Below are 57671 nucleotides of genomic sequence, written 5' to 3'. Positions count from 1 at the left end.
CTTCCTCGTAAGCTTCTTTTAAAAAGGTATCTATTTTTACTGATTGTTCGAAAGTTTCGTAACGTTCATTGTCAGATCTATATATGGCTTCCCAAGGGGCACACATAAAAACTTTGCTATATAAATATTTATTACTTTTTTCAATAAAAATATCTGGGTAGTCAGATCCTAAATAATTCATATAAGCATGTACATCAGGAATTCCTCTATCGAAAAAGATAATCTCAGCATCGCTTTGATGAGCATCTATGTACTGTTGTTCCCTTCCTTCTAATAATAGTTGGCTAAATAATAAAGGTTGCTCTAAAAAAAGTTGGTCAATCCCATCTTTTTGAGCTTTTAGTGTAACCTCTCTTGAAATCTCTGGCATACATTCATATCCACGTCTAATAAATTCTCTTAAAATAGAGGATTTACCCGTACCAGGACCACCTATTAAAACTATTTTTTGTTGCATGGGGCAAAAATAAAAGTTTCAAGTTATAAATATAATAAATAGTGTAATTTTGTGCTTCATCATTACAATTTCTATATTTTTTGATGATTTTTAATAAAACAGTAATTTTTTGAGTTATGCAAGATAGAGAAGCTTTTTACGCAAAGTTAAAATCACAGTTAGAAGATACTACAACGTTTCCTGCTAAATATTTATACAAGTTTATAGTTCCTACTGATGGTAATCAAGTACAAGAAGTACAAGATTTATTTGATAATGGAGGAGCAGTTATTGATACAAAAAAATCTAAGACAGGAAAGTATGTAAGTGTATCGATACATTTAACTGTTAAAAGTTCAGACGAGGTTATTTCATACTATAAAAAGGCAGAAGCTATAAAAGGAATTATTTCTTTGTAAATTTATAGCATGAAAAAAGTACTTTTCATAACTGCTGTCTTTTACGCTACATTTCCTTCTTTTGGTCAAAAGGATATGGAATTGTTTCGTATTAATGATGCTCCAATAATGGTTTCGGAGTTTAGGCAGATGTATGAAAAGAATTTAATGATTGCCGAGGATAAAGAGGCTAATGATATCGAAAGTTATTTAGAATTATTTATTAATTATAAGCTAAAAGTAAAAGAAGCTTATAAGTTAAAACTAGATACAGTAAAATCTTACCAAAAAGAGCTAGAAAGCTACAAAAAGGAATTATTAGCACCTTATTTGTATGATACAGAAACACTAAGTAAACTAGTAAATGAAGCGTATTATCGTACTAAAAATGAAGTTAAAGCAAGTCATATTTTAGTAAGATATCCAAGTGAAGGGGTAGCTGTAGATACACTGTTTTTAAGAAATAAGATTGTAGGTTACAGAAATCGTATTTTACAAGGAGAAGGTTTTGAAAAAGTAGCAAGAGAGGTTTCAGAAGATCCATCAGCAAAAATTAATGGAGGAAATTTAGGTTATTTTAAAGCTTTTCAAATGGTATATCCTTTTGAGACGGCAGTATACAAAACAAAGGTAGGAGAAGTTTCAGAGCCTTTTAAAACAAAATTTGGATGGCATATTGTAAAAGTAACAGATATAAGAAACTCTAAAGGAGAGTTTGAAGCAGCTCATATTTTAGTTAGACATTCATCTAAGGGCGAGTCAAAGATTCACTCATTATATAAACTACTAGAGTCTGGAAAACTATTTGAAGAAGTAGCAAAGGAACATTCAGAAGATACTAATACAGCTAAGATAGGAGGTAAGTTACCAAGGTTTGGAACAGGAAAAATGGTTGATGAATTTGAGAATAATGTAAGAAACTTAAAGGGTTCTGGAGATTATAGTAAACCATTTAAAACAAAATATGGTTGGCATATAGCTAAACTCATAAAAAACTATCCAGTACCATCTTTTTCAGAAATGGAAAATGAGTTAATTAGAAAAGTAAAACAATCTAAAAGAATAAAGGTATCCGATCAGGCATTGTTCAGAAAACTAATGGATAAATACCAAGTTAAAGAATATCCTGAAGCATTGACAGTTTTTCAAAAAAATAAAAAAGAGGAGTTAAAGATAAAAGAGCTAAATTCAGTGTTACTTTCTGTTAATAAGAAAAAGTTTACTCAAAAAGATTTTTTAGAGTTTATAAAACTAAAAAATAAGACAATAACAGAAAGTTTTAGAGATTTTAAACGAAGAGCATTATTAAGTTCTTTTAAAGAAAGTTTGTTTCAAACAAATTTAGAATATAGAAATACATTGTTAGAATATAAAGAAGGTTTACTACTATTTGACTTAATGCAAAAAAAAATATGGAATAAGGCATCAAAAGATACCTTAGGCTTAAAATCTTTTTATATTGCGAACAAAGTAAAATATGGCAAAGAACTTGATGATATAAGGGGGCAAGTAATAAGTGATTATCAAGACGAGCTAGAAAAAAAATGGATTAAAGAGCTACGAAAAAATAATATGGTTAGAGTAAGAAAAGGGGCATTAAGAAAATTAAAGAATACGTATAACCAATAGTATAGTGAGAAAATATATTTTTTTAATTACATTATTAATAATAGTTTCATGTGATCTTGTAAGTTTAAAGACAAAAAAGGTTACCAATGAAAGGCCAATAGCTACTGTTTATAATAAACATTTGTATAAGAAAGATATTGCAGGTTTATTACCCAAAAACCTTTCACCAAAAGATAGTTTAGTTATTGTGAAGGGGTTGATTAACTCATGGGCTAAACAAGAACTACTGTATATAAAAGCAGAGGAAAATATCTCAGAAGTAAACAGTGAAGAAATACAAAGTTTAGTTAACGATTATAAAAAGAGCTTATACATTAATGGGTATAAAGAGCGTTTAATAAAACAACAACTAGATACTGTTGTTACTGAGGAAGAAATAGCGTTGTACTACCAAGAAAATAAAGATAATTTTAAGGTAAGTGAAGAGCTTGTACAGTTTGAATATGTGCATTTTGGTAAAAACTACTTGGATAAAAAAGAAACAATAAAACAGTTTAAATCAGAAAAAGAAGAAGATAAAGAAGATTTAGAAAGACATTTATTGAATTTTAAATCGTATCGTTTGCAAGATTCAACTTGGGTAACTTTTGACTATTTAAAGAAAAAAATTCCACCTTTTCGTAACGAAACGAAAGAAAACTTGTTAAAAATATCAAAATTCATACAAAAAGAAGATAGTTTAGGAGTATATTTGGTCGCTGTAAAAAATATGTTACCAAAAAATGCTACGGCTCCATTAAGCTATGTAAGCCCTAGAATAAAGCAAATTATTTTACATAAAAGAAAATTAGAATTAATACGAGATATTGAAAAAACGCTGATAAATGATGCAATTGAAAACAAGAACTTTAAAGAATATTAGTATAGCATTTACGTTGTTTTTAGCAAGCTTAACAACATTAAACGCACAAGGAACTAAAATAGATGGTGTTGCTGTTGTAGTAGGTAAAAACATTGTTCTAGATTCTGATATAGATAAGTTTAAGCAAGAGGTAGAGTTAAGAAGTGAAGGAAAAGTAAAGATTTCTGACTGTGAAATGTTAGAAGAATTAATGCAGCAAAAGTTATTAGCTCACCACGCGGTTATTGATAGTGTTACAGTATCTCAATCAGAAATAGATAATAAGGTAGATAGAAGTGTTGCTTTTTTTACCCAAGAATACGGAAGTGAAGAAAAAGCGGTTGCAGCTTATGGGTTTAATGATGTTGAAGATTTTAAGAAAGAGTTAGGAAGAGTTCAAAAAGAAAACATACTCATACAAAAGGAGCAACAAAAAATTACTGAAAATATTGATGTAACTCCTGAAGAAATTCGTATTTATTTCAAAGGATTAGAAGATAAAGGAGAGCTTCCTGAAATACCTGCAGAAGTTCAATTACAACAATTAGTAATTAAAGCAGAACCAACAGAAGAAGAGAAAGAGCGTGTAATTAACAAGCTAAAAGAGATTAAAAAAGAGATAGAAAATGGTGCAAGCTTTAAGTTAAAAGCAATTATTAATTCAGAAGATCCTGGAGTTGCTCAAAACGGAGGTAAATATGTAATAACAAAGGATAGCCCATTTATCAAAGAGTTTAAAGAAACTGCCTTCTCGTTAGATGTAAATCAAATTTCTGAGCCTATTAAATCTGCTTTTGGATACCATATACTTCAGTTACATAAAATAAAAGGTAATCAACGTGAAGTATCTCATATTTTAATGCAGCCTGAGGTTTCTGAAGAAAAATTAAATGAAACTAAAGAGCAAATAGAGAAGATAGTAGCTGATATTAAAGAAGGAAAAATAACTTTTGAAGAAGCTGTAAAGAAGTATTCTGAAGATGAAGAAACAAAAAATAGTGCGGGTATTATAATGAATCCTTATACACAAGAGCCTACTTTTGAGTTAACAAGAATGCCTCCAGATTTATTCGCAAGAATAAGTGAATTAAAAAAAGGTAATTTATCTGATATTTACTACGATGAAACTCGTGAAGGTGAAAAGATGTATAAAGTAATCTTATTAAAAGAGAAAACAGACACACATAAAGCTGATTTAGTAGAAGACTATGTAAGAATGCAACAGTTTGCTTTAGCTAAGAAAAAAGAAGAAGAGATTACAAAATGGACTAAAGAAAAAATCCAAGAAACTTACTTAAAATTAAGCAACGATTATAAGAAATGTACTTTTAAGAAAGATTGGAAAAAAGAAAACAAATAAGAAGTAATAAATTTAGTATATTGTCATTCCCGCGAAAGCGGGAATTTCATTTTATAAAAGTTTGTAATTAAATTTATTGAACAAAAGAAAAACTTGATTTATGTCTGACGTAACAGCAGTAAACACATTAGTAGAAAAGTACAGCCAACTACAACAAGAAATAGGTAAGGTTATAATAGGGCAGCAAGAAGCTGTAAATTATACATTACTATCAATTTTTTGTGGAGGACATTCGCTGTTAATAGGAGTGCCTGGACTGGCAAAAACCTTATTAGTAAATACAATTTCTAGCGCATTAGGCCTTAACTTTAATAGAATTCAGTTTACCCCAGATTTAATGCCTTCTGATATTTTAGGTAGTGAAATACTAGATGAAACACGTCATTTTAAATTTATAAAAGGACCAATTTTCTCAAATATTATTTTAGCAGATGAAATTAACCGTACACCACCTAAAACGCAAGCAGCATTGTTAGAAGCAATGCAAGAAAAATCGGTAACTATTGCAGGGCATCATTATAAGTTAGAATTGCCATTTTTTGTGTTAGCTACGCAAAATCCAATTGAGCAAGAAGGAACATATCCATTACCAGAAGCACAATTAGACCGTTTTATGTTTTCAATTAATTTGGAATATCCAAGTTTTGAAGAAGAAGTACAAGTCGTAAAAAATACTACCTCAATAGCTGAACAAACAGTAAATGCTATTTTTTCTTCGGAAGAAATTATTGAAGTTCAAAAATTGATTCGTAAAATACCTGTGGCAGATAATGTAGTTGAATATGCGGTTAGATTGGTAGGTAAAACACGTTCTAATTCAGATAAAGCAACAGAATTAATCAAAAAATATATTGATTGGGGAGCAGGTCCTAGAGCTTCTCAAAATTTAATTTTAGCAGCTAAAGCACATGCAGCAGTATATGGAAAATACTCACCTGATATTGAAGATGTACAAGCAGTAGCTATTCCTATTTTATCACACAGAATTGTAAAGAACTACAAAGCAGAAGCTGAAGGTATTACTATAAAAGAAATTATAAACTCATTATTTTAAGATGAAGAAGTTATTAACTGTCATTTTTTTACTTACACTATTTGTTTCTTGTAAACAAGAAGCAATTCAAACTGTCTCAGAAGAAACAGAAAAGCAAGAAATCTTATCAGTCATGAAAGCACAAGAAGAAGCTTGGTCTAATCACGATTTAGAAGGCTTTATGCAAGGATATTGGAAAAGTGATTCATTAAAGTTTTATGGACGTAACGGAATAACTTTTGGTTGGCAAAAAACCTTAGATAATTATAAGAAAGGATACCTAACAAAAGAGCACTCTGGAACATTAACGTTTAAGGTTAATGATATTTCTAAAATTACCAATGGGGCTTATTCTGTAATGGGAGAATATCATTTAAAAAGAACCGTAGGAGACGCTAACGGCGTGTTTATGATCATTTTTAAGAAGATACAAGGCGAATGGAAAATCATCGCTGATACCTCTTGTTAAATAATGTTTTAAGAAAAATATAAGGGAAATGATAAGAGAGTGTTTATATTGTATGTGTTATAATATTAATTTTAAGGATGTTTTTTACTAATGAAATTTTTAAAAAGTAAAAATATATCAAGTATGTTATAATACTTTTGTTAAATTAAAAACTTTTATAGAAAAAGGAAGCCATATCTATATGAAAATTACTTTACATTTACTGTGAAAGAAAACAATGCTAAAGTAAGTAAAGGAGCAAAAAATATCAACTTAATAATAGTATAAATAAAGTTTTTTGTTATTTAATAATATATATATATATTTGGATTCAATATATTAACAAATTAAAAATTATATTATGAAAAAAGTCCTAATTGTATGTGCGATGTTTTTTGCGTTTTCAAGTTTTGCAAATAACTCGTCTGAAAAAGTAAAAGGTAATGAGAATGTGCTTAAAATTACAAAGCATGAGTTCGTTAGTAAAAAAAGTGACGATGGTATTGTTACAGTATATTGCTATGTTACAATTCGAAACAGTGAAACCGGTGAAACTAGAAAAGTATATGGTGTAGGTGATACATTAGATAAATGTGGAAGAAATGCTTATGCTCTAGCCTTAAAAGTTGTTGATAACTTAAACGGTTAATAATTTCTACACTAGAATAGTACATAATTTTGGAGATTAAGCTTTTTTAATCTCCAATTTTTTATTGAATTAATATAGAAAAAGCATGTTAAAGAAAACCTTTACTATTTTACTCTCTGTAACCTTAAGTAACGTTTTATACTCACAGGAAAAAACTATAAACGTTTACCAAGTTGAATATGAAAAATCATTAACTTTTGAAGATGATCCTAATAATCCTATAATAGGTTCTTATGAATACACTAAATTTATAGAGTTAGATAAATCTGTCTTCAAAAAGAATAGGGAAAATAAAAGTTCTAACTCATTGATACAAGATAGAAATGATGATACGGTTATTTATTTTTCTTCTCCTCTAAAGAACCATAGTGTTGTATTTAAAGATTATGAAAAAGGCGAATTTTATTCTAGACATGAAGTTGCTTATAAATATTTTTCTGTTAAAGACTATTTAGATGTTTTTGATTGGAGCATTTTGAATGAAACAAAAAAAATACTTGGATATAATTGTCAGTTAGCTACTATGAACTATAGAGGGCGACAATATGTTGCTTGGTTTACAACAGAACTTCCTATTGGAGGTCCTTGGAAATATGATGGATTACCAGGTATGATTTTGGAAATTAAATCAAAAGATAATTTTATAGCTTTTAAAGCAAGTAGAATTAAAAATGGTGTAATTGAAATTGAGGATGTTAAAAATCCATTTCAAGAAAAAAAGTCTATAACTTGGCTAGAGTTTAAAGCCTTGTACAAGAAAAAAGCATTAGAACTAATTACATATAGTCCAGACGAAAATTATTTCGGGGTAGAATCATCTCGTGGAGGTATTGAGTTTTACATAGATAAAGACGACAAAGAGTATAACAAAGCAATTAAAAAATTACCTGGAAATTGATATAAGTTTTATCTAAATTTTGAAAAAGATCAAAAAACTAAGAAAACTCAGTATTTTCTTATTCACTTTTCTTGCTATTCAATTAAACTATTCTCAAACTATACAAGGAGATGTTCGTGATATGGAAGGAAATTCTTTAACCGCCAAAATTCTTATTAAAGAGACAAAAAGTTCTAAAGTTATTAGTGAATTTGTTTTAGCTAAAAAAGGAAAATTCTCTTACAAACTAAAAAAAACATATAATAAAAATGGTTTTTTTATAGATGTGTTAGCTGTAGGATATGTGGTTTATAGTGAGTTTGTTAAATCTACTGAGATAAAAAATAAAATGAATTTCAATTTCATTTTATCAAAGGAAAAAATAGAACTTCTCGAAGAAGTTTTTGTCAATGCAAATAAAAAACCATTATCTATAAAAAAAGATACAGTAGTTTACAGAGTAGAATCGTATAAAGATGGTACTGAAAAAAAAGTAGAAGATTTATTAAAAAAGCTCCCAGGAATTAAAATAAATGAAGAAACGGGTATGATAAAATACAAAGGAAATACTATTGAAACCGTTACCATTGAAGGAGATAATTTATTTGACTACAATTATACTATAGGAACAAAAAATATAAATATAGATTTAGTAAAAGAAATTGAAGCCATAGAAAATTATTCAGAAAATCAATTATTAAAAAATATTGAAAAGAGTAATAAAGTAGCTATTAATTTAAAGCTAAAAAAAAATAAAACTGATTTATCTTTTAGTTCAGATATAGGTATTGGAGATTTTATTGACTCAAAGAACATACCATTTGATTTATCTGTTAATTCTTTAGCTATAAATAAAAAGCAAAAATCTCTCGCTATTACCAGTTATAACAATATTGGTAAAAATGCATCTCCTTTTAACTACTTTGAAAATCAAATTAGTTTAGAAAAAATAAAAGAAGAGAAATTTTTTAGTGAAAAAATAATTCCAGAATTAAATTTACCTAAGGTTACAAAGAATAATCTTTCTAATATCAATAGTCAGTTTTTTGGGAATTTAAATAGTATCTTCAATTTCTCAGATAAAACAAAGGCAAAATTAAATTTCTATTACCTTTCTGATAAAATTAAAAGTAATCAACTAGCTAAAAGTAAGATTAATATTAGTAATTCTGTCTTTAATACTTTTGATAATAATTTCATTAAAAAACGACCACGACAGTATCGTGGAGATTTTGAGTTAAAATTTAACACATCAGAATCTTCATTACTAGAATACAATATTAGTTTTAGAGATGAGTCAATTGATACTAAAAGAGATATTTTTTCAAATCAGGATAATGATTTTTCTTCATCTTTAGAAACAAATAGTGTTTTTTTAAAACAGGAATTAGAATACACAAAGAAAATATCAGATAGAAAAGCTCTACAATTAAAAATTATAAATACAGCAAATAATTTAGATCAGATTTTTACTATTAATCCTTCAATTTTTAATAGCACCGCCGAATCTGATCAAGATATTCAAGAAAATAATTCTAAAAAGCAAAACTCTTCTTTCAATGCAATATTTTTAGGAAAGACTACAAACAATAACAAATACAGTTTATCTATTGGTTATAATTATAGTACAGAGTTACTTTATTCTAACTTATCTAGTTTAAGTAATTCTCTAAACTTAACTGTTTCCAATAGTATAAATAAATTAAATTATAATAATACTGAAATTAACAACAGGGGTACCTATGCTTGGAACATAGGAGACTTTACAATATCTCCAAAATACTCCTTGAGATATTTAAGTTCAAGATTTAACCAAGAAAATATAGGAGATAACTTAAAGTTTTTAATTTTTGAACCTTCTCTTACCATAGTTTATGAGATAGATAGAACTTCTTTTTTAAGCTTTGACACAAGTTTATCTCAAAGACCATCTTCTTTAAGATATTTATTTAAAAACCAAATATTAATAGACAATAGAGTTGTTAAAAGCAATGAACCAAACCTATCATTACAAAAGAATAAAACCTTTAATGTATTATTTTCTAAGAATGATCTTTTTAATCAATTTGAAATGTATTTAGGTGCTAACTACGTTCTCAAAAAAGGAATTTTTTTGAGTAATTTATTTGTTGATGAGAATTCTTCAAGAGTGAATAATTTTTTTCTATCAGAAAGTATAGATAATCTTACATTTAACTTGAGTCTTTCCAAGTTAATTTACTCATTAAGAACTACATTTAAAATAAATTCAGATTATTCAATTGCTAATTTTAAAAACATTGTAAATAATTCTGAGCTAAGAAATACCAAAAATCATTTTTTTGAAAATAGTCTTTTTTTAAAGACCTCTTTCAATCTACCTGTTAATATAGAAAATAAAACAACCTACAGCCTTCAGAAGGCTAAAAGTGTAAATACATTTAACAATTCTTCTATAGAAAATCACTTTAAGCTAATTTTAAAACCATATAGAAGTTTTTCTGCCTCTATTGACTATAGTTATTATGTACCTTCTTTTAAAAACACTTCTAATAATTACTCTTTTTTAAGTTCTACATTAAGATATATCCCTAAAAAGAAACCATGGAAATTAGAATTATCGGGTGTTAACCTGTTAAATGAAAAATCATTTATTCAAGAAAGCACCACTGATATTTCTAATAACTCTCTTAGTGTTAATTTGTTAGAAAGGTATTTGTTGTTGAATTTTTCATATTCATTTTAATAAAAACTTAAGTATAAAAGCGAACTAAAAAGGGAAGTTTTCATTAAAAAACTTCCCTTTTCTTGTATAGTTATATCCTAAAGTTTACGAAAACATCTTCGCTACTTTCTCAGCTTTTCTACTTTCTGAATAATCGTAAAAACCTTCACCAGATTTTACTCCTAATTTTCCTGCTGCAACCATGTTTACTAATAACGGACATGGAGCATACTTAGGGTTTTTAAATCCGTCGTACATTACGTTTAAGATAGATAAACAAACATCTAATCCAATAAAATCAGCTAATTGTAATGGTCCCATTGGGTGTGCCATTCCTAATTTCATTACAGTATCAATTTCAGCAACACCAGCAACACCGTTGTATAAAGTTTCAATACTTTCGTTAATCATTGGCATTAAAATACGGTTGGCAACAAAACCTGGGTAATCATTTACCTCAACAGGAACTTTATTAATTTTCTTAGTTAAATCAACTGTAAAGTTCATTACTTCGTCAGAAGTGTTATATCCTCTAATAATTTCAACCAATTTCATAATTGGTACAGGATTCATAAAGTGCATTCCAATCACTTTTTCAGGTCTATTGGTAGCTGCTGCAATTTGAGTAATTGAGATTGATGAAGTGTTGGTAGCTAAAATAGTATCTTCAGCACAAGCTTCATCTAAATCTTTAAAAATCTTAAGTTTTAAATCTACATTTTCAGTAGCAGCCTCAACAACTAAACTAGTGTTTTGAACACCTTCTTTAATAGAAGTATGTGTAGTAATGTTATTTAAAGTATTATTTTTATCGTCTTCAGTAATTTTTTCTTTCGCTACCATTCTGTCTAAGTTTTTAGTTATGGTTGCTAGTCCTCTATCTAAGGCAGCTTGCGAAATGTCGATAAGTTGAACATTGTATCCAAATTGAGCAAAAGTATGCGCAATTCCATTTCCCATTGTTCCTGCTCCAATTACGGCGATATTTTTCATGTTGTTGTATTTTGGTATTTATATGGGCGTTCCCCTGCGGGTCGGGCTTTCCGCTACAATCTTTTTTGTTGTATTCTTCGATTCACTCAGAATAACAAAAAAGTATTTTCACTGCAATCCCTAACGCGGTTATTAATTGTTTACTTTATACGTTAAAAACAGTCTATAATCTGATGCGCTACACGTAAAGCTTCAGTACCTTGACGTAATGAAACAATAGGAGTAGTGTTATTCTTAATAGCATCAGCAAACGACTCTAATTCATCTAAAATAGCATTGTTGGCAACTACTTCAGGGTTATCGTAATAGATTTGTTTTTTAACTCCCTCAGCATTCTGCAAAATCATAGCAAACTCATCAGGTTTTTCTGGCACATCTTTCATTCTAACAACTTCCGATTGCTTTTCTAAAAAGTTTACAGAGATATAAGCGTCTCTTTGGAAAAAACGGCTTTTACGCATGTTTTTCATTGAAATTCTACTCGCTGTTAGGTTTGCTACACAACCGTTTTCAAATTCAATACGTGCATTGGCAATATCAGGAGTTTCTGAAATAACTGATACTCCACTAGCATGAACACTCTTTACTTTTGAATTTACCACAGATAAAATAATGTCAATATCATGAATCATTAAATCTAAAACAACAGGAACATCTGTTCCTCTAGGATTAAATTCAGCTAAGCGATGTGTTTCAATAAACATTGGTGTGTCAATCAAGTCTTTTACAGCCATAAAAGCAGGGTTAAAACGCTCTACATGTCCAACTTGACCACGAACATGATGTTGACTAGCTAAAGTTCTTATAGCTTCTGCTTCTAATACTGTATTAGTAATAGGCTTTTCAATAAAAATATGTTTTCCTTTTTCTATAGCTTGTTTAGCACAATCAAAGTGAGAAAGAGTAGGAGTAACAATATCAACAACTTCAACAGCATCAATTAATGCTTCTACTGAATCGAATAATTTATAGCCAAACTCATCAGCTACTTTTTGTGCATTTTCTGTAAAAGGGTCATAAAACCCTACTAATTCATATTTATCTGATTGTTGTAACAAACGCAAATGGATTTTTCCTAAGTGACCTGCGCCTAAAACTCCAGCTTTTAACATAAGTGAAAGATTATTAGTTATTTGATTGGTTTGTTGAAAAAGAAATGATTTCTACAAAAAATCAACGCAAACAAAGATACACTTTTATACAGATTTATTACTACTTTTATCCTCCCGAAATTTTATAATTAGTAAGCCCTATAATGGGTGTTTTAAATAAGAAATTATAAATTTTATAGTAATTTAGCTAGTAAAACCCATTGGTAGATTAATGTAAGAATGAAGGATACAACCAAACATCAAGGACTTAGAAATCAATTAGCAAACGTTTTAGAAGCAAAAGGAATTAATGATGAAAAAGTGTTAAAGGCTATTAGAAAAATTCCAAGACATTTGTTTATGGATAGTAGTTTTGAAGCGCATGCCTATCAAGATAAAGCATTTCCTATTGCTGCTGAACAAACAATTTCTCAGCCTTATACTGTGGCATTTCAATCACAAGTATTAGAAATAAAACCAGGCGATAAAGTATTAGAGATTGGAACAGGATCTGGTTATCAAACAGCAGTATTGTTAGAGTTGGATGCAGAGGTGTATTCAATAGAACGACAACATGAGCTGTTTAAAAAAACTTCGATGTTTTTACCAAAGTTAGGTTATAAACCTAAACGATTTATTTTTGGTGATGGTTATAAAGGATTGCCAGAAGAAGCTCCTTTTGATAAAATTATTGTTACCGCTGGAGCACCATATGTTCCTAAAGCATTATTAGGACAGATTAAAGTAGGAGGTAGGTTGCTGATTCCTGTGGGAGATAAAGAACAGATTATGACCTTGTTTATAAGAAAGTCGCCAAAAGAATTTGAAAAGCACGAACTAGGAGGTTTCAGATTTGTACCTATGTTAAAAAAGAAGAATTAATTAAACTGAATTATATATTATGAAAAAAGAAAATAAAACTAAGTATTATGTTATTACAAGTGCAGCAATCTTACTATTGTTAGTAACAGTATTTGCTTTTGAAAAAGGTGCATTATTAGGAGAAATTATAGCGAAGTAAAAAATATATAACAAAACAACTTAAAGTCCTTTTCTGTTCAGAAAAGGCTTTTTTTGTTGTAAAGAGAAACTATAAGGTAAAAAAATCCGCCTAGAAAAGCGGATTTATTGAATTTGAATAAAGAAACATCAACTTATTCAGCGATTGCTACTTCAGTTGCATCTGCAACTACTATCTCTTGTTGTTGATGCTGTTTTTGTTTGTTTTGATTAGTTTTTGCTAATCCACAAGGACTAGTACTTCCGCAAGAAGAAAAACCTAATAAACTAACAGTACAAATTGCAATAAATACTACTTTTTTCATCATTATTCCGTTTTATAAAAATCAAATATACATATTTCTGATTAAGTCACCAGAATTTTCCTTCTTTTCAATAACGTTGAACTCTACCATTTTATTTTGTATGTCCGAAATTAAATTTTCAGAAATAGCTTCACCGTCATTCCATTCAGTAATAGATAACCATTCTTGAATATCTTCTATTTGTTGTTCATACCTGTTGGAAAGAACTTCATCAATATTATCAAAATCCTTAAAGTCTTTAGTACAATTATTAATTATATCGTGTACTTTTTTTACTTCTTCAAAATGATTTTCTAATACTTCATCACGAACAGCAATAACAAAACAAGGCCAAGGAGTAGGGCAGTTACCAACTCTTCTAAAAGTACCATTGTCTACCAATGGTTTGGTGGTAAAGTGTTCCCACATAAAATAGTCTGCTTCTCCATTTGTTAGAGCATCAATTCCTCCTTGCAAATCTCCAACTACTTTAAATTGTAATTTATTAATGTCCCAACCATTGTTGTGAGCATTTACAATTGCCATAAGTTGAGAACCTGAACCAAAGCGACTAATAGCTACAGTTGCGTGTTCTAAATCGTCAATAGTTTTAAATTTAGAATTGGCAGCTACATGGATTCCCCAAACAAGCGGGCTTTTTACAAAGGTTTGTGTAATTTTTGACGGATTTCCGTTAATAATATCCTTTATAATTCCTTCAGTAAGTACTAAGGCAATATCAACTTCACCAGAGCGTAAAGCTTTTGCCATGGCTCCTGTACCTCCAGGATAATCTTTCCAGCGTAAGTTTATTCCTTCTTTGGTGTATTCTTTATTTTTTAAAGTGATGTACCATGGATAATTAAAATGTTCTGGAACACCACCTATTTTTAATTTCAGCATTTATTTAACTAATTTCTCAAGAGTGTATACAATCAAATCATTTACTACTTTGTACGGATCTTCACTAAACGTTCCGTTTGCTCTATTAGCAATAATAGCGTTCATTGAAGCAGCATTGTGTCCTAGTAATTTAGCTAATCCGTAAATAGCAGAAGTTTCCATTTCTAGGTTGGTAATTCGATTGTTGTTGTAGTTAAAACTATCAATCTTTTTATTTAAATCAGGGTCTTGTAAAGGTAAACGTAAAACACGTCCTTGAGGACCATAAAATCCACCAGCAGTGGCTGTAATTCCTTTATATACTTTGTCAGATAATAACTTGTCCTCTAAAGCCTTCCCATTAGAAACAATTAGCGGGTACGATTTTTTTGTACTCCAGCTAGTATGTTTTATAAAAGCTTCTTCAATATCAGGATGTGAAATTTTATCTACTTGATATGATTGAAGCATTCCGTTTAAATCCAATCCGTGAGAGCTTAATAAAAAGCTATCAACAGGAATGTCTGCGTGCAAAGAACCCGAAGTTCCAATTCTAGTAATATTTAACTGTGTATGCTTTTCTTTAGCTTGACGTGTGTTTAAGTCGATATTAACTAAGGCATCTAACTCGTTTAAAACAATATCAATATTATCAGGACCTATTCCTGTAGAAATTACAGAAATTCTTTTTCCTTTATAAGTACCAGTAGTGGTTTTAAATTCTCTTTTTTGGGTGCTAAATTCTATGTTATCAAAGTGTTTGGTAACTTTATCAACACGATATTGGTCTCCAACAAAAATGATATCAGTAGCAATATGTTCAGGTCTTAAATTCAAATGGTAAATACTACCATCTGGATTTAAGATGAGCTCAGAATGTTGTATACTCATTTATGATGTTATTTTTAACAGCTTATCAGTAGAGTTTACATAGAGATAGCTGTATTTTTTTGCGCCACCAAGATACGAAAAATCGGAACGAATTTTAGCATAATAGTTTGTTTGGTTTTGCAATACCTTTTTACCTGTTTTACTAAGTTTTACAGGATCAAATGAGGTAAATAACTTTTTAAGACTTTCAAGTTTGTTAATGTATTGAATATCACCAAACCCGTAGTTTTCTTGATGGGTTAAAAGGTTGGTAAGAAGTTCATTTTGGTTTGCAAACGTATGCTCGTTAGCTGTTCTTAAAATGTTATTTTCTATATGATTCAAACCATTTTCAATAGATGGAAAACGAAGTAAATGTGCTTTTATAGCGTTTTCTAAATATACAAATGGTGATTCTGGATTGAATTTATGCGCATTTTCAAGAGGTAACGGACTATCTGAACAATACAATTGCCAAATGTAGTCTGCGTACTCGATATCGTCTTGAGAGAGCTCTATTTTATTATTAAAGTGCTCTATTAACTGGTCGTCAGATAATTCTCCTAAACCATATAGTTTTTTTGAATTGTCTATTTTTCCACTAGTAACTAAAGATATTTTGTGGTTTTTACGATATCTTTTTAACCAGCTTATTACAGCTAGCATGTTTACTTGACAAAATAAATCGTATTCAAACCATAAAACAATTTCGTCTTGTTGTTTTTGATTACAAAGGTTACGGTACTCTTTAAGGGTATAATCTATAAACCTCTTTTTGGTAACTTTATACGTAGTTTTTAAAAAGTCGAAGCGAGTTTTCCAAAAGTCTTCACTACCTACGTCTACAGAAGTTTTTCCTTCACATAACATTTCACGCCATGTAATAATATCTCCTTCAATATTTAACTTTTGAAGTCTTTGAGTAGTGACGTCTCCATTGGTTATGTGCAATAAAGAATGTTTCATGATTTCTAGGGAATTTGTTGATTTCTTTATTTATATAAAATAAACGATTTATTTTATACGTTATTATTTATTGGTTGGTATTTAACACTTTACAAAAGTTGTAAATATAAAAAAAATGTCGAAGATTCAATTCTTCGACATTTTTACTTATCCACCAACGCGTTTTACGTTGAATCCTTTGTCTTTAAGAAGTTGCATTATAGTATCTCTATAATCTCCTTGAATTATGATTTTATCGTCTTTAAAACTACCACCAACACTTAGCTTAGTTTTAATTTCTTTAGCAAGCTTTTTAAAATCTTTAGTAGCTCCATTATAGCCGTCTATAATAGTAACTGGTTTCCCTTTTCGTTTTTCATACTTGCAAAGAATAGGTTCTTCTTGTAACCAGATATCAGGTTTTTTTTCTACAGGTTTTTCTTCAAACTGATGTTCTGGAAATAAATTTTTTAATTGATCTTGTAAATCCATTAGATTTATTTTTTCAATCCTAATTCGCGTAAACGCTCATCTAAAAACTCACCAGCAGTAATATCTTCAAACTGTTTTGGATTGTTTTCATCAATACAGTTTTCTAAAACATCTAATTTCATATCAGAAACAGGATGCATGAAAAATGGAATTGAATAACGAGATGTTCCCCATAATTCTTTAGGAGGGTTGGTTACACGGTGAATTGTTGATTTTAATTTGTTGTTACTATGACGTGATAACATATCACCTACATTAATCATTAATTCATCATCTTCCGCTATAGCATCAATCCATTCTCCTTTATGGTTTTGTACTTGTAATCCTTTTCCTTGAGCTCCCATTAACAAAGTAATTAAGTTAATATCTCCATGAGCAGCAGCTCTTACAGCTCCCTTAGGTTCAGTAGTAATAGGAGGGTAGTGAATTGGACGTAAAATACTATTTCCGTTTTTAATATAATTGTCAAAATACGTTTCTTCCAAGCCTAAGTGTAATGCTAACGAACGTAACACGTATTTAGCTGTTTTTTCTAACATTTGGTAGGCTTCTTTACCTACTTTGTTAAATTCAGGTAATTCTTCAACTTCTACATTTTCTGGGTATTCATTGGCGTATTTTGAATCTGCATCAACATACTGACCAAAGTGCCAAAACTCTTTTAAATCTCCTTCTTTTTTTCCTTTAGCACTCTCTTTACCAAAAGAAACATATCCTCTTTGACCACCAATACCTGGAATTTCATATTTTTCTTTTACATCTGTAGGTAAATCAAAAAACTTCTTGATTTCAGCATATAAGTTGTCTACTAATTCATCGTCTAAAAAGTGCCCTTTTAATGCTACAAATCCTATATTCTCATAAGCGTCACCAATTTCATTGATGAATTTTTGTTTTCTTTCAGCATCGTCTGATAAAAAATCTGCTAAGTTTACGCTTGGAATTTTATTCATTGTTAATAAGTTTTATTATTCAGGCAGTAAAGTTAGTAAAATCAAGTGTATGCTGATAATTTATTTATTAACAAAAGGGATTAAGTACGATATTGTATAATTGAATCCGAAACCTGTACTACTTTCAAAAACACGATTAAAACCTGGTGTGTATAGTGTTTTAAAACCTTTTTGATCGTCAACACTTAACATAATTTTATATGAAAAGCTAAAACCTATAAACAGGTTTTTAAAAGTTTCTGCCTTTATACCTAGTTGTAATTCAGTCCAATGAGCGGTAAGTCCATTGTCAGATATAGGTGTTGTAACAGGGTTTGATGGAAAATAAGGAGGTAAGTTTTCAGTACCTGAAGAAACATTAGGTTGGTAGCTATTTAAGGTATGATCAAATATGGCAAAACCGTAACGCATACCAACATAAATTTCGTTATTCATATCTAACCAATTCTCGTAGGCGTTGTAATTTGCTCCAAGTCTAATATAACTTCCTTTTGAACTAGAAGAAGAAAAGTCTTCATAAGTGGTTTCATCTTCAAAACCTAATTCAGTAGCGATGTACCATTTTTTAGATACTCTATAATCACCTACTAATTCGAGACCACTATAACTTTTATCAATAATAGCAAGACCAGGTTTACTAATATCTAATCCGATACGTAAGCCATATCCTGTTTTATATGTAACGGTATCTTTTTTTTCTTTGGTTTCTTCTTTAGATGTATTTATTTGTGAGTATCCGTTCATAAATACAAAAACGAAACATAAACTAATGAAATACTTGTACATGGGCGCTAGCTTGATTGTCGATTAATGGAATTTCTGTAGTTGATAAACTGTTTATCCAACCTGTATTACTTAAAGTTACATTTTCATAAATAATTCTGAAACCACATGAACGAGACACAAAGTCTTCTTCAGGATTGTACTCAATAGTAAGTGTAGCCATTTGGTTATTAGCTATATTGCCATCTACATCATTCATTTTTAATGTATATACTGTTTTTTGAGATAAACTGTTTAAAGGAATAGCAATACTGTCTGCTGTTCTATTGGTAAAAAGACTATCAGTTTTTCCTTCTGCAATGACAGATAAACGTTCTACATTTTTTAAATCATTCGTATTATCCATATCGTAAAAACGAAGCACTAAATTGGGTGTTACAGGATTTTGTGTACAGAAATCATCTTTTTCACAGGCTGTTAAACCAGCTATAAGTATGAATAAAGCAATGTATTTTTTCATTAATTTTTATTTTTCAAATAAAACCACTGTTTCTATGTGTGATGTATGTGGAAATTGATCTACTAAACTAATCTTTTTTAATTGATATCCGTTTTTAATCAACTCTTCGGTATCACGAGCTTGTGTTGCTGGGTTACAAGATACATAAACCATTCTATCAGCGTTTAAGTTTATGATTTTCTTAAGCGTTTTTGGCGCAATTCCTGCACGAGCTGGGTCTAAAATAATGGTTCTTATTTTGTTTTTATATTGTGGGTGTTCATTTAAAAACTTTCCTACATCAGCTGCATAAAATTGTAAACCTTCAATATTGTTTCGTTCTGCATTCTTCTTAGCATCTTCAATAGCAGAGGCTACAATATCTACACCAACAATTTTAGTGTTATTCGACTTTGAAGCAATAATTTGCCCAATGGTTCCAGTACCACAGAATAAATCCATCACTACGGTATTGTCAATTGCATCTTTGTTTTCTAACGCATAATCAACTACTTTGGTATATAGTTTTTCGGCAGATTTAGGATTGGTTTGAAAAAAGCTTTTCATGCTAATTTCAAAATTCAGCCCTAATAACTCTTCTACAATTTTATCTTTTCCGTATACCAATTTAACGCTTCCTGAAGTGGCAATAGTTCTATCACCAGTTTCGTCGTTAATAGTGTGTAATAAACCAGCCACTCTATCACCAAATAATTCTACTAGATAGTTGGCGAATTTATCTAAATCAAATTTTGATAAATCATGAGAAGTAGTTACTAAATTGAATAAAAGTTCGTTGGTTTTATATGATTTTCTTACCACAAAATACCTAAAGAAACCTTCTTTTTTAGGTCCGTGCCAAGGCGCTAAACCAGTTTTCTCACAATACTCTCTAATGTTTTTGATGTTATCTTCAACTTGTTTGTCAAATAAACCAGAATCTTTTTCAAGGTTATCACCCATCCACCAAACACCACGACGTTTAAAACCTAATGTAAATTCATCTATATCGGTTTTATTTTCACGGTCGTAACCAATGGCAGAAAAGCCATATTCCATTTTATTTCGGTAGTGAAATACATTTGGAGAAGCGATAAATTCATCAAATAAATCTTCAATGTTTTCAACTTTACCAATGCGTTTAAATAAAGATAAAGTACTTTCTTGCTTGTATTTGTGTTGTAAATCTATAGGTAATTGAATATAAGGTGCTCCAGGAATATCTTGATAAGGAACAGTTACTTCATCATCAGAATGTTTTAAAACATCAATTAACTTACACTCTGCATACTTCTTTTTTGATTTATCTACACGTGCTTTTACTAATTGTCCTGGTAAAGTGTTAGGAACAAAAACTACAAAAACACCTTCTTCTGAACGTATTCTTCCAATTCCTTTTCCGCCGAAGGCATAGTCTTCAATTAAAATTTCAATGACTTGTCCTCTTTTTACAAACTTATTTCGCTCTCTTCTTGGCATTCTATACTATGATTTATAGTGTGCAAAATTAGGAAAAGATATGGTTTGAAGATAAAAAAAAGACTACTCATTTAGAGTAGTCTTTAATCTTTGTTGTGAAGGCTTTTTTATTGACCTGCTTCTTTTTTAGCTTCTTTTATCATTTGTTCGTTTGCAACAATGGCAAACTCAACACGTCTGTTTTTACTTCTTCCTTCAGCAGTATCGTTAGTAGCAATAGGATCTTTAACACCTAGTCCTTTAGTTTCAAAACGACTGTTGTTTAATCCTTTACCAGCTAAGTAGTTTCTTACTGAATTAGCTCTTTTTTCTGAAAGTTTTTGGTTATAATCAACAGCACCAGTACTATCTGTATAACCGTAAATTACAATATTTGTGTTTTCATAATCTTTAAATACAGGGACTAATTTATCTAAGTTAGCCTGAGCTGTAGCTGTTAAAGTAGCTTTATTAGTAGCAAAACGAACAGCATTTTCTCCTAAAGTAAGTTTAATACCTTCACCAACTCTTTCAACTTCTGCACCTGGTAAAGCTTCTTCAATTTCACGAGCCTGTTTATCCATTTGGTTACCAATAACACCACCAGCAACACCACCTACAACACCACCTAAAATGGCTCCTAGCTCAGAGTTGTTTTTACTACCTACGTTGTTACCTATTACAGCACCTATTACAGCACCAGCAGCAGTACCAATAGCGGCACCTTTTTGAGTGTTGTTAGCGTTTTGTATAGATTTACAAGAGGTAAAAATAGTACCAGCTAAAAATAAAATTGATAAACTATAAATGATTGATTTTTTCATAATATCCTTATTAATTATTGTCTTTGAAATGAATATGTAATGTCTTTTACTTGTCCTGCAACGTTAACTTGATCTATTAAATCAAAACTAGTTTCGGTAACATTACGTAGCCTTAAAATGTATCCAGTATTAACGTCTTTAGCTTTGTGATTATTAATAATCTTTAATACAAAGTTTCCGTCTTTATTAACATACCATGTAATAGGAGAGCTAAAGTCTTTACAATCTGTACTCGGATTGTTTAAGCTCATTTCGCCTTTGTTGTTGTTTGAAACAAAACTCCAGTTACTACCAATAAAGCAGTTAGAGTCTTCTAAATTAAATGAGTTTACTTTTAGGTAGTTTGAACCTGGAAAGTTTACAGCAGTAATAGTCCAGTTACCTTTTAGCATTCGTTCAGTTTTATTGTCAAGTTTAGTGTTGGTTACAGATGTAGATTTACACCCAATTACAGCTATTGAAAGCAGTAATAAAAATAAGATTCTTTTCATAAAATGATATTTAGTTAATTTCCTTAAAGATAAAAAAAACTGATTAACTATGGTTTTATTGTAAACCATAAAAAAAGTTATGTTGTTTATATTTTTAGACCCTTCAAAACTTATGAAAGTCACTTTAATTTAATAATTTTGTAGTTAGGGATGATTTCTTTCCCACGCTGAATTTTCGAAACTTCTTTTTCGAAAGGATAAAGGTAGATAAGGAATGGTTATTTTATAAATTTTAAAAAATTAAGAAAAATGGCTGTTTTAGACCAATTAACTTCGCAACAAGCGATTGACTTAGAAAACAAATATGGAGCACATAACTACCATCCATTACCAGTAGTATTGAGTAAAGGAGAAGGAGTATATGTATGGGATGTTGAAGGAAAAAAATATTATGATTTTTTATCAGCTTACTCTGCAGTAAACCAAGGGCACTGTCATCCAAAAATTGTTGGTGCAATGGTAAACCAAGCACAAACATTAACGTTAACTTCTCGTGCTTTTTATAACGATATGTTAGGAAAGTATGAAAAATTTGCAACAGAATACTTTGGTTTTGATAAATTATTACCAATGAATACGGGTGCTGAAGCTGTAGAAACTGCTTTAAAAATTTGTAGAAAATGGGCGTATGAAGTAAAAGGAATTGATGAAAACGAAGCACAAATTATTGTTTGTAAGAATAATTTCCACGGAAGAACAACTACAATTATTTCTTTTTCAAACGATCCTGTAGCACGTAAAAACTTTGGTCCGTTTACTGAAGGGTTTATTAAAATTGAATACGATAATTTACAAGCTTTAGAAGAAGCATTAGAAAATAACGATAACATTGCTGGTTTCATGGCTGAACCTATTCAAGGAGAAGCTGGGGTATATGTGCCTTCTGAAGGGTATTTAGCAGCAGCTAAAGCGTTATGTGAAAAGCATAATGTATTATTTATTGCTGATGAAGTACAAACAGGTATTGCACGTACAGGTCAATTATTAGCAGTAAACCACGAAGATGTTCAACCAGATATTTTAATTTTAGGTAAAGCTTTAAGTGGAGGAGCATATCCAGTATCTGCAGTATTAGCGAACGATAGCATTATGAATGTTATTAAACCTGGTAACCACGGTTCTACTTTCGGAGGAAATCCTGTTGCGGCAGCAGTTGCTATTGCAGCATTAGAGGTGGTTAAAGAAGAAAAATTAGCTGAAAATGCTGAGCGTTTAGGTAAAATATTTAGAGAAGAGTTAGCTGAGTTTGCTAAAGAAAACGAGTTAGTAACGTTAGTACGTGGTAAAGGATTGTTAAATGCTGTTGTAATTAACGATACTGAAGATAGTTCAACTGCTTGGGATATTTGTATGAAGTTACGTGATAATGGATTATTAGCAAAACCAACACACGGAAACATTATTCGTTTTGCACCACCATTAGTAATGAACGAAGAACAATTAAGAGACTGTATTAATATTATTAAGAATACTATTACTGAGTTTAAAAAATAAGTTTACAGTACTTGTATATTAAAAAAAGGAACGATTATATCGTTCCTTTTTTTATTGTTATTTATTAGTTTTTAATTACTAAAATATGAAACTAACATTTTTCTAAATGTTATTAAAAATGTTTAATAGAAAGTTAGGTATTTTCCTGTACACTTTTTAAGTTGGTAATTTTTTTGGTGTACAAGTACTGTACACTATTTTTTTTATCAAAATTTTTAGTGTACAACTGTTGTACACTTTTTTAGTTGTAATTTTTTTTGGTGTACAAAAACATAATTAGTTTGCCATTTCATAAATATTTAGGTGTCTTTTTAAGATTCCAGAAGGCGTATTTTTGGTTTCATCAAAAATTCGGGTATCTCCAAAAAGAATAAAGCTTTCTTTGGCTCTAGAAACGGCTACATTTAACATGTTAGGCTTGTTGTCTTTTTCAAAAAACAAGGTTCCTTCATCATCATTAGAATATACAGAACTGAACAAAATAATATTTCGTTCTGCACCCTGTAACGCATGTACCGTACCTAGTTTAATATCGCTTACTTTATAACCTGCATCGGTTAAAGCTTTAGATAATTCTCCTTTTTGACTTGCGAAAGGGGTAATGATTCCTAAAACTGGTTCAATAGCATCTACATTGTAAGCTTCTTGAATGGTTTCTTTGTTTTGCTGTAACCAAGAAATTATGGCTTTTACTTCACTAATGTTTTGACGACTGTTGTATTTGCGTTCACTAACTCCTTCTATATGATATGCCATCATTGATGGAAATGCTTGGTTTTCTTTCGCTTTTCCTTTCATAGGTTTTAAAATTCCATCGTACGCCAATTCGTTACAAAAACTAATAATTTCATCATTACATCGTCTGTGCTCTAACAAAACCAATCCTTGTTCTTTTTTTGCGGGTAGGGGAGTTTCAAATTCGCAGGCATTTTGAGCCATCTTCATAATGCTTCCGCTAGAAGCTAAAAAACCTAATTCGTCTAAATGTGCGTCATTTTGATTTTCAATAATATCAAGACTTGTTAAGTTTCCTTGGTCAATTTTTTTAGGAATAGACCAAATAGGTTCTATTTGTTTTAAATCACCTATTACAAAGGCTTTTTGAGTTAATGAAAATACAGGGATACTTACTTCAGGAGTAACCTGACCTGCTTCATCAATAATTAACAAATCTAAAAAGTTGTATAGCGGTAAGTATTCAAAAATAGGTTTTCCGTTTTCGTTTTCTCCTTGAAATTGACTGTATAAAAAGTGACTTGGTGCTGTATAAAAAGTAGCTACAAAGCACGGAGTAAGCATAGCTCTTCGTTTCCATTTTGCTTTAATAGCATATTCTCCTGTTCCTTTTTCGGTGTTTTCCTCTAACATTTCTCTGGTTTCTAGTAACCAGCGAGCTTCCCAATAATGGGTTGCTAGTAAAAATGCTTTGTGACGTAAATCGATATCTAATTCATCATAAAAGAAACGTTGTGTTGCATCGTTAGAGTTTATTTTTTCATATTCGTATGCCCACATTTGTTCTTCTGAAACAAAAGGAAATCCTTTAATGTTGTTTTCATACTTCCAGTTTTTTAGACTTAAATGCGATTGTAATAACAGGTTTACATTATTTGTACATTCTTTTATATATGCTGCTGCTTTTTTAGCGTCTACTAATGTTTCTGCTGTAGCCTTAAAAATATGTTCAGAATTTCTTGATTCAAACTGAGTTTCATCAATAAAATAGTGCTTTACTTTATCAATAAAATCAGTGTCTTTTACAGCTGTTTTTAAATCGTTCAAAACAGTTCTCCACTCTTGTAGTTTGGAGATTTTAAACGTACTTTTTTTGATAAAATCTTCTTCGTGTACGAGTATGTTGTTGATGTAGTTTACAGCATTTATATAGTTTCTAGAGAAGTCAACACCATCAGCTAAAATATTTTGAATACCAATAATTTCTTCCTGTAAATGATTGCAAACATCGTCAAGTGAATTTGTTTGGGTATTAAAGTAATTACAGTAATTGGTTAAGAAATAGTATTCTGCTTCAGAGATATATTTTTCGTTTTCTAGATTACATAAGGTTCCTTCATGACCAAATAGGTTTCCTTTTAAATAATTGATATTGGCCAGTTTTTTCTCACTTTTTGAACTGGAAGGAAGATAGGTAGCATATCCGTTAAAATCAGGAATCCAACGATTGGCTAATTCTTCCATAGTGCTTTCAGAATTGATAAAACTATCAATAATATTGGTTACTGCTTGGTTGTTGTTTGAACAAGCTAAGATAATCGGTGCTTCTTCTCCGTTAATAGCAGCTTTTACAAATTCGGTAGCAACTAAACTTTGTAAAAGTGTAGTTTTTCCAGTTCCTGGAGGTCCGTTTACAGCGGTAACTGCATTTTCTTCGGCTACTAAATAGGATAGTAATGTTTTACGCTGACTAACTGAAAGTGGAAATTTATTTGACATTTGCCCTAAATGCAAATGGTTATACACTAAAAATCCGTTATCGGTAATGGCTTCTTGTCGTTCTCTAGTATATGGGTTGATGATTTTAGAGAGTACAGGTAATTCATCCGTATTTTTAAGTAGGTTTTCGTACAGAAATAAAATACTTTTTGCTGTAGAAATTTTAGAACTTAAAGCAAAGTAAGTAAGCTCATATTGCGTGGTATAGCGTTCTACTTGATAACGGTATAGGTTGCTAAAAGTTATCGCAGAAAATACTTCATTAATATAGTTCCAGTATTTATCCCAAGGCACAGGGTCTTCGCTATTTTCAAAATCGGGAGCGTCTAGGTCTTTGGCATCTAAAACGGTATCGATAGAAGAGAAGATAAAATCGTTCTTAATATCTGCCATAGGAGTTAGATAGTTACGAACAATTAAAGGAAATCCATCTTTTGGAGCTGATAATTGTCCTGAACGATTTACAATAGCACTAATCCAAAAAGGATGAATAGTGCGTTGTTTGAATTTAGTGTTGTCGGTTTGATAAACTAAATGAAAGGGGGCAATTAATATTTTAGTTTCTTCAACTTTATGCCACTTAGGATTGTCTTTTTTAGTAATTCCTTTTAATCGATTAATTCTACGTTCTTCAACATCTAATAGTTGATTTGCTTGTTTAGAATTGATGAGTGCATTACTTAAATCAGATGATTTTTGATGAAAAAGGTTTTTTATTTTACTAATGTCGATAGCTAAGTTTTCGCTATCTGATAAGCTGTTTTTATAATATTGTAACCAGTTTTTTTCGTCGTTCATAGTTGTTCTCGTGCCCTTGAAATGTGATTTTTTCTGTAAGAAAGGGTGCGAAAATACTATATTCAACGTCTGTAAAAAGGGTTTTTAAAACCTTTTTATTAACGAAAAAATAGGAGAGAGGATAGTGGGTTTGTTTTCAGTAAATTAAAAGATGTAGTATGTTGAAAACACATTTTAAGTCCAGAAATAGATTTTATTTCCAAATAAAAAATTTAAATAAAAAAAATACAATTAAAATAGTACCAATAAGTAGAATAAAAATATCCTTAAAAGCTTTTTTGTTTTCTGGATTCATATACTTCTATTGTTAAAACTTACTGCCTTGCATAATAATGATAATCTTTAATCACAGTATCTATAAATTGGGCAGGTTTTTGCTCTGTGGTAATTCCTGTTAACTCAATAACTTTTGTATGTAGTTTTAAAATTACTTTATGATTTCTTTTCTTCATGGCATCTCTATATACCCTTGTAATGGTATGAATATCGTTATCACTCAATAGAGTAACTTGTGAATAAGTAGGTGTGTAGTTATCGACTACATCGCTTGCAATAGTATCTTTTAACGTAATTCTTTTCTTTTCAGATATTACAGTAGTTCCTGCAGCAATATCTCCTAAACGTTGCCCTTTTCCGTTCAATAAAATTGTAAGAACTGCAACAGAGCCACTAGCTAAAGTAAAATCAACAAAACGTAGCAACCATCTAATTAAATAACTTCCAAAAGTAGGCTTAGAACCATCTAACTTAACTACTCTTATTTGGTTGAAGTATTTACCAGGTGTTTGTCCGTTCATTAAAATTTCAAAAAGCAAGCTGTAGAAGAATACAGGCAGCCCTAATAAAACAAACAGACTCATATATTCCATACTCATAGGTATATCTAACATACCTATTATAATAGCAATGATAATGTAGTACCCAACAATAAATAAGGCATCGATTAAATAAGAACCAATACGAGTGGTAACATGAGCTACATTTTGACTAATAGCAATGTTTTGGGCTGTTTCTATTTGAAAATTATCCATGAACTAGTTTTTCACTTTTTTTTGTTGATATTTATGCAACTTTTTTTAGTTTAGCGAAGATAAAAATATTCTATGATTAGAGAAACTTCTCAACAAACATGCTTTAATTTTTTAAATACATGAGAGAAGCTGCTTTTGTAAATAAAAATAAAGAAAAGTGGCAACTTTTTGAAGATGCGCTGTATAACAAAAAAGTTATTTCCCCAGATAAATTATCTGATTTATATGTGGAGTTGACTGATGATTTAAGTTACGCTAAAACCTTTTATCCGAACGGAAATACGGTGATATACTTAAATTCTATAGCTTCTGCTGCGCATCAAAAAATATATAAAACAAAAAAAGAAAGTAAAAACAGGTTTGTTAGTTTTTTTAAAACGGAATTTCCTTTGATGTTTTATAGCTATCAAAAACAATTATTGATTGCGTTTTTAGTATTTGCTTTTTTCTCAATTTGTGGTGCTTTTTCAGCAGCAACTGATATTGATTTTGTTCGTTTAATTTTAGGAGACGGTTATGTAAACATGACCTTGGAAAATATTGAAAACGGTGACCCAATGGCTGTTTATAAAAAAGCCAATGAAGTTGATATGTTTATAGGAATTACTGTAAATAATATAAAAGTTGCCATGTATGCCTTCGTTTTAGGAATGCTTTTCTCGGTTGGAACCTTATATATTATGATGCAAAACGGAATAATGTTAGGTTCGTTTTTGTATTTCTTTTATGATAAAGGATTTTTTTGGGAATCGTCAAGAACCATTTGGATTCATGGAACTATAGAAATATCAGTAATTATTATTGCAGGATGTGCAGGTTTGGTATTGGGGAATGGCTTGTTGTTTCCAAAAACCTACTCGCGATTAGAATCGTTTAAAAGAAGTATGAAAGACGGATTAAAAATAATGGTAAGTACTATTCCGTTTTTTATTGCTGCAGGATTTTTAGAAGGTTTTGTAACCCGTCATACAGAAATGCCCGATTGGTTAGCAATTTTAATTATTGTTACCTCATTAGCATTAATCATATTTTATTACGTCATTTACCCAGTTAAAGTTTATAAAAATCAACAAACCCATGCATAAAGAATACGTAGAGTTTAAAAAAGAAAGAGATTTAGGAAGTATTATTTCAGATGCTTTTAAGTTTATAAGATTAGAAGGGAAACAGTTCTTTTTAACCATTTTAAAAGTAGCAGCAATTCCTATTGTAATCACTCTTGTGGCTTCAGTTTATATGACTTATTTATTGTCTGAAATTCCAAATTATGATTCTTTTCAAACATTAAGTTTTGGAGGATCGGGTTTAATAATGGGAGTAGCCTATTTAGTAACAGTTGTTTATGTTAATTTAGCAGGGATGTATTATATCAAATCCTATATAGATAATAAAGGAGTTGTTAAAAGAGAGGAGGTAATAGCGGGTACAAAATCCAAGTTCTGGTCATTTGTAGGGTTTGGAATATTGGCATACTTGATTTTAGTCGCAAGTGTATTGCTGTGTTTTTTTCCTGTATTTTACACAATGACAGCGGTTTCTTTAGGAGCCTCTATTTTAGTGTTTGAAAATGAAGGAGGTTCGTCAGCTATTGGAAAATGTTTTAACTTTATCTCAGGGTATTTTTGGGAAACATTTGGTGTAATAATAGTAGTTTTTTTGTTAATGTTAGTTCTAGGATATGTTTTTCAAATTCCAGCAGTTATTTATCAATTTGCTAAAATGGGAATAAGTGTCGGTAATGATGATCCTACTGCATCAATGTTTAGTGCTTATGGAGATCCTATATACTTACTGTTAAACATGGTGGCTACTGTAGGTAAGTTTTTATTATACTCAATAACCTTGATAACGAATGTACTTCTGTATTTCGATATCAACGAAAGAAAAAATCTTACAGGAACTATTGAAAGAATTGATAGTATAGGACAGTAATCTTTTGAAGCAGTTTCTTTTTTACATAACGTTTTTTATTTGTTCAATAACTCTTTTTTCTCAGGAAGAAAAAAGAGAGGTTCAGTATGATGATACTATTATTGAACAAAAAAAGTTTGATACTCAAAAAATAGAAGAGTACAAGCAAAAAGATGAATTTATATACATCGTAGAAAAAAGAGAACCTACTATTTTAGAAAAGATATGGGACTGGGTAAAACGAACCATCATAAAAATTCTCTCTTATATTTTTGATGATATTACTCCAGCAGTAGGATTTTTACGCGTTGTTTTAAAAGCGTTACCATATGTAATTGCAGGATTAGTGTTGTACTTTATTATTAAATTCTTTTTAAAAGTAAATGCACGTAATATTATTGATGGTAAAAAAAACAAACCTATTGTACACTTATCAGAAGAGGAGGAGTTAATTAAAGATAAAGATTTACCAAAGTTAATTCAGAAAGCAATTTCAGAAGGAAATTATCAGTTAGCAATACGTTATTACTATTTACTATTACTAAAAAACCTGTCTGACAAAGATTTTATCTCTTGGCAACAAGAAAAAACAAACGAAGATTATATAAAAGAGTTATCATCAAAAAAGCAATTGCATAGCGATTTTAAAAAGCTAACTTATTTGTATGACTATGTGTGGTATGGTGAGTTTTCAATAGATAAAGAAAAATTCTTACAAGCGGAGAGTAACTTTAAAAATACATTAGCTAAAATATATTAATTTGGATAAGAAACTAAAAATATACATTGGCTTGTTGGTACTTATAGTACTCGGTATTTTTTATGTCGAGTCTGTAAAACCTAAAGAAATCAATTGGTATCCAAGTTATGCAGCTAAGCATAAGATTCCGTATGGTACGTATGTATTGCATAAAGAAATGCCTAGTTTATTTCCAAAAAGTGAAGTAAAAGATGTCTATCAAAATCCGTACATATATTTAAAAGACGATAAGAATAATGGAACGTACTTTTTTCTTGATAATAAAGTAAATTTTGACAAAGATGAGTTGAATCAGCTTTTAGAGTTTACAGATAGAGGGAATGATGTATTTATAGCAACAAACGGAATTCATTTAGACACATTGCAGATTCAAACCAGCTATTTAACTACTTCGGCATTTGAAGAAAAAGCCTATCAAAAAATGAGTAATCCTATTTTTGGTGGTAAAGAGTATCATTTTGATAGAGATTTTTCAAAGCTGTATTTTTCTGAAGTAGATACTCTTAATACAACTGTTTTAGGTGAGTTGGTAGTGAGGAATGAAAATGATTCTATTATTAGCAAAAAACCAAACTTCATAAAAGTAAAACACGGTCAAGGAAACTTCTATTTACATACATTTCCACAAGCATTTACCAATTACAATATGTTGTTAGATAGCAATTATGAATATGTAGCTAATGTGTTATCGTACTTAAATAATCAGCAAAAAAATGAAGTGGGAGCTGGGGGAGGCTCTAATAGTAGAAGTGCTATTTTATGGGATACCTATTATAAAACAGGAAAAAGTAGAATAACCTCACCTATGCATTATATTCTGTCAACCGAATCGTTAAAATGGGCATATTATATAGGATTGATAGGGGTATTGTTCTTTATTGTTTTTAAAGGGAAACGTAATCAGCGTTTAATTCCTGTAATTACTCCATTAAAAAATCAAACATTGGCTTTTACACGTACCATAGCCAATATGTATTACGAAAAATCAGATCATAAAAATATAGCTGAACATAAAATCAACTATTTTTTAGAGTATATCAGAATAAAATATAGATTATCAACCTTAAAAATAGATGAGCGTTTTTATAAAAACCTTGCTAACAGAAGTGGTAATTCAGAAGAAAAAGTATTTGCTTTATTCAAAAAAATACAGCAAATACAATCAAAATCAAGTATAACCGAAGAGGATTTGGTAGCGTTGAATAAAGCTATTGAAGATTTTAAAGCATATAAAAAAGAGTAGGATGAATACAGAAAATAATCCAGCAGAAGTAACAAACGAACTATTTTCAAGCAGAGTAGACTTGTCGAAATTAAAAGAAGCTGTTATTAAAATAAAAGAACAGTTAGGAAAAGTAATTGTAGGACAAGAAGAGTTTATGGAATTACTGTTGGTTTCTTTACTAGCAGATGGGCATGTATTGATTGAAGGTGTGCCAGGAGTTGCGAAAACGGTAACAGCAAAACTATTAGCAAAAACCATTGCAACTGATTTTAGCCGAATTCAATTTACGCCAGATTTAATGCCTTCAGATGTGTTAGGAACTTCGGTACTAAATATGAAAACATCTGATTTCGAGTTTAAAAAAGGTCCGATTTTCTCTAACATAGTGTTGATTGATGAAATTAACAGAGCGCCTGCAAAAACACAAGCAGCGTTGTTTGAGGTGATGGAAGAAAAACAAATTACGATGGATGGTGAGCGTTATGTTATGAATCCACCATTTATGGTATTGGCAACCCAAAACCCAATAGAGCAGGAGGGAACTTATGCTTTACCAGAAGCTCAATTAGACCGTTTCTTGTTTAAAATAAATGTAGGATATCCTAACTTAGAAGAAGAAATACAAATTATCACTGCTCACAACGATCGTAAAGGAGAACTACCACAAACTAAAGTGGAAGCAGTATTAACTGAGTCTGAATTATTAGAGTACAGAAACAAGGTTTTTGATGTGTTGGTAGAAGAAAAGATTATCAAATATATAGCGCAACTTATTTCTAACACGCGTAACAATGCACATTTGTATTTAGGAGGTTCACCAAGAGCAAGTATTGCAGTATTAATGGCATCTAAAGCATTTGCAGCCATTAACGGACGTGATTTTGTAATTCCAGAAGATGTAAAGAAGAGTATTTACCCTGTATTACGTCATAGAATTATGTTAACTCCTGAACGCGAAATGGAAGGAATGACTGCTGATAAGGTTATTGAAATGATTGTACAATCTGTAGAAGTTCCAAGGTAGTGATTCAATTCTTTAAATCGTTATACATACACAATCGCTTTTTTATCTACATAAGCGCTATTTCGGCATTGTTTTTAATGTCGTTTTGGATTCCTGCGTTGTATTCAGTAACATGGATGTTAGTATGGTTATTTGTGATAGCGATGTGTGTTGATGTGCTCATTTTATATCGATTAAAAAACGGGTTTTCAGCAAAAAGAATTGCATCAGAAAAACTGTCGAACTCTGATGATAATGAAATAGCAATTACGCTTGAAAATAACTATCCGTTTCAAGTTTTTATTTCGTTGATAGATGAATTACCTGCTCAATTCCAAAAAAGAGATTTTGAACATGCAATGTCTTTGAAGCCTGGAGAGAAGTCTACTTATGCATACAATGTAAGACCTGTTGAAAGAGGAGAGTACAAATTTGGAAGAGTAAACGTGTTTGTATCCTCTTTTTTACAAATGTTTTCTAAACGTTACTTGTTTTCTGCGGAAGAAAGTGTGAAAGTATATCCGTCGTACATACAAATGAAAAAATACGAGTTTTTGGCAATGCACAATAACTTAACGGAATTTGGAATGAAGAAGATACGACGAATAGGGCATACAATGGAGTTTGAGCAAATAAAAAACTACATTCCTGGTGATGATGTACGTACCATAAACTGGAAAGCAACTGCTAAAAGAGCAGAGTTAATGGTGAACCAATATCAAGATGAAAAATCGCAACCTATTTACTCTATAATAGACTTAGGACGTGTAATGAAAATGCCTTTTGAAGGATTAAAGTTACTAGACTATGCCATTAACTCAACGTTAGCTTTTTCAAACATAGCTTTATTAAAGAATGATAAAGCTGGGATGCTGACTTTTTCTAAAAAAGTAGAAAAAATAGTAGCTGCAAGTAATAAGAAAACAAATTTATCGGTAATAAACGAAGAGTTGTATAACATAACTACCGACTTTTCAGATGCTAATTTTGCATTGTTGTATGGAAACATCAAACGAAAAATAAATCAACGTAGTTTGTTGATTTTATATACTAATTTTGAACATATATCTGCCTTAAAACGACAATTACCCTATTTAAAAGCAATAGCCAAAAAGCACTTGCTCGTAACTGTTTTCTTTGAAAACACTGAGTTAGACACTTTGATCACTGAAAATGCAGAAGACTTGCAAAGTGTATATCACAAAACGATTGCAGAGAAATATGCTTACGAAAAACGTTTGATGATAAAAGAGTTAGAGAAAAATGCAGTACATGCTATTTTAACCAAGCCTCAACATTTATCCGTAAATGTAATTAATAAATACCTTGAGTTTAAAGCTAAAGGAATGATATAAAAAAAGCGACCATTTTGGTCGCTTTTTTTATATCCTGCAATGTTTTTGCAGTGTACAGACTTATGTTTGTATCGTTGCAACAAAAAATATAGTATTAATAAAAAATTGAAATTATGAATAATGATTTTAAAGTAAAAAATCTATCAAAAGAAGAGTTAAATAGTATAAATGGAGGACGTATTGTTTACCCATGGGAATTAGTGGAAGCTGGAGCTGTAATTTTAGGTGTTTTGGCAGAAGATTGGATAGAAGGATTTAAATTAGGTTCAAGAGAAGTTTAAAAAACATAAAATGGAAGATTCAAAATTAATTAGTTTAAGTAAAGAGGAGTTACTAGAGGTAAACGGAGGTGGTTTTTTTGACTATGTTGAGTCGTTAGTTATACTTAATGGATATGTAACTGGAAGAGTGCTTGATAATATCCATGGTTTATATGATGGACTTGCAGGAGTAGATAAACATTAATAAAAAAACATTAAAAAATGAAAGAATTATCAATTAAAGAACAAATCGAAATTAACGGAGGAACAGATAAAGATTATGAATTAGGGTATGCTATAGGTTCACATATAAGACAAGGTATAGAAACAATAATAAGTTGGTTTAAATAAAAAAAAGCGACCATTTGGTCGCTTTTTTATTATTATTGATACTGTTCTAAAGCTCTGTTGTACTCTTCCATAAGAACATCCCAATCTGTTGTTGCAACTCTATAAATAGTCATTGACAAATAAATCGCATTTAATATTAAAGCAATCATAGCAACTGTTTTAGCTGTTTTTATAGACTTGATTGTAGCAGCATTGTATTGCTCAGGATTCGCTTCAGCTTCTTTTAGTTTATTGTTTGCCATAATAAAAGCAGGTGTAGCTAATACAATACCTAATCCAGCAAAACAACAACATAAAAAACTGATTACTGATAATACATAAATAGCAGTTGGGTTAAATTGTTTTTCCATAGTTTTTCTAAAGTTTAAATTAATTGATTCATTTTTATAACATAACTACTTACAATAATAAGTATGTTAATAATAGCCAATATACTGATTATTTTTTGAGCATATTTTACTTTGTAGAAGAAGTTAATACTAACAGCAATAGCTAACAGCAGTAAAGTATATATAGCAGGATACATTTTAAAAGCAGCTATAAACTCACCATGGAAAACTAAACTTAAAGCACGTTGAATACCACAACCTAAACAATCCACTCCAAAGAATTTTTTGTTTAAGCAGGGTAGCATATAATCTTCTAATTGTAAAGGCATAGGTTATTATTTGAACATATCCATTCCAGGAATATTAGGCATTCCGCTTTTAGCAGCAACAGCCAATTCTTGTTCGTTAATTTCACCAGCACGTTTTAATGCTTTGTTTAGTGCTAAGATTAAATAGTCTTCTAATTCTTCTTTGTCTTCTAACAAAGATTCATCTACTGTAATAGCTTTAACTTCACGATTAGCAGTTACTGTAACTTTTACGTTTCCTCCAGCAATTGTTTCATCAATTAAAACAGTATCTAATCGCTTTTTTGTTTCTTCTACTTTTTGTTGGGCTTCTTGTAATTTACCCATCATTCCAGAAATATCTCCAAACATTGTTGTACAGTTTTTTATGATTTACTTAACAACAAAAATAGTATTTTCACAGGAAATATAAACCAACTTAAAAAATGAAAAAAATAATGCTATCGGCTTTGTTTTTTAGTCTTATTTTTGGTTCTTGCAAAAAACAAGAAATGAATAAAGATATCAAAGCCCCAGTTGCAGAAAAGCAACCGACTAAGTTAGAGAAACATGGAGATGTTCGTACCGATGATTACTTTTGGATGCGTTTAACCGATGAGCAAAAGAATGCTAAAGTTAAAGACGAGCAAACCCAGAAAGTATACGATTATTTAAATGCAGAAAATGCTTATTATGAAGAAATAACAAAAGAGACTAAAGAGTTTCAAGAAGCGTTGTTTCAAGAAATGAAAGGTCGTATAAAAGAAGATGATGAGTCAGTACCATATAAAAAGGATGGATACTTTTACATTACACGTTATGAAAAAGGACAGCAATACCCAATTTATAGCCGTAAAAAAGAAACTTTAGAGGCTGAAGAGGAAATCATGTTCAATGTGAATAAAGAAGCAAAAGGATATGATTATTTTCAGTTAGGAGGGCTAAATGTGTCTACTGACAATAAGATGGTTGCTTTTGCTACAGATACCGTAAGTCGTAGACAATATTTTATCAGAATTAAAAATTTAGAAACTGGTAAAGTTTACAAAGATATTATTGAGAATACCACCGGAGGTTCGGTTTGGGCTAATGATAATAAAACATTGTTTTATGCTAAAAAAGATCCTGTAACCTTACGTTCTTCAAAGATTTATAAACATACTTTAGGTTCAGACGCATCTTTAGATGAATTAGTATATGAGGAAAAAGATGATACTTTTGGAGCTTTTGTTACCAAATCAAAATCTAAAGATTATATCATAATAGGTTCGTATAGTACGGTTTCAACTGAGTACCACGTATTAGATGCTAATAATCCTGATGGAGAATTACAAATAATTCAACCTCGAGAGCGTGATTTAGAATATGAAGTAGCACACTACGGAGATCATTTTTACATTAAAACCAATAAGGACGGAGCAACCAATTTTAAGTTGATGAAAACTCCTGTAGATAAGCCAGGAAAAGAAAATTGGGTAGATGTAATTCCACATAGAGAAGATACGTTATTTGAAGACTTCTCAATTTTTAAAGATTATTTAGTTTTAGAAGAAAGAAATGAAGGATTAAATAAGATCCGTATCAAACGATGGGATGGAGGAGAAGACTATTATTTGCCTTTTGATGAAGAGACTTACTCAGCAGGAGTATATGGAAATCCAGAATTTGATACTGAGGTAATCCGTTATTCATATAACTCAATGACAACTCCAAGCTCTGTGATTGATTTCAATATGAAAGACAGATCAAAAGAGGTTAAAAAAGAACAAGAAGTTTTAGGAGGAAAGTTTGATAAAAATAATTATGTAAGTAAGCGTATTTGGGTGCCTGCGCGTGATGGTAAAAAAGTAGCGTTATCAATTGTACACCATAAAGATACTAAGCTTGATAAAGACACACCAGTTTTACAATATGCATATGGTTCTTACGGATATACTATTAATGACGGATTTTCAACAACACGTTTAAGTTTATTAGACCGCGGATTTGTATATGCATTAGCACATATTAGAGGAAGTCAGTATTTAGGACGTGAATGGTACGAAGATGGTAAAATGTTGAATAAGAAAAACACATTTACCGATTTCATTGACTGTTCTAAGTATTTAATTGATCAAGGATATACATCTCCAGAACATTTGTATGCAATGGGAGGTTCTGCTGGAGGACTACTAATGGGAGCTATCATTAATATGAATCCTGAATTGTATAATGGAATAATTGCTGCAGTACCATTTGTAGATGTAATTTCTACGATGTTAGATGATAGTATTCCATTAACTACAGGTGAATATGACGAATGGGGAAATCCTAATGATAAAGAATATTACGATTATATTAAGTCATATTCTCCATACGATCAAGTAGAAGCAAAAGCATATCCAAACATGTTGGTAACTACAGGTTTACATGATAGTCAAGTACAGTACTGGGAGCCAGCGAAATGGGTTGCGAAGTTACGTGAGCTAAAAACTGATAACAATATGTTATTCTTACATACTAATATGGAAACAGGCCATGGAGGAGCTTCAGGAAGGTTCGATGCATTAAAAGAAACTGCAGAAGAATATACGTTCTTTTTAATGTTAGAAGGTAAGTTAAAAAAATAATTATATTTTTGCGCTCGATTGAGTGTAAGTGTCATTGCGAAAGCAACGAACAATCTCAACAGATTTTTCGTGTCTAATTTTCGTAATGACACTTTTTCTTATTTAAAGACTATAATGAAGAGACATCAAGGTATAACCAATTCAATAATAGATTTAGTAGGTCAAACCCCCATGATTCAACTGCATAGAATTACCCAAGATTTACCGGGTACATATTATGCAAAAGTTGAAGCTTTTAATCCGGGGCACTCTGCTAAAGATAGAATTGCGTTACATATCATAGAAACGGCAGAACAAAAAGGAATAGTAAAAGAAGGAGATATTATTGTAGAAACAACCTCTGGTAATACAGGGTTTTCATTAGCAATGATAAGTATCGTAAAAGGTTATCGTTGTATTTTAGCAGTAAGCGATAAGTCTTCTCAAGATAAAATAGATATGCTAAAATCGATGGGGGCAGAAGTGCATGTATGTCCTGCAAATGTTACTCCAGACGATCCTCGTTCTTATTACGAAGTAGCTAAACGATTGCATAGAGAAAATCCAGGGTCTATTTATATCAATCAGTATTTTAATGAGTTGAATATTGAAGCACATTACAAGAGTACAGGACCAGAAATTTGGGAACAAACAGAAGGAAAAGTGACCCATGTAGTCGCAGCTAGTGGAACAGGAGGAACAATTTCTGGAACTGCACGATATTTAAAAGAGCAAAATCCAGATATACAGATTCTTGGGGTAGATGCAATGGGGTCTGTAATTAAAAAATATCACGAAACTGGTGAGTTTGATGCAAATGAAATCAGTCCGTACAAGATAGAAGGATTAGGAAAGAACTTAATACCTACTTCTACAGATTTTGATGTGGTAGACGTTTACGAAAAAGTATCAGATAAAGAAGCTGCTTTAAAGGCCAGAGAGTTAGTAAAAGCAGAAGGAATTTTCGCAGGGTATACTTCAGGAGCAGCTTTACAAGCTACGCAACAATACGCCGATAATGGATTTTTTGATGAAAATAGTGTAGTAGTAGTAATTTTACCAGATCATGGTTCTCGTTATATGAATAAGATTTATTCTAATAACTGGATGGAAGAGCAAGGTTTTTTATAAGCCTTGTACGATAAAACTATAAAATTTCGCTTTTGTTTTTATACATAAGCAATAGCGGAATTAATGATGTAGTTTTAAAATAAAACATCATTCATTTGGGGGGCGGTTGCTATTGCTTATGTTCAGTGCTAGGAGTTATATTTTTTTAACCTCCCACATAGCACCATTTTTAGTAGCAATTTTTTCTAAATATCCCTTTTTCATGAGGTCATTTAATAATTGTTCACTTTGTATTCTAGGAATTCCAGATAATTCTGAATACTCTCTAACAGTTAGTGAATTATATTTGTCGAATAAAGTTTTCCAGTCCTTAGCATATTCACTTTTAGAAACTGTAGGTTTAATTTTTAAAATAGCCATTTCATAGAAAGCATACGCTTTAGAACCATATACGATTTCTTGGTTACCAGAATTGTCTTCAAAATACATTGTAGGAAAACCTCTTACTCTATAAGCTCTTGCTAATTTTAAATCTTCTTCAAATAATAATCTAGCTTTTCCTTCATAGTCAGTTTTTAATAAATCAACATCAAGTCCCACATTTTTTGCAGCAGTAGCCATGTGCTCCCATTTAGCAATGTTTTTCTTTTTTAAGAATACCATTTCTCGCAGTTCCCTTAAAAACAAAATAGCTTTGTCTTTATCTTGTAACTGAGCAGCTTTAAAAGCAATTGAAGGAGGATAAGAAGAATCTAAAGGATCTTCTAACCATACATCACCATCTATAGGCATATCGTAGTAAACGCTAACTTCGTCCCAATGATGAGCAACATCTGAAGGTTTGCTTATTCCTCCACTGTTATAACTCCAATCAGGTAATAAACCTCCCATTCTATAATCAATTTCAATATCTTGTCCGTATTCTAGCTTTAACTTTCTTAATTGTGGCTCTATAGCCCAACAAGAAGAACAGATAGGATCAGTAAAGTAAACTACCTTTATTTTGTTTTCTTTAGGTTGGTCTTTTTTTACAATAGAGTTTTTGGTACTATCACTTGCTACTTCACACATTCCTGTTTGTGGATCACATAAAAGCGGATTTGCGTTCGATGTTTGTTCGTTCATGTTGTTTGTTTTTGACTGTCCTTTGCAAGCTGCAAGATTTAACAAGGCAATAAATACTATTAGTACATTAATATTTTTAACCATGTTCTTATTTGTTTTACAATTGATTTATAAAGCAAAACTATGATAGATAACTAGTATATTTGGCATGAGTTTCCTAAAGGAAAGTACTTTCCTCTAGGAAACTACCTTAGTGATTAAAGAATAAATTGAAAGAGTTATATCGGTGAAAAAATCAGTAATAAATAATACACCTATTTGTCAGGTTAGAATGCAGGCTATAAGTGATGCCATGAGTATATTATCAGGAAAATGGAAATTCCATATTTTAGGAACTTTGATAGAAGGTAATAAACTAGGGTTTATGGATTTATTGCGAGAAATAGATGGAATTGGATCGAAAATGCTATCGAAAGAATTGCAAGATTTAGAAGTGAATCGTTTGGTTAACAGAACGGTGAAGAATACCAAACCCATCACTGTTGAATATACCATTACAGAATATGGTAAAACACTAGCTCCTTTAATTGATAATTTAGCAAACTGGGGAATTAACTATAGGCAATTGGTGTGTGAGGATAAGTAAGTGATTTAAGATTTATTCTGATAACTGGATGAAAGAGCAAGTAGTTTTGTAGGTTTATTGGCAACGAATTGTAGCTGGTATTGTATTTAGTTCTTCATAAATTTGTTTGATGTGCTCTTCCTTAATACCATATCCATCTGAGGATATTTTAATTTGATTTTGATTGTCTTTAATGATAAAAAAAACAAACAATGTGAAAGTTGTAAAAGGTGAATGGTTTATTTTAGAAACTACTAATTCATCTAATTTTAAAGATGCTTTTCTGCAAGAATTAAAACCTGAAAATTTATTTATAACTAAAATTTGGTTATCATAATCGATATAAATACTATCTAATTTTACTCTAGAGAAGTAGATAAATATTTTGACAATGATGACAAATTCAAAGATTATTATAAATTTTACTATATCCATAACTTCTGGTTTTGACCATGTAATTAAATTAATTAGTAGGGACCAGAATAAAGCTATGGGGATAACTATAAAAAATTGTTTGATAAAATCAATATATTTTAATCTTCTGTTATTTTTAAAAATCTTTTTCATATAAATTAAACACAAAATAAAAATATAGTTAACTGTTAGTAAATTGCTACATGGATATTACTCATACAACAAATACTGCTCACGTACTTTTTTAAAATTATCTAAATCTTGTTGCCAACTAGTTTTAATTTCTTTTTTTGAAAGCCCCTGTTCAATTTGTTGTTGTAGCTTTTTAGTACCTGCTAATTTGATGAAAAAAGAATTGAAAAAATCTTTTTTAGGAGATTGTTGATAAGCTTTTAATAACCAGCTAAGGTTTAAGTTAGCTAAACGTTCTGAAGCGCTTAAATCTTCTCCAAAACACATCTTTTCTTTATGTTTTGGATGCTTTGCTCCTTCGTTGGGCTGTGGCGTAAAGCTAAAGTCAGATTTTTCTAAAAAAGGTGAACCATACACTTGAAACTGTTTATTGGTGCCTCTTCCAGCAGATACATTGGTTCCTTCAAAAAAACACAAACTAGGGTATAAGTTTATCGAAACATCGTTTGGTAGGTTAGGAGATGGTTTTATTGGTAAACTATACGTTGATTGATGTGTATAATTTTCTAAAGGAATTACGGTTAAGTCACACTGAATACCATTCGCTAACCATTTTTCTCCGTTAATCATTTGTCCGTATTCTCCAATCGTCATTCCGTAAACTACAGGAACAGGGTGCATACCTACAAAGCTTTTATGCTCAGGTTCTAAAACAGGTCCGTCAATATAGTGACCGTTAGGATTAGGTCTGTCAAGTAATACTACTCGGATTCCAAGTTCAGCACAAGCTTCCATTACATAATGTAGCGTAGAAATATAAGTATAAAAGCGAGCCCCCACATCTTGAATGTCAAAAACAACAATATCAATTCCATTCAATTGTTCTGGTGAAGGTTTTTTGTTTTTTCCGTACAAGGAGATGATCGGAATCCCCGTTTTTACATCTTTTCCATCAGCTATCGCTTCACCAGCATCAGCTTTTCCTCTAAAACCATGCTCAGGAGCAAATACTTTTTGCACGTTAATTCTATCGTAATTATGTAAATAATCTACTAAGTGATGTTGTACTATTTCAGACCCCATAATGTTAGGTGCAACTTCAGCTCGTTGTAATACTTGTAAAACAGAGGTTTGATTTGCAACTATGGCAATATTTTTATTTTTTAAAAGAGGAAGGTATAGGTCAGTTCTATCAGCACCCGTTTTAATTGTTTTTGGTTTTTCTTGTTTTATAACTTCTTTAGCGGTAGATTTTTTTTGCTGTTGTGCACAAGAAGAAAATTGAAAACTCAATACTAAAAAAAGTAAAAAAACGTAATTAAAAGAAAGCTTCATCTATAAAAAATTAAAACATAAAGGTACAGATTTCTATTTTTTAAGAATAATAAAAGTTAAAGAATTAAAACCTAGGTATTCTTCTCTTTCTTTACATAAGAATTAATTACTTTTGGTTTTGTAAAAAAGAAAACATTTGAATTTCGAACTATTCATAGCAAAACGAATCATTGCTGGAAAACAGTATAAAAGCAGTATTTCATCACCAATTATTACCATTGCCACTATTGCCATTGCTCTTGGTGTAGCTATTATGTTAATAGCAGTGTCAATTACCTCAGGATTCCAGAATAAGGTGCGTGATAAAATGACAGGCTTTAAAGGACATATTCAAATTGTAAATTACGATAATAACAATTCAGATGTTTCCACAGTTCCTATTGATATTAACCAAGAGTTTTATCCAGAATTTAAAAATATTGAAGGCATAAAAAAAGTACAACCTTTTGCCAATGTAGGAGGAATTATAAGAACTCCAACTGATTTTGAAGGAATCATTTTTAAAGGTGTTACTGCTGATTATGACTTTACTTTTTTTAACGAATGTTTAGTAGAAGGTCGTTTACCAGATTTTTCGCAAGATAGAAATAGAGAAATTATAATTTCAGAATCCATAGCAAACCGATTACATTTTAAAGTTAACGATACAATTCAAACTTGGTTTGGAGCAGAAAATAGTAGTTTGAAGTTTAAGTCTAGAAAGCCAGTTATTGTAGGAATATACAATACAGGTTTTGAACAGTTTGATAAGATTATGTTGCTGGGCGATTTAAGAGAAGTTCAAAAAATTAATCGTTGGAAAGATAATGAGATAGGAGGTTTTGAAGTATTGATTGATGATTATGATAAGCTTAAAGAAAAAGGAGATGAAGTATATACAAGTATTGGTGCAACCCTAAATAGTATTACAATTGTAAGTAATTATCCTGCTATTTTTGAATGGTTAAAGCTACTAGATAATAACGTGTGGTTTATTATCGGAATCATGGTATTAGTTGCAGGAATAAATATGGTAACAGCATTGTTAGTGCTTATTTTAGAGCGTGTACAAATGGTCGGTATTTTAAAAGCATTAGGAAGTGTAAATTGGAGTATCCGAAAAATATTTTTATACAATGCTTCTTACTTAATTTTAAAAGGGTTGTTCTGGGGAAATCTTATTGGGCTTAGTATTCTCTTAACTCAGAAATATACGAAGTTAATAAGTTTAGATCCTGAAACCTATTATGTGTCAACAATGCCTGTAGATATTAATTTCTTAGCAATTTTATTGTTGAATGTAGGTACGTTAGCATTGTGTTTTTTAATGCTAATTGTTCCTTCATACATCATCACAAAAATCCGCCCTTCAAAATCCATTCGATTTGCTTAGTTTTGCATAACATTAATTAGATATGAAGTACGCAAAAAATATATTAGAAACTATTGGTAACACACCTTTAGTTCAGTTAAACTCAGTAACAAAAGAAGTAGATGCTTTAGTATTAGCTAAGGTAGAAACGTTTAATCCAGGAAACTCTGTAAAAGACCGTATGGCACTTAAAATGATTGAAGATGCCGAAGCAGATGGTCGTTTAAAACCAGGAGGTACTATCATTGAAGGTACTTCAGGAAATACAGGAATGGGATTAGCATTAGCAGCTATTGTAAAAGGGTACAAATGTATTTTTGTAATCTCAGATAAACAATCTAAAGAGAAAATGGATATTCTACGTGCAGTAGGGGCAGAGGTAGTTGTTTGTCCTACGAATGTAGAGCCGGATGACCCTCGTTCATATTATTCTGTTTCTAAACGTTTAGGTGAAGAAACACCAAACTCTTGGTATGTAAATCAATATGACAATCCGTCAAATGCACAAGCACATTACGAGCAAACTGGACCAGAAATTTGGGAACAAACAGATGGTAAAATCACACATTTTGTAGTTGGAGTAGGAACAGGAGGAACTGTTTCAGGTACAGCTAAGTTTTTAAAAGAAAAGAATCCGAATATTAAAATTTGGGGAGTAGATACGTACGGATCTGTATTCAAAAAATATCACGAAACAGGTATTTTTGATGAGAATGAAATCTACCCATATATCACTGAAGGTATTGGTGAAGATATTTTACCTAAGAATGTTGATTTTTCTTTAATTGATGGATTTACAAAGGTAACCGATAAAGATGCTGCTATTTACACCCGTAGAATAGCTAAGGAAGAAGGTATTTTTGTAGGTAATTCTGCTGGATCAGCAATTAAAGGATTGTTACAATTAAAAGATGAGTTTAAACCAGATGATGTAGTAGTAGTGTTATTCCACGATCATGGAAGTCGTTATGTAGGAAAAATGTTTAATGACGATTGGATGCGTGATAGAGGCTTTTTAGAAGAAGAAATTACTACTGCGGAAGATTTAATTAAAGATCATATAGATAAACCGTTAGTAACTGTTCAAACAGAAGAATTAGTGTCTCATGCTATCGAAAGAATGCGTGCATTTAAAATATCACAAATTCCTGTAAGAGACGCAAATGGATTTGTAGGCTCTGTAGATGAATCAGCATTATTACATAGTTATTTAGAAGATAAAAACATAGCAGAAAAGCCTATTAAAGATGTAATGGGTAAAGCATACCCTACAGTTAAAAAATCAGCTTCTATTGATGAGGTTTCAAAGTTAATTAATAAAGAGAACCAAGCTGTATTAGTTGATTTAGAAAACGGTAAACATCATATCATAACTAAATATGATATTATTAGAGCTATTTAAGTAACTTTATTATAAATACAAAAACAGGAAGCCCGCTCAATTGAGCGGGCTTCTTTGTTAATCAACTAATTCAAATAATTTACACAATGAAAACAATGTTACTTGCTTACGGTATTGTTGTTTCCAATATCTGTGCCAAAATTATAAATAAAAAGGCGTACTTTATTTAATTTTTAATTATTTGACATTTTTTTAACGTTAAACCGTTAAAAAGTTAAGGATATTTTAATTTAAGGTTAGCTAGCGTGTTTATGTGCTTTGTATGAAGAACGTACTAAAGCACCGCTTTCTACATACATAAAGCCCATTTCTAATCCTAATGTTTCGTATTTTTTGAACTGTTCAGGAGTTATAAATTCTTTAACAGGTAAGTGTTTTTTACTAGGTTGTAAATATTGTCCGATAGTAATAACATCTAATCCAACACCACGTAAATCTTTCATGGTTTGTATTACTTCATCTTCTGTTTCTCCTAAACCAAGCATAATTCCAGATTTAGTACGCATTCCGTTTTCTTTTAGGTATTTTAAAACACCTAAACTACGATCATATTTTGCTTGAATACGAACTTCACGAGTTAAACGGCGTACTGTTTCCATATTATGAGAAACTACTTCAGGTGCTACTTCAATGATTCGATCTATTAATTTTTCGTTTCCTTGAAAGTCAGGGATTAGAGTTTCTAAAGTGGTATTAGGATTTGCTCTACGGATAGCTTGTACTGTTTCAGACCAAATAATAGAACCTCCATCTTTCAAGTCATCACGGTCAACCGAAGTGATTACAGCATGTTTAATATTCATTAATTTAATAGAACGAGCTACTTTCTCAGGTTCATCCCATTCAACAGTATCTGGGCGTCCTGTTTTAACACCACAAAATCCACAAGAGCGTGTACAGGTGTTACCTAAAATCATAAAGGTAGCAGTACCTTCTCCCCAGCATTCTCCCATATTAGGACAACTTCCGCTAGTACAAATGGTGTTCAGTTTATATTTATCAACTAGTCCTCTTAGTTCCGTGTATTTTTTTCCTACAGGTAATTTTACACGTAACCATTTTGGTTTTTTCGTTCTTTCTGGTGTTGCTAAAGTTTCGTTTGCCATTCCATAAAAATTGAACTGCAAATTTACGAAGAAAAGATTTATAAACTAAGTAAAAACCAAATACTAAATCCGAACAAAAAAACAATACCTATAAGACTCAAGATACGTAACCCTATACTTGGTCTGTATTTTTTAGGAGTGTGTTTACCAGTAATTAATATATAGTTGAGAATAGCATAAAAAGGAGCTGTTAAAAAAGATAAAACTGTGGCTATTCGTACAAGAAATACCATATCACTTAAAAAATAATATAAAATAATAGAGGTTCCAAGTGTTAACAATATCAACCAAAACCAATACCCTAGTTTTATTTTTTTTGAAAAAAGTAAAAAAGAAGATTTTTCCATAGCTCTTGGAGAAGCATCTAATGTTGTAATGGTAGTGCTAAACATGGTTGTAAAAGCTGCAACACCAATGAATACAGAAGAAAATTCACCTAAGTTTTTTGTGTATAAATTTATTAGTTGAGAAGCAAAAACAGTTCCTTTACTAGAGAATGATTCTCCCGACTGATACATAACTAATGCACCTAACATAACAAAACAAACCCCCAAAAATAAAGCTCCAATATATCCAACATTAAAATCAAAAATAGCTTGTTTAGGTTTTATTTTTATAAAAGTAGTTTTGTCTTTTTCTACTGACCATAAAGAGTGCCAAATAGAAATATCTAACGGTGCAGGCATCCAGCCAAGGAAGGCAATTAAAAAGGTTACCTGTGCTGTTCCACTTGGTACTATTTGTTGAAAACTAAAGCCTTTATCAGTTTTAACTAATGCAATGTTAACGGCTACTATAGTGCTAATGGTTAAAATAGCAATAATGTATTTCATTAAGTTATCTAAAAACTTGTATTTACCTATACCTAATAGAACAATACTAACGAGCATGATAAGTATTGACCACGCAACTAAATCGAGTGAAATACCGAAAAGATTAGAGGCTAAACTAGCTGTAACAATAGTAACAGCTGCTTGTATGGTAAACATAGTAGCAAGATTTAAGATAAAGTAGCTGATTAAAACTCCTTTACCGAGTCTTTTATAACCATCTAAAAGTGTTTCCCCTGTTGCTGTAGCATATCGAGGACCAAATTGAAAAAAAGGGTATTTGATAATGTGTACTAGGAGTAAAGCCCATAGTAAACCAAAGCCAAAATCGGCACCAGCTCTAGTTGATTGTACTAAATGAGAAACACCTATGGCAGCACCAGCAAATAATAGTCCAGGGCCTAATAGGTTTAAGAGAGATTTTTTCATGAAAAAGAGAGCTTAAGAGTTTAAATAGTCACCATCTTTTAACTTTTCAAACAAAGTTTCTAGATGCTTTTTTTCTTCTCTTTTTGGTTGAAATTCTTTTTTATGTAGATATTTTCTTGTTGCATTAAACTGTAAAATCATAAAGTTTTGATTTTTATGGTTTTGCAATTTATGATTTCTTTATTATTTCAGCTAATAATTTTTTTGCACGTAATAATTTTACTTTTACATTATTTATCGGTTCCCCAATTTGTTCAGAAATTTCTTTATAACTTAATTCTTGAAAGTAACGAAGGTTGATGACATCTTGATACTTTGGTTTTAATTTTTTAATGTCTTTTAGAAGTTTCGCTAAGTTTTGTTCAGTAATAATTTTGTCTTCAGGAGAAGGAGCGTCATCAACAACAGCATACACTTCTTTTTCTTGTTCTTCAGTTGTTTGTGTATATATGGTAGATTTTTTCTTTCGAAGAGAATCGATGTATACGTTTTTAGAAATTGTAATTAACCAAGTTTTAAACTGATAGTTTTCATCAAAAGTTTCAATTCTGTCAAAAGCTTTGGAAAAAGTTTGAATAGTAATATCTTCAGCATCGTTATCATTTTTAGTTTTTTTAAGCTGAAAAGCGTACACGGTTCCCCAAAAAGTATCTAACAAATAATTAAAAGATATTTGATTTCCTTTTTTCGCTTGTTGAATGTGGTGGAGTACTTTTTCTTGATTTATTTCCAATGCCTAGGTTTCGAAATTTGATTTGATATAAAGATACTAATTTGCAGCAATACTATACAAATATCAAGGAAGGGTAATAAGAAAACAAAATTTTCTTAATGGACATTTCCAAGATAGAAATGTTGAATAAATATACTACCTGTAGAGTTATAACTACTACAAAAGTGTAGATAGTATTTTAAATATTATAAAAAAAGTAAATAGTTAAGCGGTGCTTACTTAGTTATGTTGAGGCTCATTACAAGTATCAAACTGGTCAGGGGTTTTACCACAAAATCCGCAAGCTTCACCGCTTTCGTTTAGCATTGGGTTTTGACTAGCACATGTACCAGCAAATTCCCCGTCTTTTTTTGCCCAAATTTTAATGGCAATTCCTGCAAAAGCTAAAGCTAATAATCCTATGGTAACAAAAATTAATTTCATGATGTATTATTTTGTGCTACAAAGATACGAACTTCCCCTTTTTTAATAGAATTAAAATATCTAAGATTTAAGTAGATGTGATTTTTAAACCTTTTTTAGAAGTAATAGTCTTAACTAAAACTATTAAAAATGAAACGAATACTTAAACCTCTAATTTTAGCATTAATTATTATGCAGTTTTCTTCTTGTGGAAATGATACTTCAACGATTACAGAAGAAGAGAATTCAACACCAATTGAAGGTTCAAAACCTAATATTTTATTGATCATAGCTGATGATATGGGGCTTGACGCAACTCCAGGATTTAATGTCGGTTCAGAAAAACCAAACACTCCCAACCTTCAAAATATGATTAACAACGGAGTTCGTTTTACTAATTTATGGTCTTATCCAACGTGTACACCAACAAGAGCAAGTATTTTAACAGGTAAGTACGGTTTTCGAACTAACGTTATGAAAGTAGATGATGTTATGTCGACTTCAGAAACATCTTTACAACAGTTTTTAAAAAGTAATAATTCAGGTTATAGTAATGCTGTGATAGGAAAATGGCATTTATCTAGAGATACGAATCATCCTACTCAAATGGGAGTTGATTATTATGCAGGGTTATTAAATGGCGCTGTACAATCTTATACAGATTGGAGTTTTACTCAAAACGGAGTAACAAATACTTCTAATGAATATACAACAACAAAATTTACAGATTTAGCAATTAACTGGGTAAAGAATCAAGAGCAACCTTGGTTTTTATGGTTAGCATATAATGCACCACATACACCGTTTCATTTGCCTCCAACAAATTTACATTCTCATGGTAATCTACCAACAGATGAAGCAAGTATTAATGCAAATCCGTTACCTTATTATTTTGCGATGATCGAAGCAATGGATTCAGAAATAGGAAGGTTGTTAGATTCAATGTCTCAAGCAGAAAGAGACAATACAATTTTTATTTTTATAGGAGATAACGGCACACCAAATCAAGTAATACAAGAATACCGAAGTAGAAGAGCAAAAGGAACAGTATATCAAGGTGGAGTTAATGTTCCTATGATAATTTCAGGTAAAGGAGTTAATAGAATTAATCAAATAGATAATAATTTATTAAATACGGTAGATTTATTTGCAACGATATCAGATATTGCTCAAACAGGCACAAAAGAGCATTTTGATAGTAAGAGTTTTAAAGGGGTATTTGAATCTTCTGCAAGTTCAATAATCAGAGATTTTGCGTATACAGAAATAGGCAAAGAAATAGGAGAAGATGATATAACGATTAGAAATGCTACACATAAGTACATACGTTTTACTGATGGAAGTGAAGCATTATATAATCTAAATGATGATTTTTTTGAAGTAAGTAATTTGTTGAGTTCATCTCTTAGTGAGGGAGATCAACAACAACTAGATAATTTAAAAGAAACCCTTAACAACTTAAAAAATAATTAATTATGAAGAATTTTAAATTAATAGGAAGTTTATTAATTGGAGTATTTACGTTTATAGCTTGTGGCTCTGATAATGATCTAGGAAATGATGATTCTACAAACGAAACAGTATATGACATTAGAAATATACTATCTAAGTTTGATAATATAGATGCTGTCACTTATTCAGTGTCTGGTAATACACTTACAATTCAAACAACAAATTTACCCAATCATAAAAGCCCATATTGGGGTGTTGGACACGAAATGTACGAAGCATATAACGGTACAAACCCTGAGTGGAATCAAAACCCTGGCTCAATTGGAGAACAAAATATAACGTTTATAATTCCATTAAACCCCTCAGAAGCAGAAAACAAATCGCCAACTCCAATGGGACCGATTGGAATAGCTAGAAACGGAATTGTGTTTTTTAATCAATATGCAGCTGGAGGAGCTCCTTTAACTAATGAAATAAATTCATTTGATCAATATCTAGGGCACCCAGCAATGACTACTTATCATTATCATATCAAACCTAAATTTTTAACTGATACTTATGGAGAAGATACATTTTTAGGATTGCTTTCAGATGGATTTCCTGTTTATGGACCTTCTGAAAATGGACAAACAATTACGAATGATGATTTAGATGCATATCATGGACATGTTTCACCAACGGCAGATTTTCCTGAAGGGATATACCATTATCATATTACTAATGAAGATCCGTATTTAAATGGGAATGGTTTTTTTGGTGCACCAGGATCTGTAACTAGATAATGAGAAAACAACAAGCAAAATATTTATTACTCTTTATAGTACTTCTAGTTTCTTGTAAATCTAAAGAGACTAGAAGTGCTAATTCCATAGATTTAATAGAAAAAAGTAGCACAGACGAATCTTTTACTTTAAAAAATGGGGTTTTGTTATACGAAAACAACTCTTTTTCTGGAATTGTAAACACATTTTATAATACCGGAGAATTAAAATCAAAATCAAAATATGCCTTAGGAAAAAGAGATGGAATGTACAATGGATGGTATCCTAATGGAAACAAGTCTTTTGAACGATTATATACCAAAGGATTAAAATCTGGAGTGCATTTAGGTTGGTATGAGAGTGGTCAGCCAAAATTTAGTTATTATTTTAATGAGCAAGGAGATTATAATGGAGAAGTAAAAGAATGGTATCCAAATGGACAATTGTATAAAGTATTTAATTATACTAATGGTAGGGAAGAAGGAAGTCAAAGAATGTGGCAACCCGATGGTAAGATTAGGGCAAACTTTGTTACCAAAAATGGGGAACGATTTGGTTTAATAGGTTTAAAGAAATGTTATTCAGTAAATATAGAAGATGAAGTTATTAGGTAAATTAGTAATATTAGTTTGTATACTACTTGTTTCATGTAAACAGAAAAAGGAGGTAGATAAAGAGTTAACTTTACCGTTTTTTAATTCTGCAGAATTTACTCCGGAATGGATTCATAAAGAAACTACTGACTATAAAAGCGTTCATAAGATACCAGAGTTTTCTTTGATTAACCAAGAAGGTGAGAAGGTTACTAGAAAAACATATGAAGGAAAGATTTATGTAGCTGATTTCTTTTTTGTAAGCTGCCCTGGAATTTGCCCAATTCTTGAAAAGAATATGAGTAAACTTCAAGAAAAGTTTAAAGAGGATGATGAAGTTTTACTATTATCTCATACTGTAATGCCGACCAAAGATTCAGTGCCTGTTTTAAAGCAATATGCAATAGATAACAATATAGACTCTAAAAAGTGGAATTTAGTAACTGGTGAAAAAAAACATATCTATGATTTAGCTCGCAAAGCTTATTTTGCCGATCAAGATTTTGCGAAAACACAAGATGAAGACGCTTTTGTACACACAGAAAATTTTATCCTAATTGATAAAAAAGGAAGAATAAGAGGTGTATACAATGGAACATTAGCATTAGATACTAAACGATTAATAAAGCATATTGAAATACTAAAAAAAGAAGGTTAAATCACATTTACCTCAATCTCTAAATCAATATCAAAATTTTCTTTAATGGTATTCTGAATTGTTTGAGCAAGTTGATAGATGTCTTTTCCACTAGCATCTCCATAATTAACTAAAACAAGGGCTTGTTTTTCATGTACTCCATAGTCACCAAAACGTTTTCCTTTAAATCTGCTTTGTTCAATTAACCAACCTGCAGGTACTTTAATTTCAGCATCAGAAATAACATAACTAGGAATGTTAGGGTGTTTTTTCTGAAGTTTTTCAAAATGTTCTCTGGAAATTACTGGATTTTTAAAGAAACTACCACTGTTTCCTATTTCTTTTGGATCTGGTAATTTTGATTGACGTATGGCAATTACAGCATCAGAAATATCTTTTATAGTTGGATTTGTAATATCTTTTGAAGCTAACTCAGACTCAATAGCTCCGTAGGAAGTATTAAGTTTGTGATTGTTTTTAGTCAATTGAAAACTAACAGAAGTTAACACATACTTACCTTTTGCTACATTTTTAAAAATAGAGTTTCGGTATCCAAATTGACATTCTTCCGTAGAAAAAGAAATCAGTTTTCCTGTTTCAATTTCAACCGCTTCTACTTTTGTGATAGTGTCTTTTACTTCAACACCGTAAGCACCAATATTTTGGATAGGACAAGTACCTACATTTCCAGGGATTAGAGATAAGTTTTCTAGCCCACCGTAGTTTTGAGAAACACACCACAACACAAACTCGTGCCAGTTTTCACCAGCATTTACTGTTAGGTAAATATTGTTAGGGGTTTCTCTATCAATAGAAATCCCTTTAATATCAATATATACAACTAAGGTGTCAATATCTTTGGTAAGTAACATGTTACTTCCACCAGAAATTAAAAAGATGTCTTTTTCCTCTTTTAAAAGTTGTTGTAGTTGGTATACAGAAGTAATAGAAACAAAACGTTTGGCATTTACATCAATGCCAAACGTGTTGTACTCTTTTAAAGATATGTTTTCTTGAATATTCAATTAACTATTATATTTTTCTAAGGCGATTTTTAATATCTCAACTGAACGTTTTAAATCGGCTTTGTTTAAAACATAGGCAATACGCACCTGATTTTTTCCTTCACCTTTAGTAGAATAGAACCCACTTGCTGGGGCAACCATTACTGTTTCGTTATTATCGTTGAATTTTTCTAAAATCCACTGAGCAAAATCATCACTGTCTTTTACTGGTAATTCAGCAACACAATAAAATGCTCCTTTAGGATTTGCAACTTTTACTCCTTCAATTTTTTGTAACTCAGAAATTAAGGTATTTCTACGATCTTCATATTCTTCTATAACTTCATCAAAATAACTTTGAGGAGTGTCTAAAGCAGCTTCACTGGCAATTAAGGCATAGGTTGGAGGGCTTAGACGTGCTTGAGCAAATTTAATAGCTGTTCCAATAAATTCTTCATTTTTAGAAACAATACAACCAATTCTTGCACCACACATACTGTAGCGCTTCGATACAGAATCAATCATAATTGCGTTTTGCTCTAGCCCTTCTAAAGCCATTACTGAATTGTGCTTTTCACCATCGTATGTAAATTCACGATACACTTCATCAGCTATTAGAAACAAATCATGTTTTAACACAATTTGTTTTAGTTTTTCAATTTCTTCTTTGCTATATAAATATCCAGTTGGATTTCCTGGATTACAAATTAAAATTGCTTTAGTTTTTGAAGTAATTAATTTCTCAAAATCTTCAATAGCAGGTAAAGCAAAGTTGTCTTCAATTTTAGAAATTACAGGAACAACATTTACTCCTGAAGCAGTAGAAAAACCATTATAGTTTGCATAAAAAGGTTCAGGAATAATAATTTCATCTCCTGGATCGGTAATACTACCAATAGTAAATAATAAAGCCTCTGAACCTCCTGTAGTAGCAATAATATTATTAGCCGTTACATGAATATCATTTTTAGCATAATAGTTGGCTAGTTTGGTTCTGTATTCTTCTGAACCTTCAGATCTGGCATATGATAATACTTCAATAGTATTATTTTTTACTGCATCTAAAGCAACTTGTGGTGTTTTAATATCAGGTTGACCAATATTTAAATGATAAACTTTTGTTCCATTTTTTTTAGCAGCCTCAGCAAAAGGAACCAATTTACGAATTGGTGATTGAGGCATAGCATTTCCTTTACTAGAAATTGATGGCATTTTAATATAAATTAGTTGTTTGAAAAGCAAAATTGCGAAATATATTTGAGAGTATTGGAATGTTTATTGGAAAAAAAACGGTTAAAAAAATCATAAAAACCAGAATTTATAAAATGAAGATTGTATCTTTAAGTATATAACCATAAAACAAGTTCTTTTGAATAGATTATTACTATATTTTTTTACGCTTTTTTTTAGCGTATCTGTCTTTACTCAACAAAATTTTCAGTTTTTAGGCAAGGAAACTGATAAACAGTCTTTAAGATTTCAATTAATTAATAATTTAGTAGTTATTCCCTTAGAAATTAATGGGCATCAGTTATCATTTATCTTAGATACTGGTGTAAATAAGACAATCTTATTTAACCTATCTTCTAAAGATAGTGTTGGCTTAAATAATGTAAAAAAGGTGTTTATTAGAGGTTTGGGGAGTGGGGAACCGGTAGAGGCCTTGTTTTCTAGAGGTAATAATTTTAGAATTAAAAACATTGCTAGTTCTAATAAAGGATTATATGTTATTTTAAAAGATGCTTTTGATATTTCTGCTAAAATGGGGACAACTATTCATGGTATTATAGGATATGATTTATTAAAAGACGTTATAGTTAAGATTAACTATATAAATAAACGGATTGACTTTTATAATCCAAAAACATATGATTTGAATATATGTAGTAAATGTGAAAGTTTTCCTTTACAATTTTATAGAAATAAACCATATATAGACGTTAATGTACAGGTAGATACAGTAACTAATAAAATGTTACCAGTAAAACTTTTAATAGATACAGGTGGTAGTGATGCTGTTTGGTTATTTGAAGGAACAAAAAAGGAGCTTAAAACACCTAAGAAGTTTTTTAAAGATATAATAGGGGAAGGGTTTAGTGGTACCATTTATGGTAATCGAAGTAGAGTTCCCAAAATTTCTATAGGGAAGTTTAAAATAGAAGAGCCAACAGTGTCTTTTTTAGATTCTTCATCAACATTTAATGCTAGAAAGTTTAAAGAGAGAAATGGTAGCATTGGTGGAGGAATTTTAAAACGCTTTAAAGTTTGGGTTGATTACCCAAATAAAAGGGTTGTACTTAAAAAGAATGCTTCATTAAAGAAAGGTTTTTATTATAATATGAGTGGTTTACACATAGTGTATGATGGACAAGAATTAATAAAAGAAAAAGCAGCAACTAAATTAGCAGATATCTACAATTCAAATAATCAAACACCAAAAGGGAATGTAATTTCTTTAGTGAGTACATATTTTTATCGTTTTAAGCCTAAGTATAAAATAGATAAAGTAGTAGAAAACTCACCGGCTTTTAAAGCAGGGATTCAAGTAGGTGATGTAATAAAGAGAATTAATGGAAAGGCGGCACATGAATATCATTTAAATGAAATTATAGATATGTTCCATACAAAACCAGGTAAAAAAATAAAGATCGAAGTAGAAAGAGGAGGGGTTAAGCTTAAATTTATGTTTAAACTTGAACAAAGGATATAAAAAAAAGCTCAACTTAAGTTGAGCTTTTTTTATATATAAAGTAAGTTTCTAGCTATCGCTTACTGTACTTTTCTCTTTGGCAGGAGTTGCATCCTTTACAATGAATCCTTTAATTTTAACTCTTTTTCTTTTGTTTTTAGCATTTGAAATAACAGTTAAAGTCTTAGAGAAACCACCTAATCTTTTTGTATCGTAAGAAACTTCAATTTGTCCTTTTTTACCAGGCATAATTGGTTTTTCAGGCTTAGTAGGTACTGTACATCCACAAGGAGATACGATATCCTTAATTATAATAGGAGCTTCACCTACGTTTGTAAATTCAAATACGCGTTTTCCTTCAGACCCATAAGCTATTTTTCCATAGTCAATAGTTTCAGTTTCAAATTTAAATTCTTGAGCGCTTACTGTTAAGGTAATAAAGCAAACAGCGATAAATGATAAAATTGTTCTCATAATGTTAAAAATTAATTTTTTAGGGTATTAACCGCTACAAATTTAGTATTATTTCTTTAAGTTCTAAAAAAACAACCTCTAATTTTCTGTACCTCATAGATAGTTGTATTTTTGCTAATCAATTTTCAAAAACAATGCCAAAGGTTAAAAAATGTTAAATTATTAACCATAAAGATATACATAACATATGAATATTCCATCAAAATATAATTCTAAAGAAGTAGAAGGAAAATGGTACGATTACTGGATGAAGCACAATTACTTTCATTCAGAAGTAGATGAACGCGAACCCTATACAATTGTTATACCGCCACCAAACGTTACAGGAGTATTACATATGGGGCATATGTTAAATAATACAATTCAAGATGTGTTAATTCGTCGTGCTCGTTTACAAGGAAAAAATGCGTGTTGGGTTCCAGGTACTGACCACGCCTCAATTGCTACTGAAGCAAAAGTAGTAGCAAAATTAAAAGAACAAGGTATTGATAAAAATGATTTAACTCGTGAAGAATTTTTAGCACATGCTTGGGAATGGAAAAATGAGTATGGAGGAATCATTTTAGATCAGTTAAAAAAGTTAGGAGCTTCTTGTGATTGGGAACGTACTGCATTTACGATGGATCCTGCATTGTCAGAATCAGTAATTAAGGTATTTGTAGATTTATATAATAAAGGGTTAATTTACCGTGGATATCGTATGGTGAATTGGGATCCTGAAGCTAAGACAACGCTTTCTGATGAAGAGGTAATTTACGAAGAACGTCAAGGTAATTTATATTACTTACAGTACGATATAGTAGGTTCTGATGAAAAAGTAACTATTGCAACTACACGTCCTGAAACTATTTTAGGAGATACAGCTATTTGTATTAATCCAAACGATGAGCGTTTCACACATTTAAAAGGAAAGAAAGCAATTGTACCTTTATGTAATAGAGAAATTCCGATTATAGAGGATGAGTATGTTGATGTTGAGTTTGGTACAGGTTGCTTAAAAGTAACACCTGCGCATGACGAAAATGATAAAACCTTAGGAGATAAGCATAACTTAGAAGTAATCGATATTTTTAATGAAGACGCTACCTTAAATTCTTTTGGATTACATTATGAAGGAAAAGACCGTTTTGTAGTTAGAAAGTTAATTACCAAAGAATTAGAAGAAAAAGGCTTTTTAGTAAAAACAGAAGTCCACACTAATAAAGTTGGAACTTCAGAAAGAACGAAAGCGGTAATTGAACCAAGATTATCGGATCAATGGTTCTTAAAAATGGAAGAGTTGGTAAAGCCAGCTATTGAAGCTGTTTTGGGTGAAGATAGAGAGGTGAAGTTATTCCCAAAAAAGTTTGAAAATACTTATCGTCACTGGATGGAAAACATTCGTGATTGGAATATTTCTCGTCAGTTATGGTGGGGACAA

General features: G+C 30.8%; 61 protein-coding genes (2 of these 61 cut by a window edge). 31 read left to right on the top strand and 30 right to left on the bottom strand.

The window, feature by feature from the left end:
* Nucleotides 1-457: the 5' portion of an AAA family ATPase gene (locus tag VCM48_RS04250; RefSeq protein WP_274641263.1), read on the bottom strand. 86 nt of this gene lie to the left of the window's left edge; only the first 457 of its 543 coding nucleotides appear in the window; it begins with the start codon at nucleotides 455-457; its stop codon lies off the left edge, out of view.
* Nucleotides 458-573: 116 nt separating this feature from the next.
* Here VCM48_RS04250 and VCM48_RS04245 point away from each other — a divergent pair, with 116 nt between their 5' ends.
* The 9 genes from VCM48_RS04245 (at nucleotide 574) to VCM48_RS04205 (ending at nucleotide 10396) form a co-directional block, all read left to right on the top strand.
* On the top strand, nucleotides 574-855 hold the full coding sequence (locus VCM48_RS04245) for a DUF493 family protein (RefSeq protein WP_274641264.1): 282 nt from the start codon (nucleotides 574-576) through the stop codon (nucleotides 853-855).
* A 9-nt stretch (nucleotides 856-864) separates the two neighbouring features.
* Nucleotides 865-2463: a peptidylprolyl isomerase gene (locus tag VCM48_RS04240; protein ID WP_482271747.1), complete on the top strand. Its 1599-nt coding sequence runs from the start codon at nucleotides 865-867 to the stop codon at nucleotides 2461-2463.
* A 4-nt stretch (nucleotides 2464-2467) separates the two neighbouring features.
* The gene (locus tag VCM48_RS04235; RefSeq protein ID WP_274641266.1) at nucleotides 2468-3325 is read left to right on the top strand and encodes a hypothetical protein; all 858 of its coding nucleotides are present in this window, start codon (nucleotides 2468-2470) and stop codon (nucleotides 3323-3325) included.
* Nucleotides 3288-4664 (top strand): peptidylprolyl isomerase, encoded by a 1377-nt coding sequence (locus VCM48_RS04230; RefSeq protein WP_482271746.1) that lies wholly within the window; start codon nucleotides 3288-3290, stop codon nucleotides 4662-4664. The genes VCM48_RS04235 and VCM48_RS04230 overlap by 38 nt, the downstream gene beginning before the upstream one ends.
* 100 nt (nucleotides 4665-4764) lie before the next feature.
* Nucleotides 4765-5718 carry an AAA family ATPase gene (locus VCM48_RS04225; RefSeq protein ID WP_482271745.1) on the top strand — a complete coding sequence of 318 codons (954 nt, stop codon included), beginning with the start codon at nucleotides 4765-4767 and terminating at the stop codon, nucleotides 5716-5718.
* Between the two features lies 1 nt (nucleotide 5719).
* Nucleotides 5720-6166: a YybH family protein gene (locus VCM48_RS04220; protein WP_482271744.1), complete on the top strand. Its 447-nt coding sequence runs from the start codon at nucleotides 5720-5722 to the stop codon at nucleotides 6164-6166.
* Nucleotides 6167-6506: 340 nt separating this feature from the next.
* Nucleotides 6507-6794 carry a hypothetical protein gene (locus VCM48_RS04215; RefSeq protein ID WP_482271743.1) on the top strand — a complete coding sequence of 96 codons (288 nt, stop codon included), beginning with the start codon at nucleotides 6507-6509 and terminating at the stop codon, nucleotides 6792-6794.
* Between the two features lie 85 nt (nucleotides 6795-6879).
* A complete protein-coding gene (locus VCM48_RS04210) occupies nucleotides 6880-7692 on the top strand; it encodes a GLPGLI family protein (RefSeq protein ID WP_482271742.1) in 813 nt (270 codons plus the stop codon).
* A 19-nt stretch (nucleotides 7693-7711) separates the two neighbouring features.
* The gene (locus tag VCM48_RS04205; protein ID WP_482271741.1) at nucleotides 7712-10396 is read left to right on the top strand and encodes a TonB-dependent receptor; all 2685 of its coding nucleotides are present in this window, start codon (nucleotides 7712-7714) and stop codon (nucleotides 10394-10396) included.
* An 84-nt stretch (nucleotides 10397-10480) separates the two neighbouring features.
* Here VCM48_RS04205 and VCM48_RS04200 read toward each other — a convergent pair whose 3' ends face one another.
* Together VCM48_RS04200 and VCM48_RS04195 are read right to left on the bottom strand one after the other, a co-directional pair.
* Entirely contained in the window at nucleotides 10481-11368 is an 888-nt protein-coding gene (locus VCM48_RS04200) for a 3-hydroxybutyryl-CoA dehydrogenase (RefSeq protein WP_482271740.1), read from the bottom strand.
* A 152-nt stretch (nucleotides 11369-11520) separates the two neighbouring features.
* Nucleotides 11521-12480, bottom strand: coding sequence for a Gfo/Idh/MocA family protein (locus VCM48_RS04195; RefSeq protein WP_464836643.1), 960 nt, complete (start codon nucleotides 12478-12480; stop codon nucleotides 11521-11523).
* 219 nt (nucleotides 12481-12699) lie between these two features.
* Between VCM48_RS04195 and VCM48_RS04190 the strand changes: the two genes are divergently transcribed.
* Nucleotides 12700-13341, top strand: a complete 642-nt coding sequence (locus VCM48_RS04190; protein WP_482271739.1) for a protein-L-isoaspartate(D-aspartate) O-methyltransferase — start codon at nucleotides 12700-12702, stop codon at nucleotides 13339-13341.
* A gap of 272 nt (nucleotides 13342-13613) precedes the next feature.
* On the opposite strand, the gene VCM48_RS04185 is transcribed toward VCM48_RS04190, so the two are convergent.
* From VCM48_RS04185 to VCM48_RS04135, 11 genes are all read right to left on the bottom strand, one after another.
* A complete protein-coding gene (locus VCM48_RS04185) occupies nucleotides 13614-13784 on the bottom strand; it encodes a hypothetical protein (protein WP_170141643.1) in 171 nt (56 codons plus the stop codon).
* Nucleotides 13785-13805: 21 nt separating this feature from the next.
* Complete coding sequence (locus tag VCM48_RS04180; RefSeq protein ID WP_099216088.1) at nucleotides 13806-14666, bottom strand: substrate-binding domain-containing protein; 861 nt, start codon at nucleotides 14664-14666, stop codon at nucleotides 13806-13808.
* The gene (locus tag VCM48_RS04175) at nucleotides 14667-15536 is read right to left on the bottom strand and encodes a nucleoside phosphorylase (protein WP_482271738.1); all 870 of its coding nucleotides are present in this window, start codon (nucleotides 15534-15536) and stop codon (nucleotides 14667-14669) included.
* On the bottom strand, nucleotides 15537-16481 hold the full coding sequence (locus VCM48_RS04170; protein WP_482271737.1) for a DUF1835 domain-containing protein: 945 nt from the start codon (nucleotides 16479-16481) through the stop codon (nucleotides 15537-15539).
* 147 nt (nucleotides 16482-16628) lie between these two features.
* Nucleotides 16629-16952, bottom strand: coding sequence for a translation initiation factor (locus VCM48_RS04165; RefSeq protein ID WP_482271736.1), 324 nt, complete (start codon nucleotides 16950-16952; stop codon nucleotides 16629-16631).
* A gap of 5 nt (nucleotides 16953-16957) precedes the next feature.
* A complete protein-coding gene (locus VCM48_RS04160; RefSeq protein WP_482271735.1) occupies nucleotides 16958-17905 on the bottom strand; it encodes an isopenicillin N synthase family dioxygenase in 948 nt (315 codons plus the stop codon).
* Between the two features lie 60 nt (nucleotides 17906-17965).
* Entirely contained in the window at nucleotides 17966-18649 is a 684-nt protein-coding gene (locus tag VCM48_RS04155; protein WP_482271734.1) for a DUF6048 family protein, read from the bottom strand.
* 22 nt (nucleotides 18650-18671) lie between these two features.
* The gene (locus VCM48_RS04150) at nucleotides 18672-19148 is read right to left on the bottom strand and encodes a DUF6452 family protein (RefSeq protein WP_482271733.1); all 477 of its coding nucleotides are present in this window, start codon (nucleotides 19146-19148) and stop codon (nucleotides 18672-18674) included.
* Between the two features lie 6 nt (nucleotides 19149-19154).
* Nucleotides 19155-20606: a 23S rRNA (uracil(1939)-C(5))-methyltransferase RlmD gene (gene rlmD, locus VCM48_RS04145; RefSeq protein WP_482271732.1), complete on the bottom strand. Its 1452-nt coding sequence runs from the start codon at nucleotides 20604-20606 to the stop codon at nucleotides 19155-19157.
* Between the two features lie 107 nt (nucleotides 20607-20713).
* On the bottom strand, nucleotides 20714-21409 hold the full coding sequence (locus tag VCM48_RS04140) for a YiaD family glycine zipper/OmpA-like lipoprotein (protein ID WP_099216081.1): 696 nt from the start codon (nucleotides 21407-21409) through the stop codon (nucleotides 20714-20716).
* 14 nt (nucleotides 21410-21423) lie between these two features.
* A complete protein-coding gene (locus tag VCM48_RS04135; protein WP_482271731.1) occupies nucleotides 21424-21900 on the bottom strand; it encodes a lipocalin family protein in 477 nt (158 codons plus the stop codon).
* 249 nt (nucleotides 21901-22149) lie between these two features.
* On the opposite strand from VCM48_RS04135, the gene rocD reads away from it, so the two are divergent.
* Nucleotides 22150-23394, top strand: coding sequence for an ornithine--oxo-acid transaminase (gene rocD, locus VCM48_RS04130; protein WP_482271730.1), 1245 nt, complete (start codon nucleotides 22150-22152; stop codon nucleotides 23392-23394).
* 276 nt (nucleotides 23395-23670) lie between these two features.
* On the opposite strand, the gene VCM48_RS04125 is transcribed toward rocD, so the two are convergent.
* Both VCM48_RS04125 and VCM48_RS04120 read right to left on the bottom strand, forming a co-directional pair.
* Nucleotides 23671-26646: a DEAD/DEAH box helicase gene (locus VCM48_RS04125; protein ID WP_482271729.1), complete on the bottom strand. Its 2976-nt coding sequence runs from the start codon at nucleotides 26644-26646 to the stop codon at nucleotides 23671-23673.
* Nucleotides 26647-26960: 314 nt separating this feature from the next.
* The gene (locus tag VCM48_RS04120) at nucleotides 26961-27677 is read right to left on the bottom strand and encodes an RDD family protein (protein WP_099216078.1); all 717 of its coding nucleotides are present in this window, start codon (nucleotides 27675-27677) and stop codon (nucleotides 26961-26963) included.
* Nucleotides 27678-27796: 119 nt separating this feature from the next.
* Between VCM48_RS04120 and VCM48_RS04115 the strand changes: the two genes are divergently transcribed.
* The 9 genes from VCM48_RS04115 to VCM48_RS04075 all read left to right on the top strand — a co-directional run bounded on the left by VCM48_RS04115 (nucleotide 27797) and on the right by VCM48_RS04075 (nucleotide 34542).
* The gene (locus tag VCM48_RS04115; protein ID WP_482271728.1) at nucleotides 27797-28762 is read left to right on the top strand and encodes a stage II sporulation protein M; all 966 of its coding nucleotides are present in this window, start codon (nucleotides 27797-27799) and stop codon (nucleotides 28760-28762) included.
* Nucleotides 28755-29609, top strand: a complete 855-nt coding sequence (locus VCM48_RS04110; protein WP_482271727.1) for a hypothetical protein — start codon at nucleotides 28755-28757, stop codon at nucleotides 29607-29609. Before VCM48_RS04115 ends, VCM48_RS04110 begins: the two co-directional genes overlap by 8 nt.
* Before the next feature lie 4 nt (nucleotides 29610-29613).
* Nucleotides 29614-30348, top strand: a complete 735-nt coding sequence (locus tag VCM48_RS04105) for a DUF4129 domain-containing protein (protein ID WP_482271726.1) — start codon at nucleotides 29614-29616, stop codon at nucleotides 30346-30348.
* Nucleotide 30349: 1 nt separating this feature from the next.
* A complete protein-coding gene (locus tag VCM48_RS04100) occupies nucleotides 30350-31591 on the top strand; it encodes a DUF4350 domain-containing protein (protein ID WP_482271725.1) in 1242 nt (413 codons plus the stop codon).
* Nucleotide 31592: 1 nt separating this feature from the next.
* Nucleotides 31593-32597, top strand: a complete 1005-nt coding sequence (locus tag VCM48_RS04095) for an AAA family ATPase (RefSeq protein ID WP_482271724.1) — start codon at nucleotides 31593-31595, stop codon at nucleotides 32595-32597.
* A gap of 2 nt (nucleotides 32598-32599) precedes the next feature.
* Nucleotides 32600-33931, top strand: coding sequence for a DUF58 domain-containing protein (locus tag VCM48_RS04090; protein WP_482272208.1), 1332 nt, complete (start codon nucleotides 32600-32602; stop codon nucleotides 33929-33931).
* A gap of 113 nt (nucleotides 33932-34044) precedes the next feature.
* On the top strand, nucleotides 34045-34212 hold the full coding sequence (locus VCM48_RS04085; protein WP_482271723.1) for a bacteriocin: 168 nt from the start codon (nucleotides 34045-34047) through the stop codon (nucleotides 34210-34212).
* Nucleotides 34213-34222: 10 nt separating this feature from the next.
* Nucleotides 34223-34396 carry a hypothetical protein gene (locus tag VCM48_RS04080; protein WP_167713955.1) on the top strand — a complete coding sequence of 58 codons (174 nt, stop codon included), beginning with the start codon at nucleotides 34223-34225 and terminating at the stop codon, nucleotides 34394-34396.
* Between the two features lie 17 nt (nucleotides 34397-34413).
* Nucleotides 34414-34542 (top strand): hypothetical protein, encoded by a 129-nt coding sequence (locus VCM48_RS04075; RefSeq protein ID WP_262886544.1) that lies wholly within the window; start codon nucleotides 34414-34416, stop codon nucleotides 34540-34542.
* Nucleotides 34543-34574: 32 nt separating this feature from the next.
* Here VCM48_RS04075 and VCM48_RS04070 read toward each other — a convergent pair whose 3' ends face one another.
* From VCM48_RS04070 to VCM48_RS04060, 3 genes are read right to left on the bottom strand one after another with little or no spacing between them, the layout of a single operon-like run.
* Nucleotides 34575-34892 carry a CCC motif membrane protein gene (locus VCM48_RS04070; protein WP_482271722.1) on the bottom strand — a complete coding sequence of 106 codons (318 nt, stop codon included), beginning with the start codon at nucleotides 34890-34892 and terminating at the stop codon, nucleotides 34575-34577.
* A gap of 14 nt (nucleotides 34893-34906) precedes the next feature.
* Entirely contained in the window at nucleotides 34907-35200 is a 294-nt protein-coding gene (locus tag VCM48_RS04065; RefSeq protein ID WP_482271721.1) for a DUF2752 domain-containing protein, read from the bottom strand.
* Nucleotides 35201-35206: 6 nt separating this feature from the next.
* Nucleotides 35207-35530 (bottom strand): YbaB/EbfC family nucleoid-associated protein, encoded by a 324-nt coding sequence (locus tag VCM48_RS04060; RefSeq protein WP_121147422.1) that lies wholly within the window; start codon nucleotides 35528-35530, stop codon nucleotides 35207-35209.
* A gap of 140 nt (nucleotides 35531-35670) precedes the next feature.
* Between VCM48_RS04060 and VCM48_RS04055 the strand changes: the two genes are divergently transcribed.
* On the top strand, nucleotides 35671-37767 hold the full coding sequence (locus tag VCM48_RS04055; RefSeq protein WP_482271720.1) for a S9 family peptidase: 2097 nt from the start codon (nucleotides 35671-35673) through the stop codon (nucleotides 37765-37767).
* A gap of 114 nt (nucleotides 37768-37881) precedes the next feature.
* Nucleotides 37882-38877 (top strand): cysteate synthase, encoded by a 996-nt coding sequence (gene capA / locus VCM48_RS04050; protein ID WP_482271719.1) that lies wholly within the window; start codon nucleotides 37882-37884, stop codon nucleotides 38875-38877.
* A gap of 135 nt (nucleotides 38878-39012) precedes the next feature.
* Here the strand turns inward: capA and VCM48_RS04045 are convergent, their stop codons facing one another.
* Nucleotides 39013-39942, bottom strand: a complete 930-nt coding sequence (locus VCM48_RS04045; RefSeq protein ID WP_482272207.1) for a DsbA family protein — start codon at nucleotides 39940-39942, stop codon at nucleotides 39013-39015.
* A 226-nt stretch (nucleotides 39943-40168) separates the two neighbouring features.
* On the opposite strand from VCM48_RS04045, the gene VCM48_RS04040 reads away from it, so the two are divergent.
* The gene (locus VCM48_RS04040; protein ID WP_482271718.1) at nucleotides 40169-40528 is read left to right on the top strand and encodes a winged helix-turn-helix transcriptional regulator; all 360 of its coding nucleotides are present in this window, start codon (nucleotides 40169-40171) and stop codon (nucleotides 40526-40528) included.
* Between the two features lie 54 nt (nucleotides 40529-40582).
* On the opposite strand, the gene VCM48_RS04035 is transcribed toward VCM48_RS04040, so the two are convergent.
* Both VCM48_RS04035 and VCM48_RS04030 read right to left on the bottom strand, forming a co-directional pair.
* Entirely contained in the window at nucleotides 40583-41074 is a 492-nt protein-coding gene (locus VCM48_RS04035) for a hypothetical protein (RefSeq protein ID WP_482271717.1), read from the bottom strand.
* A gap of 57 nt (nucleotides 41075-41131) precedes the next feature.
* Nucleotides 41132-42388: an exo-beta-N-acetylmuramidase NamZ family protein gene (locus tag VCM48_RS04030; RefSeq protein WP_482271716.1), complete on the bottom strand. Its 1257-nt coding sequence runs from the start codon at nucleotides 42386-42388 to the stop codon at nucleotides 41132-41134.
* A 136-nt stretch (nucleotides 42389-42524) separates the two neighbouring features.
* On the opposite strand from VCM48_RS04030, the gene VCM48_RS04025 reads away from it, so the two are divergent.
* Together VCM48_RS04025 and VCM48_RS04020 are read left to right on the top strand one after the other, a co-directional pair.
* Complete coding sequence (locus VCM48_RS04025; protein ID WP_482271715.1) at nucleotides 42525-43760, top strand: ABC transporter permease; 1236 nt, start codon at nucleotides 42525-42527, stop codon at nucleotides 43758-43760.
* A gap of 22 nt (nucleotides 43761-43782) precedes the next feature.
* Nucleotides 43783-45141, top strand: coding sequence for a pyridoxal-phosphate dependent enzyme (locus VCM48_RS04020; RefSeq protein ID WP_121147415.1), 1359 nt, complete (start codon nucleotides 43783-43785; stop codon nucleotides 45139-45141).
* A 236-nt stretch (nucleotides 45142-45377) separates the two neighbouring features.
* On the opposite strand, the gene lipA is transcribed toward VCM48_RS04020, so the two are convergent.
* The 5 genes from lipA to VCM48_RS03995 all read right to left on the bottom strand — a co-directional run bounded on the left by lipA (nucleotide 45378) and on the right by VCM48_RS03995 (nucleotide 48662).
* On the bottom strand, nucleotides 45378-46247 hold the full coding sequence (lipA, locus tag VCM48_RS04015) for a lipoyl synthase (protein ID WP_274641046.1): 870 nt from the start codon (nucleotides 46245-46247) through the stop codon (nucleotides 45378-45380).
* Between the two features lie 38 nt (nucleotides 46248-46285).
* Nucleotides 46286-47506 (bottom strand): Nramp family divalent metal transporter, encoded by a 1221-nt coding sequence (locus VCM48_RS04010; RefSeq protein ID WP_482271714.1) that lies wholly within the window; start codon nucleotides 47504-47506, stop codon nucleotides 46286-46288.
* A gap of 12 nt (nucleotides 47507-47518) precedes the next feature.
* Nucleotides 47519-47647: a hypothetical protein gene (locus VCM48_RS04005; RefSeq protein WP_482271713.1), complete on the bottom strand. Its 129-nt coding sequence runs from the start codon at nucleotides 47645-47647 to the stop codon at nucleotides 47519-47521.
* A gap of 28 nt (nucleotides 47648-47675) precedes the next feature.
* Complete coding sequence (locus tag VCM48_RS04000; RefSeq protein ID WP_482271712.1) at nucleotides 47676-48239, bottom strand: RNA polymerase sigma factor; 564 nt, start codon at nucleotides 48237-48239, stop codon at nucleotides 47676-47678.
* 219 nt (nucleotides 48240-48458) lie between these two features.
* Nucleotides 48459-48662: a membrane or secreted protein gene (locus VCM48_RS03995; RefSeq protein ID WP_099216576.1), complete on the bottom strand. Its 204-nt coding sequence runs from the start codon at nucleotides 48660-48662 to the stop codon at nucleotides 48459-48461.
* Between the two features lie 129 nt (nucleotides 48663-48791).
* On the opposite strand from VCM48_RS03995, the gene VCM48_RS03990 reads away from it, so the two are divergent.
* The 4 genes from VCM48_RS03990 to VCM48_RS03975 are packed head-to-tail and all read left to right on the top strand — an operon-like array spanning nucleotide 48792 to nucleotide 52105.
* Entirely contained in the window at nucleotides 48792-50114 is a 1323-nt protein-coding gene (locus VCM48_RS03990; RefSeq protein ID WP_482271711.1) for a sulfatase-like hydrolase/transferase, read from the top strand.
* A gap of 2 nt (nucleotides 50115-50116) precedes the next feature.
* Entirely contained in the window at nucleotides 50117-50875 is a 759-nt protein-coding gene (locus VCM48_RS03985) for a YHYH protein (protein WP_482271710.1), read from the top strand.
* Nucleotides 50875-51468 (top strand): toxin-antitoxin system YwqK family antitoxin, encoded by a 594-nt coding sequence (locus VCM48_RS03980; RefSeq protein WP_482271709.1) that lies wholly within the window; start codon nucleotides 50875-50877, stop codon nucleotides 51466-51468. The genes VCM48_RS03985 and VCM48_RS03980 overlap by 1 nt, the downstream gene beginning before the upstream one ends.
* Entirely contained in the window at nucleotides 51452-52105 is a 654-nt protein-coding gene (locus VCM48_RS03975) for an SCO family protein (protein WP_482271708.1), read from the top strand. Before VCM48_RS03980 ends, VCM48_RS03975 begins: the two co-directional genes overlap by 17 nt.
* On the opposite strand, the gene murB is transcribed toward VCM48_RS03975, so the two are convergent.
* A complete protein-coding gene (gene murB, locus VCM48_RS03970) occupies nucleotides 52102-53109 on the bottom strand; it encodes a UDP-N-acetylmuramate dehydrogenase (RefSeq protein WP_482271707.1) in 1008 nt (335 codons plus the stop codon). The two genes, VCM48_RS03975 and murB, sit on opposite strands and share 4 nt — an antisense overlap.
* Nucleotides 53110-54300 (bottom strand): pyridoxal phosphate-dependent aminotransferase, encoded by a 1191-nt coding sequence (locus VCM48_RS03965; RefSeq protein ID WP_482271706.1) that lies wholly within the window; start codon nucleotides 54298-54300, stop codon nucleotides 53110-53112. It abuts the gene before it with no gap.
* A 157-nt stretch (nucleotides 54301-54457) separates the two neighbouring features.
* Between VCM48_RS03965 and VCM48_RS03960 the strand changes: the two genes are divergently transcribed.
* Nucleotides 54458-55798: a retropepsin-like aspartic protease gene (locus tag VCM48_RS03960; protein WP_482271705.1), complete on the top strand. Its 1341-nt coding sequence runs from the start codon at nucleotides 54458-54460 to the stop codon at nucleotides 55796-55798.
* 48 nt (nucleotides 55799-55846) lie between these two features.
* Here the strand turns inward: VCM48_RS03960 and VCM48_RS03955 are convergent, their stop codons facing one another.
* Entirely contained in the window at nucleotides 55847-56251 is a 405-nt protein-coding gene (locus tag VCM48_RS03955) for a DUF1573 domain-containing protein (protein WP_482271704.1), read from the bottom strand.
* A gap of 187 nt (nucleotides 56252-56438) precedes the next feature.
* Here VCM48_RS03955 and VCM48_RS03950 point away from each other — a divergent pair, with 187 nt between their 5' ends.
* Nucleotides 56439-57671, top strand: partial view of a valine--tRNA ligase gene (locus tag VCM48_RS03950; protein WP_482271703.1) — the 5' portion only. Its footprint extends 1407 nt past the window's final position; the window shows 1233 of its 2640 coding nt (coding positions 1-1233); its start codon is at nucleotides 56439-56441; its stop codon lies off the right edge, out of view.

This window comes from Tenacibaculum sp. DPLXC6, from assembly GCF_056815515.1.
This window is presented reverse-complemented; position numbering and strand designations above follow the sequence as displayed.

Coding starts and splice junctions, on each gene's coding strand:
- VCM48_RS03985 (WP_482271710.1), top strand. CDS start 50,117: ATGAAGAATTTTAAATTAATAGGAAGTTTATTAATTGGAGTATTTACG.
- VCM48_RS04215 (WP_482271743.1), top strand. CDS start 6,507: ATGAAAAAAGTCCTAATTGTATGTGCGATGTTTTTTGCGTTTTCAAGT.
- VCM48_RS04005 (WP_482271713.1), bottom strand. CDS start 47,647: ATGATTTTACAGTTTAATGCAACAAGAAAATATCTACATAAAAAAGAA.
- VCM48_RS04180 (WP_099216088.1), bottom strand. CDS start 14,666: ATGCTGAAATTAAAAATAGGTGGTGTTCCAGAACATTTTAATTATCCA.
- VCM48_RS03965 (WP_482271706.1), bottom strand. CDS start 54,300: ATGCCATCAATTTCTAGTAAAGGAAATGCTATGCCTCAATCACCAATT.
- VCM48_RS04170 (WP_482271737.1), bottom strand. CDS start 16,481: ATGAAACATTCTTTATTGCACATAACCAATGGAGACGTCACTACTCAA.
- VCM48_RS04160 (WP_482271735.1), bottom strand. CDS start 17,905: ATGAATAAAATTCCAAGCGTAAACTTAGCAGATTTTTTATCAGACGAT.
- VCM48_RS04155 (WP_482271734.1), bottom strand. CDS start 18,649: ATGAACGGATACTCACAAATAAATACATCTAAAGAAGAAACCAAAGAA.
- VCM48_RS03955 (WP_482271704.1), bottom strand. CDS start 56,251: ATGAGAACAATTTTATCATTTATCGCTGTTTGCTTTATTACCTTAACA.
- VCM48_RS04030 (WP_482271716.1), bottom strand. CDS start 42,388: ATGAAGCTTTCTTTTAATTACGTTTTTTTACTTTTTTTAGTATTGAGT.
- VCM48_RS04110 (WP_482271727.1), top strand. CDS start 28,755: ATGCATAAAGAATACGTAGAGTTTAAAAAAGAAAGAGATTTAGGAAGT.
- VCM48_RS04095 (WP_482271724.1), top strand. CDS start 31,593: ATGAATACAGAAAATAATCCAGCAGAAGTAACAAACGAACTATTTTCA.
- VCM48_RS04135 (WP_482271731.1), bottom strand. CDS start 21,900: ATGAAAAGAATCTTATTTTTATTACTGCTTTCAATAGCTGTAATTGGG.
- VCM48_RS03990 (WP_482271711.1), top strand. CDS start 48,792: ATGAAACGAATACTTAAACCTCTAATTTTAGCATTAATTATTATGCAG.
- VCM48_RS04175 (WP_482271738.1), bottom strand. CDS start 15,536: ATGAGTATACAACATTCTGAGCTCATCTTAAATCCAGATGGTAGTATT.
- rocD (WP_482271730.1), top strand. CDS start 22,150: ATGGCTGTTTTAGACCAATTAACTTCGCAACAAGCGATTGACTTAGAA.
- VCM48_RS04115 (WP_482271728.1), top strand. CDS start 27,797: ATGAGAGAAGCTGCTTTTGTAAATAAAAATAAAGAAAAGTGGCAACTT.
- VCM48_RS04120 (WP_099216078.1), bottom strand. CDS start 27,677: ATGGATAATTTTCAAATAGAAACAGCCCAAAACATTGCTATTAGTCAA.
- VCM48_RS04075 (WP_262886544.1), top strand. CDS start 34,414: ATGAAAGAATTATCAATTAAAGAACAAATCGAAATTAACGGAGGAACA.
- VCM48_RS04165 (WP_482271736.1), bottom strand. CDS start 16,952: ATGGATTTACAAGATCAATTAAAAAATTTATTTCCAGAACATCAGTTT.
- VCM48_RS03995 (WP_099216576.1), bottom strand. CDS start 48,662: ATGAAATTAATTTTTGTTACCATAGGATTATTAGCTTTAGCTTTTGCA.
- VCM48_RS04020 (WP_121147415.1), top strand. CDS start 43,783: ATGAAGTACGCAAAAAATATATTAGAAACTATTGGTAACACACCTTTA.
- VCM48_RS04190 (WP_482271739.1), top strand. CDS start 12,700: ATGAAGGATACAACCAAACATCAAGGACTTAGAAATCAATTAGCAAAC.
- rlmD (WP_482271732.1), bottom strand. CDS start 20,606: ATGCCAAGAAGAGAGCGAAATAAGTTTGTAAAAAGAGGACAAGTCATT.
- VCM48_RS04230 (WP_482271746.1), top strand. CDS start 3,288: ATGATGCAATTGAAAACAAGAACTTTAAAGAATATTAGTATAGCATTT.
- VCM48_RS04065 (WP_482271721.1), bottom strand. CDS start 35,200: ATGCCTTTACAATTAGAAGATTATATGCTACCCTGCTTAAACAAAAAA.
- VCM48_RS04220 (WP_482271744.1), top strand. CDS start 5,720: ATGAAGAAGTTATTAACTGTCATTTTTTTACTTACACTATTTGTTTCT.
- VCM48_RS04125 (WP_482271729.1), bottom strand. CDS start 26,646: ATGAACGACGAAAAAAACTGGTTACAATATTATAAAAACAGCTTATCA.
- VCM48_RS04080 (WP_167713955.1), top strand. CDS start 34,223: ATGGAAGATTCAAAATTAATTAGTTTAAGTAAAGAGGAGTTACTAGAG.
- VCM48_RS04185 (WP_170141643.1), bottom strand. CDS start 13,784: ATGAAAAAAGTAGTATTTATTGCAATTTGTACTGTTAGTTTATTAGGT.
- VCM48_RS04070 (WP_482271722.1), bottom strand. CDS start 34,892: ATGGAAAAACAATTTAACCCAACTGCTATTTATGTATTATCAGTAATC.
- VCM48_RS04140 (WP_099216081.1), bottom strand. CDS start 21,409: ATGAAAAAATCAATCATTTATAGTTTATCAATTTTATTTTTAGCTGGT.
- VCM48_RS04010 (WP_482271714.1), bottom strand. CDS start 47,506: ATGAAAAAATCTCTCTTAAACCTATTAGGCCCTGGACTATTATTTGCT.
- VCM48_RS04060 (WP_121147422.1), bottom strand. CDS start 35,530: ATGTTTGGAGATATTTCTGGAATGATGGGTAAATTACAAGAAGCCCAA.
- VCM48_RS04225 (WP_482271745.1), top strand. CDS start 4,765: ATGTCTGACGTAACAGCAGTAAACACATTAGTAGAAAAGTACAGCCAA.
- VCM48_RS04150 (WP_482271733.1), bottom strand. CDS start 19,148: ATGAAAAAATACATTGCTTTATTCATACTTATAGCTGGTTTAACAGCC.
- VCM48_RS03975 (WP_482271708.1), top strand. CDS start 51,452: ATGAAGTTATTAGGTAAATTAGTAATATTAGTTTGTATACTACTTGTT.
- VCM48_RS03980 (WP_482271709.1), top strand. CDS start 50,875: ATGAGAAAACAACAAGCAAAATATTTATTACTCTTTATAGTACTTCTA.
- VCM48_RS04210 (WP_482271742.1), top strand. CDS start 6,880: ATGTTAAAGAAAACCTTTACTATTTTACTCTCTGTAACCTTAAGTAAC.
- VCM48_RS04045 (WP_482272207.1), bottom strand. CDS start 39,942: ATGAACGAACAAACATCGAACGCAAATCCGCTTTTATGTGATCCACAA.
- VCM48_RS04200 (WP_482271740.1), bottom strand. CDS start 11,368: ATGAAAAATATCGCCGTAATTGGAGCAGGAACAATGGGAAATGGAATT.
- capA (WP_482271719.1), top strand. CDS start 37,882: ATGAAGAGACATCAAGGTATAACCAATTCAATAATAGATTTAGTAGGT.
- VCM48_RS04035 (WP_482271717.1), bottom strand. CDS start 41,074: ATGAAAAAGATTTTTAAAAATAACAGAAGATTAAAATATATTGATTTT.
- VCM48_RS04085 (WP_482271723.1), top strand. CDS start 34,045: ATGAATAATGATTTTAAAGTAAAAAATCTATCAAAAGAAGAGTTAAAT.
- VCM48_RS04055 (WP_482271720.1), top strand. CDS start 35,671: ATGAATAAAGATATCAAAGCCCCAGTTGCAGAAAAGCAACCGACTAAG.
- VCM48_RS04195 (WP_464836643.1), bottom strand. CDS start 12,480: ATGTTAAAAGCTGGAGTTTTAGGCGCAGGTCACTTAGGAAAAATCCAT.
- VCM48_RS04245 (WP_274641264.1), top strand. CDS start 574: ATGCAAGATAGAGAAGCTTTTTACGCAAAGTTAAAATCACAGTTAGAA.
- lipA (WP_274641046.1), bottom strand. CDS start 46,247: ATGGCAAACGAAACTTTAGCAACACCAGAAAGAACGAAAAAACCAAAA.
- VCM48_RS04240 (WP_482271747.1), top strand. CDS start 865: ATGAAAAAAGTACTTTTCATAACTGCTGTCTTTTACGCTACATTTCCT.